This window comes from Aquabacterium sp. T101, assembly GCF_057219775.1.
The window spans coordinates 1,333,356-1,388,354 of sequence record NZ_JBXVVZ010000001.1; the positions used below are offsets into that span (position 1 = coordinate 1,333,356).

Sequence of the window (54,999 nt, forward strand, 5' to 3'; positions counted from 1 at the left end):
GGTACTGCTGGAGGTTCACCATGCCGGGCCGGTGGTGGCCGGCCTCGGGCAGCAGGTCGAAGCTGAACACCTCGCGGTCGCCGTGGAAGGTGCGGCCCACGTTCCAGGTGACGCCCTTGTCCACCACGCGCTGGCCCACGCCCAGGCGATCCAGGATCTCCAGCGTGCGCTTGGCGTAGCAGACGCCGCGCGAGCCCACCGACACGGTGTTGTCGTCGTCGATCAGCACCACCGGCAGGCCGCGCTGCGCCGCATCGATGGCCGCGCACAGGCCCACCGGGCCGGCGCCCACCACCACCAGCGGCACGCGCCGCACCGTGGCGGCGCCGCGCTCGGGCGCGGCGCGGTAGGCATAGCGCGGCCAGGTGTAGGTGGCAAGCACGGCGGCGGCCCCGATAGGGTCAGTGGTTCTGCGGGTGCATCCAGGCGGCGTGCTGCGGCGCCTTGCGCGTGCGGCTCCACTCCTCGAGCATGTCCCACTTCACGGCGTCGAGCTTGGCGTTCATCTCGGGCGTGGCGGTGTCGCAGGCCAGTTCCAGCCGGTGGCCGTTGGGATCGAAGAAGTAGATCGACTTGAAGATGGTGTGCTCGGTGGGGCCGACCACGTCGATGCCCGCGGCCTGCAGGCGCGCCTTGGTGGCGAGCAGCTCGTCCAGGCTGCCGACCTTGAACGCGATGTGCTGCACCCATTCCGGCGTGTTCGCGTCGCGGCCCATCGGCGGCGAGTTGGGCAACTCGAAGAACGCGAGCACGTTGCCCTGCCCGGCGTCGAGGAAGACGTGCATGTACGGGTCGGGCGCGCCGGTGGACGGCACGTTGTTCTCGGCGATCGCGAGCACGAAGTCCATGCCGAGATGCTCGCGGTACCACTGCACCGTCTGCTTGGCGTCGCGGCAGCGGTAGGCGACATGGTGGATGCGTTGCAGCAGGGCCATGGCTCAGGTCTCCAGGGCTTTCCACATCTCGACATCGCGCTCGGCGGTCCAGATGCGGGGGTCGCGGTGTTGCGTGGCCTCGTCGTAGGCGCGGGTCACGTCGAAGGGCATGCAGTGGTCGAAGATCACCCAGTGGCCGTACTTCGGCTGGAGGGCGTCGAAGGTGGCGCGGTACACCGCCCTGAGGTCCTTGCCGGCCGCCACGCCGGCCTGCACGTGGGCCCAGACGTCGCTGATGAAGGCCTTGGTGACGTCGAGCCCGCGCTGGACCTGGGCTTCGCCCTGGAGCGCCGGGCCGCGGCCGGGCACCAGGGCACGGGCCTTGAGCGCCGCGATGTTGTCGAGCGTCTTCGGCCAGTCGGAGAAGTAGGCGTCGCCGGCATAGGGCGTGGCGTCGAACTCCACCAGGTCGCCCGACAGCAGGGTCTTCTCGCCGGGCAGCCAGACCACGGTGTCGCCCTTGGTGTGGCCGCGGCCGAGCTGCAGCAGCTGCACCTCGAGCTTGCCCAGCCAGAGCGTGAGCTTGCCGCTGAACACGAGGGTGGGCCAGGTGAGGCCGGCGGGCACGGTCTCGACGTTGCGGAACAGGCGCGGGAAGCGGCCGATCTCGCTGGCCTTGTCCTGCTCGCCGCGCTCGACGATCAGGTCGTAGGTGTCCTGGCTGGCGAGGATCTGCTGCGGCTGGTAGGCCGACGCACCCAGCACGCGCACCGCGTGGTAGTGGGTCAGCACCACGTACTTGATCGGCTTGTCGGTCACCTCGCGGATGCGGCGGATCACGTCGGCGGCCATCGCGGGCGTGGCCTGCGTGTCGGCGACCAGCACCGCGTCGTCGCCGATGACGATGCCGGTGTTGGGGTCGCCCTCGGCGGTGTAGGCCCAGGCGTGCTCGGACAGCTGCTCGAAGGTGACCTTCTTCTCGGCCAGGTCGGCCTGCGAGGCGAAGGCTTTGGTGGGGGTGGCGCTCATGGGGCTGGAGTCTAGCGCCGGAGTTTGTTATTGTCTAACGCATTCAACTAATCGGAAGTACCACCCATGGCGTCGCCGCGCGGCATCCAGAGCATCGAGGTCGGCGGCCGGCTGCTGCAGGCGCTGGCCGGGCGCGGCCTGCCGATGGCGCTGAAGGACCTGGCCCAGGCCGCGGCCATGACGCCGGCCAAGGCGCATCCGTACCTGGTGAGCTTCGCCAAGCTCGGCCTGGTGGAGCAGGACGACGTGACCGGCCGCTACGGCCTGGGCCCGTTCGCGATGCAGCTCGGCCTGATCGGCCTGGCGCAGCAGGACCCGGTGCGCCTGGCCTTCCCGGTGGTGGAGCAGCTGGCGCAGCAGCTCGGCCACACGGTGGCGGTGGCGGTGTGGGGCGAGCACGGCCCGGTGATCGTGCGCGTGGCCGAGGCGCCGAGCCCGATCCATGTGGTGATGCGGCACGGCACCGTGCTGTCGCTCACCGGCACCGCCAGCGGCTGGCTGTTCGCCGCCCACCTCGACGAGCGCACGGTGGCGCCGCTGCGACCGCGCTCGATGCCGCGCGCCGAGTGGGACGCCGAGGTGGCGCAGGTGCGCCAGCGCGGCGTGGCGCGGGCGCTCAACCGCGTGGTCGAGGGCGTCAGCGCGATGGCCGCGCCGGTGTTCGACGTGCGCGGCCGCATCGCGCTGGGCCTGACCGCGATCGGGCCGAGTGCGTCGTTCGACACGCGGTGGGACGGGGGGGTGGCGCAGGCCCTGCGCGGGGCGGCGCGGGGGTTGTCGGCGCGGCTGGGGGCGGTGGTGGAGGAGGCGGCTTGAGCCGTCCGTGTCGCTTTTCGTGGGTATCTGCTACTGCCTCGATGCCGGGTCCCGGCCCGGCATCGAGGCAGTCAGACAGCACACCGCCAAGGCAATCCACGAACTGCCCACCCTAACGCCCCGCGTTCGGAAAGAACAACTGCTCGCCACCGATCTTGTAGGCCGCGATCGACGCCTGCCCCGCCGGCGACACCACCCAGTCGACGAAGGTCTGCGCCAGCGCCGCCTTCACGTGCGGATGCTTCGCCGGGTTCACCGCGATCACGCCGTACTGGTTGAACAGGCGCTGGTCGCCTTCCACCAGCAGCACCAGGTTGCCGCGGTTCCTGAAACTGAGCCAGGTGCCGCGGTCGGTCAGCACATAGGCGTTGCTCGACGCACCGATGTTCAGCGCCGGGCCCATGCCGCAGCCGCAGGCCCGGTAGCCGCGGGGCTTGGCGGCGTCCACGTCCACCGAGGCCATCTTCCAGTAGCGCAACTCGGCGGCATGGGTGCCGCTCTTGTCGCCGCGCGACACGAAGGGCTGGCCGCTGGAGGCGATCCTGCCCAGCGCGGCCACCACGTCCCTGCCGCGTGCGCCCGCCGGGTCGCCCTTGGGCCCGACGATCACGAAGTCGTTGTACATGACCGGCAGGCGCCTCACGCCGAAGCCTTCGGCAACGAACTTCTCCTCGGCCACCTGGTCGTGAACGAACACCACGTCGGCGTCGCCGCGGCGCGCGATGTCGAGCGCCTGGCCCGTGCCCTGCGCGACCACGCGCACGTCGATGCCGCTGGCCGCCTTGAACGCCGGCAGCAGGTGGGAGAACAGCCCCGACTGCTCGGTGCTGGTGGTGGAGGCCACGATGATGAAGCGGTCCTGCGCGTGCGCGGCCAGCGCGGCGCAGAGCGCAAGTGCGATGACGATCAGGCGGACCAGGGCAGCTCTCCCTTGAGGAACGAGGCCGCGGGTTCGGGCAGCGGGGAATCGAAGAACTCCGTGGTCGGGCGGTCCACCACCAGATGGCCGCCTTCCAGGTAGAGCACGCGGCTGGCCAGCCGCTTGGCCTGGCCGAGGTTGTGCGTGCTGAACACCAGCGCCATGCCCTCGGCGCTGAACTCGGCCATCAACTGCTCGACCTCGCGCTTGGCGCCGGGGTCGAGCGCGGCGGTGGGCTCGTCGAGGAACAGCACCTGCGGCCGCACGGCCCAGGCGCGCGCCAGCGCCAGGCGCTGCTGCTGCCCGCCGGACAGCACGCGCGCCGGCCGGTCGCGCTCGGCCGACAGGCCCACGCGCGCGAGCGCGTCGGCGGCGCGCTGCGCGCGCTCGGCCGCCGGCACGCCGGCCAGCCACAGCGCCAGGCGCAGGTTGTTCCACACCGACAGGCGCATCAGGAACGGACGCTGGAACACCATCGCCTGACGCAGGTCGCCGGCCACGAAGCGGCGACCCTCGTGCGGCAGACGCCCGTGCAGCACGCGCAGCAGCGTGGTCTTGCCGCTGCCGTTGGCGCCCACCAGCGCCACGCGCTCGCCGGCATGCAGGGAGAAGTCCACGCCCTGCAACGCCACGGTGGCGCCGAAGCGCACGGCCACGCCCTGCAGCGCGATCAGGGTGGCGCCGCCCGGCGCGACACCGCGCGTTGCCTTCGCCGGGGACACCGAAGCGGCCGCGTTCACGACGCGGCCCCCGCGGCCAGCGCGGCCGTGCCGCGGTCCTGCGCGCCCTGGCGGCGCTGCAGCAGGCCGATCGCGGCATTGAGCGTGCCCACCACACCCAGCAGCACGATGCCCAGGCCCAGGGCCAGCGGCAGGTCGCCCTTGCTGGTCTCCAGCGCGATGGCGGTGGTCATCACGCGCGTGACGCCCTCGATGTTGCCGCCGACGATCATCACCGCGCCCACCTCGCTGACGGCGCGGCCGAACGCGGTGAGCAGGATGGTGACCAGCGCGATGCGCTCGTGCACCAGCAGCAGCAGCGCGGCCACGAAAGGTGGCGCGCCCATGGAGCGCAGCTGCTCGCCGTTGCCGTGCCACGCGTCGGCGACAAGCTGGCGCGTCAGCGCCGCCACCAGCGGCAGCACCAGCACCGTCTGCGCCACCACCATCGCCGTGGGCGTGAACAGGATGCCCAGCGAGCCCAGCGGCCCGGCGCGCGACAGCAGCAGGTACACCACCAGGCCCACCACCACCGACGGCAGCGCCAGCAGCGTGTTCAGGGCCGCCACCAGGGCGGCATGGCCGGGAAAGCGCGCCACCGCGAGCCAGGCTCCGGCGGCCAAGCCGAAGCCGGCCGCCAGCAGGCAGGCCGTGCCGCTGACGCCGAGCGACAGCGCCACCACCTGCGCCAACCGCGCATCGAACTCCACCACCAGCGCCCACGCCGTGCGCAGCGCCGCCGCAAAACCGTCGTTCATCTGGGGCGCGATTCTGGTCAGGCCGGCGCCGGGGCGCGATATGTTCGCGCCGACATAGGGCCAACCCACCCCCTCGGCACGTGTGGCACAGTGCGCCGCCATGCCGCTCGTTGCCCCCCTGCCCGCCGACCACGACCCCGCCGTGGCCGAACTGGCGCGCTTCTTCGAAGGCACGCTGGGATTCGCGCCGAACAGCGTGCTCACGATGATGCGGCGCCCTGCGCTGGCGCGGGCGTTCACCGAGCTGAACCGTGCGGTGATGACCAACGACGGGCGCGTCACGAGCGAGCTCAAGCGGCTGATCGGCCATGTGGCCAGCCGCGTGGCCGGCTGCCGCTACTGCGAGGCGCACACGATGCGCGCCGCGGCGCGCTTCGGCCAGGCCGAAGGCGCCGACGCACGCCGGCTCGACGCGGTGTGGCAGTTCCGCGAGAGTGCGCTGTTCACGCCGGCCGAGCGGGCGGCGCTGGAGTTCGCCGCCGCGGCGGCCAGCGTGCCCGGTGCGGTGGACGCCGAGATCGCCGCCGCGCTGCGCGCCCACTGGGACGATGGCGAGATCGTCGAGATCACCGGCGTGGTGGCGCTGTTCGGCTTCCTCAACCGCTGGAACGACGCGATGGCCACCGAACTGGAAGCGCACGCCGCCGCCGACGGCCGGCGCTGGCTGGCGGCGCGGGGCTGGCAGCCCGGCAAGCACGGGTAAGGCGCGCAACGGCATGGCCCTCAAGTCCACCATCTACAAGGTCCAGCTGTCGGTGTCCGACATGGACCGTGGCGTCTATGGCGAGCACGCGCTGACGCTGGCGCTGCACCCGAGCGAGACCGAGGAGCGCCTGATGGTGCGCCTGCTCGCCTTCGCGCTGTACGCACCCAAGGACAACGAACACGGCGAACTGGTGTTCGCGCGCGGCCTGTCCGACACCGACGAGCCCGACCTGTGGCGGCACGACCTGTCGGGCCAGCTGGTGGACTGGATCGAGGTCGGCCATCCCGACGAGCGCCGCATGCAGCGCGCCGCGTCGCGCGCCGACCGCGCCGTCTTCATCGCCTACGCCGCCAGCACCCCGGTGTGGTGGGCCGGCGTGAAGAACAAGCTCAACCGCACCGAGAAACTCGCGGTGTGGCAGCTGCCCGCCGCGCAGAGCCAGGCCCTGGCGGCACTGGCACAGCGCTCGATGCAGCTGCAGGTGAGCGTGCAGGACGGCACCGTGTGGTGCAGCGCCGGCGACGCCACCCTCGAACTGACCCTGGAGCCCCTGCTCGAACCCCGTTGACCCGAAGATGGTGAAGCGACTGATCGCCCTGGCCCTGATGACCTCAGCCACCCTCGCCCCCGCCCAGACCCCGCCGCCGCCGGACGACGACCCCTACCTGTGGCTGGAGGAGGTGCAGGGCGAGCGGGCGCTGGCCTGGGTGCGCGAGCGCAATCGCGAGACCCGCGCGGTGCTCGAGAAGCATCCCCGGTTCGAGGCCATGCGCTCGCGCATCCTGGAGATCCTCGACTCGCGCGACCGCATCCCCGCCATCCACCGTGTGGGCGCGCACGTCTACAACCTGTGGCAGGACGCGGCCAACCCGCGCGGCCTGTGGCGCCGCACCACGCTGGACGACTACCGCCAGGCGCAGCCGACCTGGGAGACGGTGCTCGACCTCGACGCCCTGGGCCAGGCCGAGAAGGAAAGCTGGGTCTGGGGCGGCGCCACCTGCCTGGGCCCACGCTACGAACGCTGCATCGTGTCGCTGTCGCGCGGTGGCGCCGACGCCAAGGTGCTGCGCGAGTTCGACCTGCGCACGAAGCGCTTCGTGCCGGCCGCGGCCGGCGGCTTCGAGCTGCCCGAGGCCAAGTCGTCGATCGACTGGGTGGACGCCGACACGCTACTCGTGGCCACCGACTTCGGGCCGGGCGCGATGACCGACTCGGGCTACCCGCGCATCATCAAGCGCTGGAAGCGCGGCACGCCGCTGGCGGCCGCGTCCACCGTGTTCGAGGCCGAGAAGGCCGACGTCGGCGCCTTCGCGCTGGTGGACCGCACGCCCGGCCACCCGCGCACCGTGATCGGCCGCTACCTGGATTTCTACCGCTCCAAGCAGTGGCTGCTCGAGGACGGGCGACTGGTGCCGCTGGACGTGCCCGACGACGCGGACACGGCGTTCTGGCGATCGCGGCTGCTGATCCAGCTCAAGAGCGACTGGACCACGGGGGGCCGCACCCATGCGCGCGGCAGCCTGCTCGTCACCGACGCCAAGGCGTTCATGGCCGGCGAGCGGCGCTTCGACACGCTGTTCACGCCCACGCCGACGCGGTCGCTGGAGGGCTTCGTCACCACCCACCGCCACGTGCTGCTGTCGGTGCTGGACAACGTGGCCGGCCGCGTGGAAGAGTGGCGCGCCCCGGCGCGCGCCGGCGGCGCCTGGGTGCGGCGCGAGGTGGCGGCGCCCTTCCCCGGCACGCTGGGCATCGCCGCGCTGCACGACCCGCTGCTGGGCTCGCGCGACCCGCTGGCCGAGCGCTATCTGCTGACCTATACCGACTTCCTGACGCCCGACTCGCTGTCGCTGGCGCGCACCGGCAGCGACGCGCGCGAGCTTCTCAAGGCGCGGCCGCGCTTCTTCGACAGCGAAGGCATGCGCGTCGAGCAGCGCTTCGCCACGTCGAAGGACGGCACGCGCGTGCCCTACTTCGTGGTGTGGCCGCGCGGCGCCCGCGCCGACGGCAGCAACCCCACGCTGCTGTACGGCTACGGCGGCTTCGAGGTGTCGATGAAGCCGTGGTATTCCGGCGCCTTCGGCAGCGCCTGGTACGGCCAGGGCGGCGTGCTGGTGGTGGCCAACATCCGCGGCGGCGGCGAGTACGGCCCGGCCTGGCATCAGGCCGCCGTCAAGGCCACGCGACAGAACAGCCACGACGACTTTGCCGCCGTCGCCGAGGACCTGATCGCCGCGAAGATCACCAGCCCGCGCCACCTCGGCATCGAGGGCGGCAGCGGCGGCGGCCTGCTCGTGGGTGCAGTCATGCTGCAACGGCCCGAGCTGTTCAACGCCGTGGTCAGCCAGGTGCCGCTGCTGGACATGCGGCGCTATCACAAGCTGCTGGCGGGCGCGAGCTGGATGGCCGAGTACGGCGACCCCGACAAGCCCGAGGAATGGGCCTGGATCTCGAAGTACAGCCCCTACCAGAACGTGCGCCGCGACATGAAGCTGCCGCGCGTGCTGTTCACCACCAGCACGCGCGATGACCGGGTGCACCCCGGCCACGCCCGCAAGATGGCCGCCCGAATGGCCGAGCAGGGCCACGCGCCGCTGTACTACGAGAACATCGAGGGTGGCCACGGCGCGGCCGCCGACAACCCGCAGCGCGCCGACATGCTGGCGCTGGAGTTCGCGTTCCTGTGGCAGCAGCTCGGCCGATGACGGTGTTCGACGTTCGCCACGACCGCGAGGGCACGCGCTTCGTCGCCACCGTCGAAGGCCAGGACTGCGTGGCGCTGTACCGGGTGTACGGCAAGGTGATGATGCTCACCCACACCGGCGTGCCCAAGTCGCTGCGTGGCCGCGGCATCGCCGCGGTGCTGGTGCGCGCCGCGCTCGACCATGCCCGCGAGCGCGGGCTCAAGGTGCGCCCGGACTGCAGCTACGCCGAGGACTACATGCGCAGGCATCCCGAGACGCTCGACCTGCTGCAGGACTGAACCGCGACCCCATCCCACGAGAATCCATGACGGAGGAGACACCGATGCACACCCTGACCCGACGCCTGGCCACCGCCGCCCTGTGCGCGCTGCCTCTGGCCGCCGCCGCCCAGGCCCCACAGACCGGCAGGCCGCTGAAGATCATCATCGGCTTTCCCGCCGGCGGCCCGCTCGACGCCCACGCGCGGCTGCTGGCCGAGCGGCTCGGGCAGGCGCTGGGCCAGCCGGTGATCATCGACTACAAGGCCGGCGCCGGCGGCACCGTGGGCGCCGAGTTCGTCGCCAAGAGCGACCCCGACGGCACCACGCTGCTCATGGCCAACACCGGCACGATGGTGATCAACCCCGCCATCTACACCCGGCTGCCCTATCAGACGCTGAAGGACTTCGTGCCGATCGCGCGAACCGCGCAGCAACCGCTGGCCTTCGTGGTGCATCCGGACGTCAAGGCGCGCACCATCGGCGAGCTGGTGGCGCTGGCCAAGGCCCAGCCGGGGCGCCTGAACTACGGTTCGGCGGGCAACGGCGGCATCAGCCATCTGGTGCCGGAGATGTTCAAGCAGGCCACCGGCACCTTCATCGTCCACATCCCCTATCGCGGCAGCGCGCCGGCCTTCACCGACCTGATGGCCGGCCAGGTGCAGGTGATGGCCGAGTCGATCCCCCAGGCGGCGCAGTACGTCAAGGCGGGCAAGATCCGCGCATTGGCCGTCACCAGCCGCGAGCGCAACCCGGCCCTGCCCGACACGCCCACGCTGATCGAGTCGGGGCTGCGCGGCTTCGAGGTCGTGGGCTTCTATGGCGTGCTGGCCCCCGCAGGCACGCCGCGGCCGTTGGTGGACCGGCTGTCCAATGCCTTCCGCAGCGTGCTGGAGTCGGCCGACATCCGCAGCCGCATGGTGGCGCAGGGCGCCGACCCGGCCTTCCTCGGCAGCGACGAGTTCGCCCGCTTCCTGGCCGCCGAGATGCCGCGCTGGGCCAAGGCGGTCAAGGACTCGGGCGCCAAGCTCGACTGAGCCCCATGTCGCCCACCGCCCGCGACGTGCTGGACTTCTGGTTCGGCGACACCGACGAACCCCGCGAGGCCTGGTTCCGCAAGGACCCCGCCTTCGACGGCGCGATCCGCGACCGCTTCGGCGCGTTGATCGACGCCGCGCTGGCCGGCACGATCGACGGCTGGGCTGCGTCGCCCGACGGCGCGCTGGCGCGGCTGGTGGTGCTGGACCAGTTCACCCGCAATGTGTATCGCGGCACGGCACGCGCGTTCGCCGGCGACGCGCAGGCGCTGGCCGGCGCCCGCGCGATGGTGGCGCACGGCGACGACCTGCACCTGCCGCCGTTGCGCCGGGTGTTCGCCTATCTGCCCTTCGAGCACGCGGAGGACATGGCGATGCAGCACGAGTCGGTGCGCCTGTTCGAAGCCCTCGCCGCCCTGCGGCCTTCGCTGGCCGGCTATGCCGACTACGCGCGGCGCCATGCCGAGGTGATCGAGCGCTTCGGCCGCTTCCCGCACCGCAATGCCGCCCTCGGACGCCCATCGACCGACGAAGAGACCGCCTGGCTGGCGCTGCCCGGATCGGGCTTCTGACGATCGCGGCGCCGCGCGGCGCCGGTGCGGGCCTCAGCGCTGGTGCTGAAGCGCGGCTTCTTCCTGCTCGCGCATCTTCACGCACTCGGGATGGTTGCGCAGCGCGGGCGCCTCGCACTCGCGCTTCATGCACACCAGCAGCGACAGCAGCATGCGGTCGCCGCACCGGGCGCGTGGGCCCTGCGCGTCGACTGCGGCCGTGGCGGGCGCACCGGCCGTCGTGGGGGCGCGGCCGGTCGGGGCCGGCAGGTCGGCCGAGCGCATCGGTGGCACGGTGGCCACGGCCGGCAGCGTCGGGGACACCCCGGCGGCCGCGCTGCCGTCGGGCGCTGTCGCACCCGCGGGGCGGGGCGGCCGCGCCGGCAGCACCGACAGGATCGTTTCGGCGGGTTCCGCGGCACGGGCCGCGGCGGACGCCGCCGGGGCGGCGGCAGGCGCGGTCGCGGCCCCCGCGGAGGCCGGTGCGGCCGCGCCGGCCACTCCGCCGGTTCCGGTCGCCGCGACCGCCGGCGTGGCCGGGGCCGGGTCGCCTGGGCGGGTGAACCACCACCAGGCCAGGATGTTCAGCACCACCAGCACCGCCAGCACCGGCAGCAGCGAACGCTGCGCCGGCGCCGCGGCCGGCGCCGGGTTCAACGCGGCGGGCGTGGGCAGGGCGGCCGGCGCCGTGGGCATCAGCACCGTGCGGGCATCGCTGGGCGGCGGTTGCGTCCGGCCCTCGTGTGCCGACGGCCCGCCGAGATCGCCCGGCCCGGTGGGGATGTCCACGCCGTCGCGCGCCGCGATGCCGGGCACGGTGCGATCGGCCGCCAGGCGAACGGGAATGCTCATGCGCCCGTCGAGCACGTCGCGCAGCATGTGCACGCTCTGCGGCCGCTCGGCCGGCTTGAGCGCGAGCATCCAGTCCACCGCGGCCAGGAAGCCGTGGGTGCAGTCGGCGGGCCGCAGGTCCGTCAGGCGCGGCTGGTCGTCGTGCAGCGCGCGCGACGCCGCCGGCACCGGTTCGCGGCCGGTGATCAGGAAGTAGATCGTGCCGCCCAGCGCGTAGAGATCGGTCCAGGGACCCTGGCGCATCGCGCTCTGGTCGGCGTACTGCTCCAGCGGCGCGAAGTGCGGCTTCATGATCGACGTGAGCGCCTTGTTGCCCTCGCCGATCACCCGGCGCGCAGCGCCGAAGTCCAGCAGCACCGGCAGGCCGTCGTCGCCGAGCAGGATGTTGTCCGGCGCGATGTCGCGATGGAACACGCCTTCCTTGTGCAGCACTTCCAGCGCCGACAGCAGCGCGTCGAGCACGCGGCGGCAGGCCGCCTCGTTGGGCGGCACCACCATGCCGGCCCGCACCTGGCGCAGCGTGCGGCCGACGTAGCGCGGCATCACCATGTAGGCGGTGCCGTTGTCCTCCCAGAAGCGGTACACCTTGACCAGCGACGGGTGGTCGAAGCGCGCCAGCATGCGCGCCTCGTTGACGAAGGACTTCAGACCCAGCGCGAAGGTCTCGGCCATGCCCTGCGAGCGCACGGACACCGCGAGGCCCTCGCCGCGACCGGCCAGCGTGCCGGGCATGTACTCCTTGAGCGCGACCTCGCGCTCAAGGGCGTGGTCCCAGGCCAGGTAGACGATGCCGAAGCCGCCGCTGCCCAGCACGCCACGCACCTCGAACTCACCCACGCGCGTGCCCACCGGCAGCGTCGGCGCGTCTTCGCCCCCGGGCGTGACGCCCGGCGGCAGCGATGAGGAGGGCACGGCCTCGGTCATCCAGCCAGCTTATCAGGGGCTGCCCCCGTGGCAGCGTGCGCACGGCGCGCCGGGGCCGACCAGGGGGCGCGCACTAGTTCTCGAAATCGCCGGCTCAAGTTCCGCCAGGGCCTGACCGAAAACGGCCCTACGGCCCCAGCCACTTCGCAGACGGGGACGAGTCCCGACCGGCCCACCGGCCGGATCAGGAGTGCAACACCGTTCACAGGAGTGCCAACACCATGCCCATGACCATCAACACCAACGTCGTTTCGCTGAATGCGCAACGCAACCTGACCACGTCGCAGAACTCGCTGGCGACGTCGATGCAGCGCCTGTCCTCGGGCCTGCGCGTCAACAGCGCCAAGGACGATGCCGCCGGCCTGGCGATCGCCGAGCGCATGAACGCCCAGACCCGCGGCATGAACGTCGCGATCCGCAACGGCAACGACGCGATCTCGCTGTCGCAGACGGCCGAAGGCGCGCTCGGCAAGGTTGGCGACATGCTGCAGCGCATGCGCGAACTGGCTGTGCAGGCCGCCAACGCCACCAACGGCACCGGCGACCGCGCCAACCTGAACGCGGAGTACCAGCAGCTCGGCGCGGAAATCGGTCGCACGCTGTCCAACACCCGCTTCAACGGCATCGCAATCCTGGCCGGCGGCGCCGGCGCGCAGGCCTTCCAGGTCGGCGCCAACAGCGGCGAGACGGTCACCGTGACGACGACCAACATGTCCACCAACACGGACATCACGGCCGTCACCGGCGGCGGCCTCACCACGGCGGCCACCGCGGGCACGGCGATGACCAACATCGACACCGCGCTGAACACGCTCAACACCGAGCGTGCCCTGTACGGTGCGGTGCAGAACCGCTTCGAGGCGATCATCAGCGTGCTGCAGGTGTCGGCCGAGAACCAGGCCGCTGCCGCGGGCCGCATCGTCGACGCCGACTTCGCGGCGGAGACGGCCAACCTGTCGCGGGCCCAGATCCTGCAGCAGGCCGGCTCGGCGATGGTGGCCCAGGCCAACCAGCTGCCCCAGTCGGTGCTGGCCCTGCTGCGCTGACGCGCGCCACCGGGACCCGCGGGTCCCGGCGATCCTCCCAAGCGCCCGCCTTTCGCGGGCGCTTGTTCTTTTCTGGGGCGGCAAACGGGTTCATTTCCATCGATCACGCCGTCGCGGCGTTTTCCAGAATGGGCACAAGCGTTCAACCCTGATCGGTGAGCGCGGGACCGGCACTCAGGCCGGAAGTCATCGATCCGTAGGAGTTGCTCCATGCCCCAGACCATCAACACGAACATTTCGTCGCTGAACGCCCAGCGCAACCTCAACACGTCGCAGACCTCGCTGGCGACGTCGATGCAGCGCCTGTCCTCGGGCCTGCGCGTCAACAGCGCCAAGGACGACGCGGCCGGCCTGGCGATCGCCGAGCGCATGAACACGCAGGTGCGCGGCATGAACGTCGCCATCCGCAATGCCAACGACGCGATCTCGCTGGCGCAGACCGCCGAAGGCGCGCTCGGCAAGCTCGGCGACATGATGCAGCGCATGCGCGAACTGGCGGTGCAGGCCGCCAACGCCACCAACGGCACCGGCGACCGCGCCAACCTGAACGCCGAGTACCAGCAGCTGGCCTCGGAAGTGACGCGCACCATCAGCTCGACCCGCTTCAACGGCATCGCCATCCTGGCCGGCGGCGCCGGCGCGCAGGCCTTCCAGGTCGGCGCCAACAGCGGCGAGACGGTCACCGTGACCACCACCGACATGTCGGGCAACGCCTCGATCACCGCGGTGACCGGCGGCGGCCTGACCACGGCGGCGCTGGCCGGCACGGCCATGACCAACATCGACGCCGCGCTCGACACGCTCAACACCGAGCGCGCGCTGTACGGCGCGGCGCAGAACCGCTTCGAGGCCGTGATCACCAACCTGCAGGTGGCCGCCGAGAACCAGGCGGCCGCCCGCGGCCGCATCATGGACGCCGACTTCGCGGCCGAGACGGCCAACCTGTCGCGCGCCCAGATCCTGCAGCAGGCCGGCTCGGCGATGGTGGCCCAGGCCAACCAGCTGCCGCAGCAGGTGCTGCAGCTGCTGCAGCGCTGAAGCGCCCCACCCCGGCCCGCGGCGCGCAATCCATCACGCGCCGCGCGGTTTCGGCAGCGCCGGCCTCAAGAAAGCCCCGGCGCTGCCGAAACCGCCGACGTACGACGGGAAAACCTGACATGGCTTCCATCTCATCGGCCGGTATCGGCAGCGGCCTCGACGTCAACAGCATCATCACGCAGTTGATGGCCATCGAGCGCCAGCCCCTGAAGGCCCTCGAGAAGCAGGAGACCGAGCTCAACTCCGAGCTGTCGAGCTTCGGCCGGCTGCAGGGCATGCTGTCCAGCCTGCGCGACAAGTCGGGCGCGATGAACTCGCTGACGCTGTGGAACCGGCGTGCGGGCACCTCCGCCGACGACCGCGCAGTGCAGGTCACCACCGCCGCCGGTGCCGCCGCCGGCAGCTATGCGGTCGAGGTGAGCCAGCTCGCGTCGGCGCAGACCCTGTCCAGCCGCGCCTTCACCGCGGCCGACACCGCCGGCCAGTTCGCGGGCGGCACGCTGACCATCGAGCTCGGCGAATGGACCGGCACCCCGACCAGCGGCTTCGCGCCCAAGGTCGGCGCCACGCCGGTGACGATCACCTTCGACCCCGCCGACGACACGCTGGCCGAGGTGCGCGACCGCATCAACGGCGCCGGTGCCGGCGTCACCGCGACGATCATCAACGACGCCAGCGGCGCGCGGCTGGCGCTGCGATCCACCGCCACCGGCGCCGAGAACGGCTTCCGCATCACGGCCACCGAGACCACCGACGACGGCGTGGCCACCAACGGCCTGTCGGCGCTGGCCTACAACGCGCTGGCCGCCAGCCCCATGACGCTCAACCAGAGCGCGGCCGATGCGCTGGCCACCATCAACGGCATCGATGTCGAGTCGACGAGCAACACGCTGACCAACGTGTCCGACGGCGTGACGCTGCGCCTGATGGCCGAGACGGCGGGCCCGGTGGAAGTGGTCGTGGCCACCGACACCGCGGCGGTGAAGACGGCGGTGGAGGACTTCGTCAAGTCCTTCAACGAGCTGGCGACCTTCATCCGCGAGCAGACCAAGTACGACGAGGCGAGCAAAAAGGCCGGCGCGATGCAGGGCGACAGCCTGGTCGTGGGCCTGCAGCGTCAGATGCGCAACGTGATCAACGAGGCCACCACGGCGTCGACCGCCTTCACCCGGCTGGCCGACGTGGGCATCACGATGGGCGCCGACGGCACGCTGTCGATCAACGCCAGCTCGCTCGACAACGGCATCGCCAACATCGAGCAGTTCCGCAACCTGATGCAGGGCGACGGTGCCACCACCGCCGACAAGGGGTTCATGCGGCGCTTCAAGGAGATGGGCGATCTGCTGCTGGCCGCTGACGGTTCCTTCGAGGGCCGCACGGACAGCCTGCAAGCCCGGATCGACCGCATCGACGACCGGCAGGAGCAGATGGAAGCCCGGCTGGCCGCCACCGAGAAGCGGCTGCGTGCCCAGTACGAGGCCCTGGACCGCAACATGGGCCAGCTGTCGGGCCTGTCGAGCTACATGTCGCAGCAGCTGCAGGCACTGAACAACTTCTACACCGCGCGCAGCGCCGGCGGGGGCTGAGCGGCAGGCGTTGCGCCGAGGAGCCCTGGAGCCAGGGCCCAGTTTGACCCTCAAGGGTCACTCGCGGCGGACGATAACCCTGGCAAGCCCAGACAAGACCACCGCACCGCAGCCGCATGTACGCACACCCCCTCGCCTCCCCCGCCTTCGGCCGGTCCGGCGTGCCCCACGCCCGCATGTACCAGAACGTCGGTGTCGAGACCGGCGTCGTGGACGCCTCGCCGCACAAGCTGGTGGCCCTGCTGTTCGACGGCTTCTTCGAGGCCCTCGGCCGTGCCCGGGCCGCCCTGGCCGCCGGCGACACCGAAGCCAAGGGCCGCGAGATCGGCCGCGCCGCGCGCATCGTGGAGGAAGGCCTCAAGGCCGGCCTCGACCTGCAGGCCGGTGGCGCGCTGGCGTCCGACCTGGCGGCGCTGTACGCCTACATCGGCCTTCGTCTGACCCAGGCCAACCTGAAGAACGACACCGGCATGCTCGACGAGTGCCAGCGCCTGATGCAGCCGCTGCGCGACGCCTGGCAGTCGATCGCCCCTCAAGCCAACGGCCCCCGCGGCTGACCCCGGAGAGCCTGCGCATGAGCGCCCTCGACAGCAACCTGCTGAGCTACTACGAAGCGCTGGAACGCGCCAGCAACGACATGCTCGCGGCGGCCCGCGCGGCCGACTGGGACCAGGTCGTCAAGCTGGAAGGCGCCTGCGTGCTGCTGATCGCCCAGCTCAAGCACGCCGCCACCGAGAAGCCGCTGGCCAGCGAAGAGTCCAAGGCCAAGAGCCGCATCATGCAGCGCATCCTCGTCAACGACGCGGAGATCCGGCAGCTGGCCGAACCGTGGCTCGAAGAACTGGACCAGATGGTCTCGGGCCGGCCGCGCACCCTGCACTGACCGGAGGCACCCGTGGCTGCCGCACGCCCCGACTTCCAGCCGACCCAGCCGGCGCCGATCTCGGCGCTCACGGGCAATGCGCTCGACGAGTTCCGCGTCGCCCACCCGGCCGAGGTGCTGTCGCTGCTGCGCCGCCTGGTCGACGGCCACGTGGTGGTGCAGCTGAGCGGCCCCAGCGGGGCCGCCTACACCACCGTGCTGTGGGCCGTGGACGCGCACCAGCGCCGCGTCAGCCTCGACGCCGACCCTGCCCACCCGCAGGTGGGCCCGCTGATCGACGGCGGCGAGGTCACCGCGGTGGCCTACCTGGACGCGGTGAAGGTGCAGTTCGACCTGAGCCACCTGATGCTGGTGCGCGGCCCGAGCGGCAGCGCGCTGCAGGCCGCGCTGCCCGACGTGGTGTACCGCTTCCAGCGCCGCGAGTACTTCCGCGTGCGCACCCGCGACGGCGCGCTGGCGCGGATGCGTCACCCGGCCGTGCCCGACATGCAGCTCGAGCTGCGCCTGCTCGACGTGAGCATTGGCGGCTGTGCGCTCGCGATGCCGCCGGACCTGCCGCCGATCGCCGCGGGCATCCGCATCGCCGGCGTGCGCATCGAGCTCGACGCCGACACCCGCTTCGTCGCCACGCTGGGCGTGCAGCACGTGAGCGGCGGCTTCCACCCCCAGGCCCGCGGCACGCGGCTGGGCTGCTCGTTCGTGGACCTGCAGGGCCCGGCCGAGCGCGCGCTGCAGCGCTACATCGACGTGGTCCAGCGCCGCTCGCGGCTGCTCACGCTGGGCTGAGCGCCTCGGCCGGCGCATGCCGGCAGCCGAGGCGTTCGCCGGACCGGGGTTGTCGCCAGTGCCGCATGGAGGCGGCGGCCCCAGAATCGGCCCCTGGTTCCACCCCGCCGCCGCCATGCGCCTCGAATTCCGCACCCCGGGCCTCGTCGCCCCCCTCGTCCTGACGGCCCTGCTGCTGACGGCCTGTGCCGCGCCGCAGCCTCCGGCGCCGCCGGCTCCGACCCGCGTCGTGGTCACCACGGCCAACCAGCTGCCGCGGACCCAGCTGACCCTGCCGGTCCTGCCCAGCGAGCTGTTCGCGCTGCCCCCCGCACAACTGCAGCCGGTGCTCGACCAGCTCGCCGCCGACGTGGCGGACGAGGCGCGCCGCTACGACGTGCGCGACCGCGCCACGCTGGACGGCTACAGCGCCGCCCGCGTCGCGGTGGCCCTGCTCGGCGGGCGCTTCGGCGACGTGCCCGCGCTCACGGCCGAGTGGCGAGCCCGCCAGGAGAAGCCCGCCGCCGCCGCCACCACCGCCGTGCTGTCGGAAGCCGCCGCCGCGGCGCGCGCCGGCGGCGGCGACCTGGCGGCGCAGCGTCAGCGCTTCCGCGCCCGACTGGCCGCACTGCTGGACCCGCACCCCTGGGCCGTGGTCTCGAACAACGTCAAGTCGATGAAGGGCTTGCTCGAGCTCAACAACCCGGTGGTCACGCAGGCCGGCGTGAAGGCGCGGCTGGACCCGCCCGCACGCAACAACCAGCTGCGGCTGGACCGCGGCAGCGTCGCCGGCGTGCTGTCGCAGCGGGCCTTCATCGAGCACGTGCTGCCGTTCCGGGAGGACGCGATCGCCGTGCTGCAGGACTACGTGACGCGCAACGACCGTCCCGTGGCCGACACCTGGACGCCGCGCACCTTCGCCCTGCGGCCGGACGCGCCGGCGCGCCCGGTGGTGGTCGCCGTCTGGGACAGCGGTGTGGACCCGGCCCTGTTCCGCATGGCCGCGCCGGTGGCCGGCGTCGGCTTCGACCTCGAGGCGCGGCCGACTTCCGCGCCGCTGGAGGACATCGCGCAGTCGCCGCTGCCGTGGTCGCAGACCAAGGGCCTGATGCGCGGGGCGCGCGACGTGTTCGCCAACGTCGAGTCGCCCGAGGCCAGTGCGTACCGGCGCCAGGTGGCGGGCCTGCGGCCCGAGCAGGTACAGCCGTTCCAGGAGTCGATGCGCCTGGGCGGCAACTACTACCACGGCACGCATGTCGCGGGCATCGCGGTGGACGGCAACCCGTTCGCCCGCGTGTTCAACGCCCGCATCACCTTCGGGTGGCGCACCGAGCCGCTGCCGATCACCGACGAGCGGCGCGAGCGCGCCAAGGCCGCCTACCGCGCCACCGTGGCCGCGATGCGCGCGGCCGGCGTGCGCGTGGCCAACATGAGCTTCGGCGGCACCCAGCGCGGCTGGGAAGCGTCGCTGCAGTTCCACGGTGTGGGCCGCAATGCCGAGGAGCGGCGCGAACTGGCGCGGCGCTACTTCATGGAAGCGCGCGAGGCGATGCGCGACGCCCTGGCTTCGGCACCGGAGATCCTGTTCGTCACGTCCGCCGGCAACGCCGACTCCGACAGCGGCTTCGAGGAGACTTCGCCGGCCGACATCGCGCTGCCCAACCTGATCACGGTGGGCGCGGTCGACTCGGCAGGCCAGGAGACCAGCTTCTCCAGCTTCGGCCGCACCACCGTGATCCATGCCAACGGCTACCAGGTCGACAGCTTCATGCCCGGCGGCGACCGCCTGCGCGCGTCGGGCACGTCGATGTCGGCGCCGCAGATCGCCAACCTGGCCGCCAAGCTGCTGGCGCTGTACCCGGACCTGAGCGTGGCCGAGCTGCGGCAGCTCATCCTGGACGGCGCCGAGCGCAACGGCCGCGTCAACCTCGCCCACCCGCGACGCACGCTGGAACTGGCGGCGCAGCGCCGGCCGGCCGGGCCCCGGCCCGCCGACGTCGTGGCACGCTGACGCGCGGCACGCTCGGGCCGGCAACCGATCGACAGCCGCGTCGACCGCCCCATCGACAAAACCGCCCTGCGAGGAGACGACCATGACCCCGACGATCCGCACCCTGGCCTGCGCATTGGCGTCGGCAGCATGGCTGGTCCCGGCCACCGCGGTGGCCCAGACCGCTGCACCGGCACCGGCGTCCGCCACCGCGCCGGCCGTGCCGCCGGGCTACGACGCGGCCCTGGCCCAGCGCCTGGGCGCCGACGAGCGGGGCATGCGCAGCTACGTGCTGGTGGTGCTCAAGACCGGCCCGAACCGCGTGCCCGACGGTCCCGACCGCGACGCGATGTTCCGCGGCCACTTCGCCAACATGAAGCGCCTGGCCGACGAAGGCAAGCTCGCGCTGGCCGGGCCCTTCGACGGCGTCGACGGCTGGCGCGGGCTGTTCGTGTTTGCGGTCCGGGACATCGAGGAGGCACGCCAGCTCACCGCCAGCGACCCGGTGATCGCCAAGGGCGAGATGGTGGCCGAGTTCCATCGCTACTACGGGTCCGCCGCGCTGATGCTGGTGCCCGAGACGCACGACAAGCTGGCGAAGAAGCGCTTCTGAGGCGCGCGCCGCGCGGCGCACGCCCGCACGCACGCAATCTGCCGGCGGCCTGCAGCCCTACAGACCGCCTGCCAGCGTGCGCAGCACGGTGGCGGCCGGCTCGGCACGGCACAGCGCGCCACGCGTGCCGGACCACAGCGGCGAGAAGTCGCCCGAACCGCCCGCCTCGGCCCGGGCCCGCAGCGGCGCCAGCGCCGCGGTGGCCAGCGGAAACGCCGGCGCCGCGGGATGCATCGGGCCCTGCTCGCGCATCAGCCGGTTGACGATGCCGCGCGCCGGCCGCCCGCTGAACAGGCGGGTCAGCGCCGTGTGCTGCGCCGCCGGGCCGGCGAGCGCGGCACGGTGCACCGCGCTGGTGGTGGCCTCCGGGCAGCACAGGAACGCCGTGCCCGCCTGCACGCCGGCCGCGCCCGCGGCCATCGCGTCGGCCACGTCCTGCGCGGTGGCGATGCCGCCGGCGGCCAGCACCGGCACGCGCACGGCGCGCACCACCGCGGCCACCAGCGCGAGCGTGTCGGTCTGCGTGGACAGGTCCTCGGTGAGGAACATGCCGCGGTGGCCGCCGGCCTGCACCCCCTGGGCGATGACGGCGTCCACCCCGCGGGCCTCCAGCCAGCGCGCCTCGTCCACCGTGGTGGCGCTGGACAGCACCACCGCGCCCCAGGCCTTGACGCGGGCCAGCAGCGCCGGCGCCGGCAACCCGAAGTGGAAGCTCACCACTTCGGGCCGGAAGTCGGCCAGCACGTCGGCGGCCTCGGCCGTGAATGGCTGCCGGCCCGGGCCGGCGCCCACCGTGGCGGGGTCGATGCCGAACTCGGCGCAGTACGGCGCGAGCAGCGCGCGCCACGCCGCTTCGCGTGCGGCGTCCGGCGGCGGCGGCATGTGGCAGAAGAAGTTGACGTTGACCGGCGCCGAGGTCTGCGCGCGCAGCCGGGTGAGTTCGTCGCGCATCGCGTCCGCGCCGAGCATGGCGCAGGGCAGCGACCCCAGGCCGCCGGCCTGGCTCACCGCGGCCGCCAGCGCGAAGCCCTGCGAGCCCGCCATCGGCGCCTGCACCAGCGGCAACGGCGTGCGCAGCAGGTCGGCCAGGCGCGCGTCAGCCATCGCTGGCGGCCGCCTCGGCCATGGCCTTCAGGCGTGACAGGGTCACCGGCAGGCCGGCGTCGATGCGCCGCGCGAGCATCGGCCCGATCACCAGCGACAGCGGGCCCGACAGCGTCACCCGGTGCACCACCTGCGTGACCGGGCCCTCGGGCTCGAGCTCGTGGTCGAACACCATGCGAAACAGCGGAATGCGTGACTCGACCGTGAAGCAGCGGCCGGGCTCCGCCCGGGTGACGAGCATCGGCACGGTGCGGCCCTGCGTCGGCGTGAGCTGCCCGCGGCTGCCCGGCCGCAGCGGGCCGTCGAGCCAGGCGGCCCGGGTGTCCGGGTCCCAGGCGGGCCAGCGGGTCACGTCCTCGTAGAGGCGGAAGATGGTGGCTGCAGGGGCGGACACGCGGATGCGGTGCTCGATCTTCATGCGTTGGGGGGCTCGCCTCGCGGCTCGATGTCGAAGTGAAGCACGTCCTCGCGGGTACCCAGGCCGGTGTACAGCGCGATCGCCGCATCGTCGCCGTGGTCGGCCTGCACGTAGATCACGTGGGCGCCCCGTTCGCCGGCCAGCTCCCGCACGCGCTCGATCAGCGCCGTGGCGATGCCGCGCCGTCGGTGGTCCGCGTCGACGCCCAGGTCGTAGATGTAGAGCTCGGAGCGCGCCTGCTCGAACTTGTGCAGCATGTAGCCGGCCAGGCCGCCCACGACCCGCCCGCCGACCAGCGCCACCACGGCGACGAAGGTGTCGCTGGCCAGCAGCCGCCGCAGGTAGTCGTCGCCCGGCGGCTGGCGCATGTAGCTGTCCTCGTCGTCGAACACGCGGCCGAACAGCCGCGACATCGCGCGCGCCAGGGGCACGTCGTCGCTGGTCAGCACCCGCAGTTCCACGATGCCGGTGGCCTCAGCCAGAGTTGCCCGGCGGGGCCGCGGCCGCGCGGCGCGCCTCCTGCCGGCGGTAGTGGACCACCGCGAAGGCCAGGGCCACCGTGAGCACCGCGGTGCCCATCAGGCTGGCCTCGACGCCGAAGTTGCCGCCGGTGATGAGTTCGTTCGAGCCCGGCGCGGGACCGAAATTCCACAGCGACGTGCCTTCGGTGTTGCCGCTGACCGGCAAGCCGAAGATGTTGCCCTGGCAGTAGTTCCAGCCGCCGTGGATGCCGCAGATGCGCCACAGCGAGCCGTCGCCGAGCGCGACGAAACAGGCGAACACCGCGTACAGCACGATGTTGGCGAAGGGCACCGGGTCGAAGTCCCGGTGCAGCGCGCTGAAGATCGCCGACGTGCCGATGATGGCCAGCATCGGCGCCATCTGCCGACCCGCCGTCTGCAGCATGTAGCCGCGCAGCACGAGCTCCTCGGTGGAGCCCTGCAGGATGAACAGCAGCAGCAGCGGCACCAGCAGCGGCACGGCGTCCAGGCCGAGCCGCCCGTGCGCCGACGCGCCCGGCGCGTACTGGCCGAAGGCCCAGGGCACCAGCACGCCCGCGGTCATCATCAGCGCGCCGATGACCACGCCGCCGGCCAGCTGGCCCAGCGGGTTGCCGCCGCGCAGGCCGACCGACGAGAAGGTGCGCCCCTCCTTGAAGCGCAGCCACAGGTAGAGGAACACCAGCACCATGCCGAAGCCGAAGAAGTCGACGAACTGGTGCAGCGGCGCGTCCTTCGGCGGTTGGCCCAGCAAGGTCTCGCCCACCATGCCGCCCACCACGAGACCGCCGAAGATGATCGCCACGCCGACCCCCCAGGCCAGCCACCAGGGTGTGGGGCGCCGCGCGTCCCCGGCCATCTTCACCAGCGGTGATGTCTCGATGTTCATGCGTCGGCCTCCAGCGGAGTGCATTCTTGCCCATGCCGGTCCGCGCGTCGCGCGCAGCCCCCCTGTTCAAACCGACGCCGTGCCGGCGTTCCAGTCGCGTCGCAGCAGACCGTACATCGCCGAGTCCGACACCTCGTCGCCGACGATCCAGCGCTCGCGGAAGTAGCCCTCCCGGACGAAGCCCAGTCGCTCCAGCAGGCGCATCGAGCGCTCGTTCCTCGGGTCGGTGTCGGCCTCGACGCGAAGGAGGTCCAGCTCGGCGAAGGCATGGCCCAGGAAGCCGCGCAGCGCCTCGTGCATCAGTCCCCGGCCCCACACGGCGGATGAAAGCATGTACCCCAGCTCGGCGCGGCGGCACTGCGCGCTGATGCCGAACAGCGTGCAGGTACCCACCAGCGAGCCGGACTGAGCCAGCTCGATGCCCAGGCGCAGGTGGTCGGTCAGCGCCGGGTCGAGGTCGCGCGCCACCATGTCGTGGCCGCGCTGGGCGTCCTGCCACAGCGGCGCGCTCCAGTAGCGCATGGCAAGGGGATCGGCGTGGATCGCGAACAGGGCGGGCACGTCGGCCTCGGTCAACGGCCGCAGCACGAGGCGGTCCGTGCGGAGGGCGGGGCCGGCAAAGCGGAGCATGGGCGGATTTTCCCCTCCTTATCGCCCTTTAGCCCGCCGCGCGCCGCGCCAAGCTAGGCCACCCGCGACTCGCGTCGCCCGACCATTGCGCCATGCACACCGTCCCGCCGCCGATCTACGTCACGCAGCCGCACCTGCCGCCGCTGGACGACTTCGTGCCGCTGCTGCGCGAGATCTGGGACAGCAAGGTGCTGACCAACGGCGGCCCCTTCCACCAGCGCCTGGAAGCGGTGCTGGCCGAGCACCTGGGCGTGGGCCACATCGCGCTGTTCGCCAACGCCACGGTGGCGCTGGTAACGGCGCTGCAGGCGCTGCGCATCACCGGCGAGGTGATCACCACGCCGTACTCCTTCGTCGCCACCGCGCACTCGCTGCTGTGGAACGGCATCAAGCCGGTGTTCGTCGACATCGACCCCGACACGCTGAACCTGGACCCGGCGCAGGTGGAGGCGGCCATCACGCCGCAGACCACCGCGATCCTGCCGGTGCACTGCTACGGCCGCCCGTGCGACACCGCGGCGCTGCAGCGCATCGCCGACACCTACGGCCTGAAACTGATCTACGACGCGGCGCATGCCTTCGGCGTGCGCGACGCAGGCGGAAGCGTGCTGCGCCACGGCGACCTGTCGGTGCTGAGCTTCCACGCCACCAAGGTGTTCAACACCTTCGAGGGCGGCGCCATCGTCTGCCCCGACGCCAAGGCCAAGACGCGCATCGACCACCTAAAGAACTTCGGCTTCGTCGACGAGGTCACCGTGGTGGCGCCGGGCATCAACGGCAAGATGAACGAGTTCCAGGCCGCCCTCGGCCTGATGCAGCTGCGCGAGATCGACGCGCTGATCGAGCGCCGCGCGGCCATCGACGCGCGCTACCGCGCCGCCCTGGCCGGCGTGCCCGGCATCCGCTGCGTGGCGCGGGACCCGCGCGCGCGCAACAACCACTCGTACTTTCCGATCCTGGTGGGGCCCGAGTTCCCGCTCACGCGCGACGCGCTGTACGAGCGGCTCAAGGCGCACGGCATCCACGGGCGGCGCTACTTCCACCCGCTGATCACGCAGTTCCCGATGTACCGGGGTCTGCCCAGCGCGGCACCGGCGCGCCTGCCGGTGGCCACGCGCATCGCGCAGCAGGTGATCTGCCTGCCGATCTACCCGGCGCTGGGCATGGACGACGTGGACCGCATCGGCGGCCTCGTCCGCGACGCCGCCGTCCCGAGGAGCCACGCATGTCCTTCTATACCGACGCCGAGCTACGCGAGCTCGGGCTGGAGCACTGCGGAGTGGGCGTCAAGCTGTCCCGGCGCGCTGCCCTGCACGGTGCCGCCCGCATCCGCCTGGGCGACCACTGCCGCATCGACGACTTCTGCGTGATCAGCGCGGGCGCCGGCGGCATCGCCATCGGCCGCCACGTCCACATCGCCGCGTTCTGCCTGCTGGCCGGCGCCGCGCGCATCGAGCTGCACGACTACGCCGGCCTGTCGTCGCGCGTGTCGATCTACAGCTCCAGCGACGACTACTCCGGCGAGCACATGACCAACCCCACCGTGCCGGCGCAGTTCACCGGCGTGGAGAGCGCCCCGGTCACGCTGGGGCGGCACGTCATCGTGGGCTGCGGCTCGGTCATCCTGCCCGGCGTGACCATGCACGAGGGCAGCGGCATGGGCGCGCTGTCGCTGGTGCGGCGCGACTGCGAGCCCTTCGGCCTGTACTCGGGCATGCCGGCACGGCGCGTGGCCTGGCGCTCGGACCAGATGGTGCGGCTGGGCGACGCGCTCGAGGCCACGCAGCGGGGGCAGCCCGGCGCCGTGGCGCTGGCGCGCGCCTGCGAGGACACGGTGTCGACGTGAGCCGCCTGGCCACGCTGATCCCGGCCTACAAGCCCGACTTCCTCGGGCCGCTGCTGCGCAGCCTGCAGCGGCAGACCTGGCGCGACTTCCACGTCGTCGTCGCCGACGACAGCCCCGGCCGGCGCATCAGCGCGCTGCTGCGCGGCGGGCACTTCGACGCCGACAGCGCCGGCCTGCACCTGACGGTGCTGCGCGGCGCCGGCAGCGCACTGCGCAACCACGAACGCGTGCTGCAGGCCTGGGGCGGCACCACGCCGCTGGTGCACCTGCTGATGGACGACGACGTCGTCGAGCCCGCCTTCTACGAACGCCACGTGGCGCTGCACGACGCCCATCCCGGCCTGGCCGCCAGCGTCAGCCTGCGCCGACTGATCGACGCCGCCGGCCGCCCGCTCGGCGAGCTGCCGCTGCCCGGCTTCGTCACCGGCGCAGCCGACCCCTGCGTGATGGTGGACGCGGCCACGCTGGTGCGCTCCACCGTGGCACCGTGCGAGAACTGGCTCGGCGAGCTGTCGAACATCGTGCTGTCGGCAAACGCCGCGCGCTGCTTCCCGCTGCCGCCGGACGACGGCGTGTCGTACTTCGGCCTGCCCGACATCGGCACCCTGCTGGCGGCCCAGCACTGCGGCCCGCTGGCGGTGTGGCGCGAGGTGCTCGGCGGCTTTCGCCAGCACGGCGGTCAGACCACGGCCAACACGCAGTCGCGGTCGCTCAAGGTGGCGCACCTGGCGTGGGTGTCGTTCGCGCTCAAGGCGCGCCAGGACGGCGCGCTCGACGACGAGGCGGTGCGCCAGGCGGTGGCGGTGGCGATCCGCCGCTGCCTCGGCGTGTATGCGCACGACGCCGACCTGCGCCCCTTCTTCGAGCTGGCGCGCGACGGCCTCACCGGCGACCTGGACGCGTTCACGCGCCACTTCGCGTCGCTCTGGCATGCGCTGCTGGACAGCAACGCCGACACGCGTCGCGGCGACCGCAACCCGTTCCTCGCGACCGCGCCCGCACCGGCGGCCCGCGTGCCTGCCAGCCCGGCGACCCCGGCCCCCGCGACGTCCACGGCGACCTCGACCCCGACCACGGCACCTGCGAGCCCGCCGCGCAGCGGTGCCGCCGCACTGGCAGCCGTGCCACCCCGGCCGCCCGGCCTGCTGATCCTGGACGACTTCTTCCCCGAGCTGCTCACCGGTTTCCGCGTCGCCGAGTACAACGCGCTGATGGCGCTGTCGCCGCAGGTGCAGGTGGCCTCGTGCGCGGAGCAGTTCGACGAGCGCCATGCGCGCTACGCCGAGGTTTACCCCGGGCTGGCGCCGCGCGTGCGGCCCTTCGACACCGCCCAGGTGCCGGTGCCGGGCACGGTGGCCTACCTGAATTTCCTGAACAACGCACTGCGCTTCCTGCCCTGGATCGAGCGCCACGGCCTGCCCTTCGCACTGACGCTCTATCCCGGCGGCGGTTTCGGCATCGGCGCGCCGTTCTCGGACAACGGCCTGAAGCGCGTGCTGGCCTCGCCGCTGCTGCGCCACGTGATCGCCACGCAGCCGATCACGCAGCTGTACCTGCAGGACTTCGCCGCCGCGCACGGCCTGCCGCTGCCGCCGTGCACGCTGATCCCCGGCGGCGTGGCGAGCGAGCGCTACTTCGCGCCGGACGCGCCGCCGCACGCGCCCTGGTTCGGCGAAGGCAAGGCCGCGATGGACATCGCCTTCGTGGCCGAGAAGTACATGCCCGACGGCGCCAACAAGGGCTGGCCCGCCTTCGTCGATGCCCTGCGTGCGCTGGCCGACCGGCCGCAGGTGCGCTGGCACGTGGTGGGCGGCTTCGGCCCCGACGACCTGCCCGCCGGCGAACCGGCACTGCGCGAGCGCGTGCGCTTCCACGGCCGGCTCGAGACCGCCGCGCTGCAGCAGCTGCTGTGCGGCATCGACGTGGTGGTGTCGCTGTCGCGGCCGGGTGTGCTGCACGCCGGCAACTTCGACGGCTTCCCCACCGGCAGCGCGGTGGAGGCGTCCCTGTGCGGCGCGGCCATCGTCGCCAGCGACGTGCTGCTGCAGAACCCAGGTTATGTCGACGGCGGGTCGATGATGCTGGTGGAGCCCGAAGGCCCCGACGTGGCACGTGCGCTGTTGTCGCTGCTGGCCGAGCCGGCCCGCGTGGGCCCGCTGGCCCGCGCCGGGCAGGCCGTCACGCGCGAGCTGTACGCGCTGGAACGCCAGGTGGCGCCGCGCTGGCAGGTGCTGGAGGCACTGATGCGCGAAGGGGCGCCGCGCTCGGTGGCGGCCCAGGCCGTGGCCTGAGCCCGGAAGGCGCCGCTAGGCCGCGGCCGCCTGCCCCGGCGCGTCGATCGTGCCGCACAGCGTGACGATCGGGCCGAAGCCGGCGTGCTTGGCCGCCAGCACCGAGGCGCTGCGGTGGAAGGCCTCGCCCAGCGTGTAGTCGTTGCTGGAGTGGTGGAACAGCGGCACGCGCACGATGCGCGCGAACACCTTGTGCTGCCCGATCGCCTGCAGGCACAGGTCGGTGGCCCACAGGTGCCAGCCGAGCGCGGGGTCGATGCGGTGCAGCGTGTCGCGCGACACCACCACCGCCAGCTCGTCGATCGACATCGCGCTGTCGCTGGCCGGGTGGTCGAAGCGGCTGGTGCGGTCGATCACCAGGCCCGCGGGCACGGTGCGGCCGCCCTCGCGGTCGATGCCCACGCCGGCAAAGCCGATCAGCGTGCGCGGCCGGTCCTCGGGTTTCACCTCCGCCAGCAGGGCATTGAGGCGGTGGCCGAAGCCGCGCGGAAAGTACACGTCCTGGTGCGCGATCAGCACCCAGTCGGCGTGGCAGTGCGGCAGCGCCTGCGCCAGCGCGTCGGCCGGGCTGGCCGCGCCGCGGCAGGCCACGATGCCGGCCTGCACCTCGGCCAGGCCGGGCGAAGCGAGCACGTTGCGTCGCAGCTGGCCGTCGCGGGTGGTGGGCACCACCACGCTGAAGGCCGCGTCGGTGCGTGACGGCCGCGTCGGCACCGGGTCCGCGGCGGGCACGGCCTGGACCGTGAACCGCTCCACCGACAGCGTGCGCTGCAACGTGGCCCGCGGCACCTGGTGCGCGGCGGCCAGCGCCAGCGCCGGGCCGGCGAAGGCCTCGGCCGGGGCATGAGGCGTGTCCTCGTGCGCGGCCACCTGCGGCAGCCAGCCGGCGTCCAGCAGCGTGCGCGTCAGCGTGGCCACGGTGTGGCGGCGCGTCATCGGGCCTTCGGCCTGGTCGCCCTCGAGCAGGGCTTCGAGCGCGTTCCAGGTGGCCTGGTTGTCGGCGGCGAGGTGCAGCGACGCGGTCGGTGCGGCCAGCGGGCGCAGCGCGGCCAGCAGCGCCGCCGCATCGGGCACGGCGTCCAGCAGGCCGGGCAGCACGATCAGGTCGAACGCGCCTTCGGCGGGCGGTGCCGGGGGCAGCGCGTCGGGAGTGGCCCTCGTCCAGCCCGACGCCGCCACGGCGGCTCCGTGCACAGCGCGCCAGGCGGATTCGAGCGACATGCCATCCGTCGACACTTCCAGCACGCGAACGGCGCAGGGCAGCGAGGCGGCGGCGATGCCGGTCGTGATGCTGGCAACGGGCGCCAGCGCGGCCGGCTCGTCGAGCACGAGCAGCGTGCCCGGGACGACGGCCGTGGCCGGCACCGGCACCTCGCCAGGGACTGGGGGCTGCGTCGCGTCGGCCGGCAGGTCATCCGGCAGGCCGCCGAAGTCCGGCCGCATCGCGCGCGCCACGGTCCGCTCGTACGCGGTGGTGGCCACCTTCTTCAGCGTCACGTGCATGAACTCGGCGCCGTCCTGCGCGCAGTCGCGCAGCTGGCCGTCGAGCCAGGCCGCGGCCGCGATCTCGAAGCGGTGCTCGAACCAGCCCAGGTACCAGAACCACTCGGTGTAGTAGAGCCAGCTCTTTTCGTTGAGCGCGCGCACGTGGGTCGGGTCCTGCCACGCGGTGAGCGCGCGCTCGTAGGGCACCTCGATCTCGAACAGGCCGCCCTCGGCCAGCAGGTCGAGCACGTTGCCCATCAGCGTGGGCAGGTCGGGCACATGCTCCAGCACGTTGTTGGCGTAGACCGCCTGCACGCTGCCCGGCTCCAGCGCCACCTCGCCGCCGAAGCGCAGCGGCGCGCGCACCGGCCAGGCCACGGGCTGGCCGAGGTCGAGCACCAGGTCGGGCTCGGCACGGTCGAGCACGTCCACGTTGAGCCAGCCGGGCTTGTAGTCCTTGCCCGAGCCCAGGTTCACGAACGTCGGGCGCCAGGCTTCGCGGCCCTGTCGCTGCGCATGCACGTGGTACACGCCCGCGCCGAAGGCCATCAGGCCGGCATAGGCGTCCACCGGGTCGTGCGTCCGCCAGCGCGCCAGGCGCGCGTCGGCGTCGGCGAAGAAGGCGTCGGTGCCGAACCGCTCGCGGAAGAAGCGCTCGAAGCCGGGGCCGTCGTCGAGCCAGAACACCGCGTCGTCGAACGCGGTGTGCGGCGCGCCCGTGCCGCGGCGCTCGGCGATCACCGGCGTGCCCAGCGACAGGCAGTGCGACACGCGCGCCTGCTCGAAGCGGCTGCTCGCGTAATAGTGGCAGTTGAGCACCGCTTTGGCCTGGCGCACGAAGGCGTCGCGCTCCTCGCCGTACACCGGGTGGTCGAAGGTGGCCACCTGCAGGCCGCAGGCTTCCACGCGGTCGAGGAACTGGCGGCGGCGCTCGTTCATCGTGCCGTAGAACAGCAGGTCGATCGGCCGCTCGCGCAGCGGCAGCGTGTCGGTGCGCTCGAGATACGGTGCATGCAGCAGCGGCACCACCGGCACGTCGGCGGCATCGCCGCCGGCTGCCAGGTAGGCCGCCACGTTGGCCGGGTCGTAGTCGGCCACGGCCGAGCGGCGCAGCAGCGCCAGGTAGTCCGCGTCGAGCGTGGCGCCGCCGTCGCCGAGCTGCTCCAGGTTGAAGAAGACGCAGGCGTGACGCTGCGCCCAGTCGGGCGCGAAGCCCAGGTGCGCGCCGAGCACGATGTTCAGCGCGTCGGCGCGCAGCCGGTTCTTGGCCAGCGTCACGTCGGTGCCGAAGCGCCGCAGCTGGTGGCGCAGGTAGCGCGCGGGATCGACGAGACCCAGCGCCGGCAGGTGACCCAGCGGCTGCATCAGGGCGATGTGGACAGGCGGCAGCGAGACGGACGTGTGCATCGGCCCATGCTAGGCAGCGCCGTGCGCGGCGATGGTGCGAACAGGGCGGGCCTTGCCGGCCAGTTCAGGCGGCCACGGCGGCCGGTGCGTCGATTCAGGCCGCCTCGGCGGCCCGGGTGCGCAGCGTGCGCGCCTCGGCGCTGCGGCCGGTGCCGTCCAGCAGCAGCGCCAGGTTGTGCGCGGCCAGGTGGCTGCCGCGGCCGGCGACCGCGCCTTCGAGCTCGGGCCGCTCGCCCAGGGCCAGGCAGCGGCGCCATGCCTGCTCGATCATTGGCAGCAGCTCGGCGGCATGCTGCGGACGGTCGGCCGCCATGTCCAGCAGCAGATCGCCGACGGCGAAGAAGTAGTCGGGCGACACCTCGTTGGCCGACAGCTCGTCGCCGGCCAGGGCCAGACCCTCGTCATGGCGCTTCAGGCGCTTGAGCGTGAACAGGCGCCGCGCGACGAGGTCGTGCCGCCAGGGTTCGTCGCCGCGGCACAGCGCCAGCGCGCGCGCGAAGCCCTGCTCGGCGCGCTCGTGGTCGTCGTACACCGCCGCGTCCTTGCCGAGCTGGTACCAGGCATAGGCATCGTCGGGCCGGTCGCGCAGCTCGGCTTCGAGCAGCGCCCGGTTGCGACCGCGCTTGCGCGCCAGCGCGTCGGCGCGGTAGCCGTCGTGCCCCACCACCACCGGCAGCGCGCGCAAAGGCAGCGCATGCTGGGGCTGCTCGTGCACCCGGCCGGCATAGCGCACGCGGCCCGGCAGCACGCGCGACAGCCGCCCGCGCGAGGCCTGCACCGCGCCGTCACCCGAAGCCGGGTCGTCGAAGTCCGACCGCACCTCCAGCGTGCCGACGAAGTCCGGCGCCTGCCCGCGCAGGGCCGCGATCGCCTGCGCGCCGTCGGCCAGCCACTCGTCCGCGTCCAGCACCACGTGCCAGTCCGCCGCCGCCGCGTCCAGCGCCGCATTGCGCGCCGCCGCGAAGTCGTCGCACCAGGCAAAGTGCGCCACATCCGCCCCCGCCGCCCGCGCGATCGCCACCGTGCCGTCCACCGACCCGGTGTCGAGCACCAGCATGCGGTCCACGAACGGCCGCACGCTCGCCAGCAGCCGCGAGATCCGCGCCGCCTCGTCGCGCGCGATGACCACCAGGGCGACGGAGTAGGTCACGACAGGTTCGGGTCCGACGCGATGCGCGTGCAAACGCCCCCCCGGGCCAATGCGTCGACGACCACGGCGGAACCGAATCGCGCCAGCGCATCACCCCAGCGAGCGCGCCCCCGCAAACGCCACGGGCCGGCTTGGCCGGCCCGTAGGCGTGCCCCCCTGGTCCACGAAGGGGACCCTGACGGGTCCCGGGGGAGCCGCGAAGCGGCAACGGGGGGGGGCCTCATACATTCATGTTCATGATGTCGGTATAGGCGCGCACCAGCTGGTTGCGCACCGTCAGCGCGGCCTGGAAGCCGATCTGCGCCTTCTGCATGGTGACCATCGTCTGCTCCAGGCTGACGTTCGGGTTGTCCATCTGCAGCTCGCGCTGCATTCGCTGCGATTCCATCTGCTGCGCGCTGACCGACTTGAGTGCCTGTGTCATCGCGCTGGCGAAGCTGCCTTCCACGGCGGCGGCCGCGCCGGTGCCGGCCGCGGGCCGGCCGTCGGTGCCGAGGCCGGCACGCGCCACGGCCTGCGCGAAGTCGAAGGGCTTGAGGGACCGGATCGGTTCCATGGTGTCCGTCCTGTGGTTGCGCTGTCGGGCGTGAAGCCCGTCACGTTCGGTTGGCCTGGGCCGCCGAGCTTGCCGCCACTGTAGGGCGCGACGCGGCGCCACGGAGCGTCGAACAGGCCAGCGTTTGGCCGACTGTTCTGGCTATAGATCGGCCCGCTCGCGCCGAACAATGGCCCCCGAAGCAGACCCCCCCAACCCATGGACAACGCCGTCGCCACCACCGCCCTTCCCAACGCCGCGCCCGCCGACGGCGCCGTGTCGCGCCTGGCCGCGATGCCCGCCGCCGCGAAGTTCAAGCTCGGCCTGGGCGTGGCCGGCCTCGTGGCCGTGCTGGCCGCCCTGTCGATGTGGAGCTCGCGCGGCGATTACAAGGTGCTGTACGCCAACCTGTCCGAGAAGGACGGCGGCGCAATCATCGCCCAGCTGTCGCAGATGAACATTCCCTACCGGCATGCGGACGGCGGCAACGCGATCCTGGTGCCGTCGGGCCAGGTCCACGACGCGCGCCTGAAGCTCGCGTCGGCCGGACTGCCCAAGGGCAGCGTGGTGGGCTTCGAACTGATGGACAGCGCCCGCTTCGGCCAGACCCAGTTCCAGGAGCGGCTCACGTTCCAGCGCGGCCTCGAAGGCGAGCTGACGCGCTCGATCCTCGCGCTCGGCGCGGTGCAGGCCGCGCGCGTGCACCTGGCGCTGCCGCAGAACAACGGCTTCTTCCGCGAGCAGCAGAAGCCCTCGGCGTCGGTGCTGGTGACCCTGCACCCGGGCCGCGCGCTCGACCGCACCCAGATCGCCGGCATCGTGCACCTGGTGTCGTCGTCGGTGCCCGAGCTCACGCCCAAGGCGGTGAGCGTGATCGACCAGAGCGGCTCGCTGCTGTCGGGCCCGTCCGAGGGCGCGTCGGGCCAGGGCCTGGACGCGCAGCAGTTGCAGTACGTGCAGCAGGTTGAGCAGAGCTATCACAAGCGCGTGGTCGACATCCTGGAGCCGATCGTCGGCCGCGACAACCTGCGCGCCACCATCGCCGCCGAGGTCGACTTCTCGCAGAGCGAGTCCACGTCCGAGCAGTTCCGGCCCAACCAGGGCAGCGAACCGGCCGCGGTGCGCAGCCAGCAGGTCAGCGAGTCCGGCGCGGGTGCGCAGGGCGTGCCCTCGGGCGTGCCGGGCGCGGCGTCGAACCAACCGCCGGTGCCGGCCACCGCGCCGGTCAACGGCGCCTCGGCCCCGCTGCAGGCCGGTGCCGGCGGCACGGCTGGCGGCAGCTCGCGCCGCGACGCGGTGACCAACTATGAACTCGACAAGACCGTGCGCGTGACGCGCAATTCCACCGGCAACGTCAAGCGCCTGAACGCGGCGGTGGTGGTGAACCATCGCGTCAACACCGCGCCCAACGGCAAGACCACCAGCACGCCGCTGTCGGCCGACGAGGTGGAGAAGCTCACGGCCCTGGTGCAGGAGGCGATCGGCTTCAACAAGGAGCGCGGCGACTCGGTCAAGCTGATCAACGCGCCGTTCAAGGTGGACGCGATGCCCAAGCCGGCCGACGTGCCGATCTGGCAGCAGGACTGGGTGATGGACCTGCTGCGCACCGCCGCCACGCCCACCGCGCTGGTGCTGGTGGCCCTGATGATCCTGTTCGGCCTGGTCAAGCCGGCGCTCAAGGCCGCGACCGAGGTGGCCGCGCCCACCGGTGCGGCCGCCGGCAGCAGCGTCAACGTGGTCGCCGACGAGCCGGTGGCCCTGCCCGGCGCCACGCCTCCGATGCTGGAGGCGCCCCGCAACGACGAGCGCCTGGCCGGTGCGCGCGCCATCGCCAAGGAGAACCCGGCGGCGGTAGCCAACATCGTGCGCGGCTGGGTCAAGGGAGAGGCGGCGTGAGTCGCCCCCACGCTCACTTCGCAAACCTGGGAGCTGACCGATGAGCGGCATGGACGACCAGGGCATCGAGGACGCCGCCATCCTGCTGATGTCGCTCGGCGAGGAGGAAGCCGGCGAGGTGTTCAAGCACCTCGAGCCCAAGGAAGTGCAGCGCCTGGGCGAGACCATCGCGCGCATGAAGGCGATCCCGCGCGAGAAGGTCGAGACCGTGCTCGACCGGTTCACGGCCGTGGCCGCCGAGCAGAGCATCCTGGTGGCCGACACCGACGAGTACGTCAAGAGCGTCCTCAAGCGCGCGCTCGGCGAGGACAAGGCCAACCTGCTGATCGACCGCATCCTGCAGGGCAGCGACGTGTCGGGCATCGAGAGCCTGAAGTGGATGGACCCGGGCTCGGTGGCCGAGCTGCTGCGCAACGAGCATCCGCAGATCGTCTCGGCGATCCTGGTGCACCTGGACCACGACCAGGCCAGCACGATCCTCAAGTGCTTCGGCGAACGCCAACGCAACGAGGTGCTGATCCGCATCGCCACGCTCGACGGCATCCAGCCGTCGGCGCTGAAGGACCTCAACGAGGTGCTGTCGCGCGTGCTGGCCGGCGGCGACCGGCTGCGCAAGGCGTCGCTGGGTGGCGTGAAGACGGCCGCCGAGATCATCAACCTGCTGGGCAGCTCGGTCGAGACCGCCGTGCTCGACTTCATCCGCGAGGCGGACAACGAGCTGGCGCAGAAGATCCAGGACAACATGTTCACCTTCGACGACCTGGACAAGCTCGACGACAAGGGCATCCAGGCGCTGATGAAGGAAGTGCAGAGCGAATCGCTGGTGGTCGCGCTCAAGGGCGCCACGCCGGAACTGCGCGAGAAGATCTTCCGCAACATGTCCACCCGCGCCGCCGAGACGCTGCGCGAGGACCTCGAGTCGCGCGGGCCGGTGCGCCTGTCCGAGGTGGAGGCCGAGCAGAAGGAGATGCTCAAGATCGTGCGGCGCCTGGCCGACGAAGGGCAGATCGTCCTCGGGGGCGGAGGGGACGATGAGTTCGTTTGACCCCCCCGTTGCCGCTTCGCGGCTCCCCCCCAGGGGGGCGACGCCGGCGGACCGGCGGAGCCGGATCCGCGGCGTCTGCTGGGTTGCGCTCACGGGCCGGCGGAGCCGGTCCCGTCTCGCTGGCTGGGCTTCGCCTGCGGCGCTGGTGGCTAGGTGATGGACAGCACAACGACCCATCCCTATTCGCGGTTCATTCCGCGCGAGGAGCTGGAGGGGTTCTCGGCGTGGAAGCCGGACGCCTTCGGCGACACCAAGGTGCGCGGCACCGGGGTGCCGACGCAGGCCGAGCAGGCGCAGCAGGGGGCGGACCATCAGGCCGCGCTGCAGGCGGCGCGGCAGGCCGGCTACCAGGACGGCTACCGCGACGGGCTGGTGGCACTGGAAAGCTTCAAGCAGAGCTTCGCGCAGCAGGTGACGTCGCAGATCGGGGCGCTGGTCGCTTCGTTCGACGCCGAGTTCGCCGCGCTGGAATCGCAGATCGCCGACACCGTCGCGCGCACCGCCACCGCGCTGGCGCGCCAGGTGGTGCGCAGCGAATTGGTGGCCAACCCGGCGCAGGTGGCGGCCGTGGCGGCGCAGGCGGTCGAAGCCGTGCTGCTGTCGGCGCGGCACATCCGTCTGCACGTGAATCCGCAGGACCTGTCGCTGGTGGCCGACGGCGCCGGCGAGGTGCTGGCGGCCCGTGGCGCGCGGCTGATCGCCGACCCGACGGTGTCGCGCGGCGGCTGCCGCGTCGAGTCCGACCTCGGCCGCATCGACGCCGGCATCGAGTCGCGCTGGGCCCAGGCCGCGGCCTCGCTCGGCCAGACCCTGCCGCTGGACGACCCCGCGCCATGACCGACGCCGCGCCGCGCCGCGAACCGCGCGCCCAGATCTGGTCGCGCTACCTGCACGACCTGCAGACCTTCGCCGAGACCCCGCTGCCTCTGGAGACCGAGGGCTCGCTGGTGCGCGTCACCGGGCTCGTGCTCGAAGCCGCCGGCGTGCGCGCGCCCGTGGGCGCCGTGTGCGAGGTGGCCACCGCGGGCCAGGAGCCGGTGCTGGCCGAGGTGGTGGGCTTCCATGGCGACCGCGCCTACCTGATGCCCACCGGCGAGGTGCACGGCCTGGCCTCGGGATCGCGCGTGCTGCCGCGTCCCGCGCCGCTGGCCCCGCCGCGCCTGGGCGCGGTGAACCACCTGTGGCGCCGGCGCGAGGACCGCGGCCTGCACCTGCCCGTGGGCGACGGCCTGCTCGGCCGCGTGGTGGACCCGCACGGCCAGCCGATGGACCGCCGCGGCCCGATCGCCGACGTGCACCCGGAGCCGATGCTGCGCCGCCCGATCAACGCGATGGACCGCGACCCGGTGCGCCAGCCGCTGGACACCGGCGTGCGCGCCATCAACGCCATGCTCACCGTGGGCCGCGGCCAGCGCATCGGCCTGTTCGCCGGCACCGGCGTGGGCAAGTCGGTGCTGCTGGGCATGATGGCGCGCTACACCGCGGCCGACGTGATCGTGGTCGGTCTGATCGGCGAGCGCGGCCGTGAAGTCAAGGAATTCATCGAGGACATCCTCGAGGCCGAGGGCCTGGCGCGCAGCGTCGTGGTGGCCGCGCCGGCCGACGCGCCGCCGCTGGTGCGCATGCAGGGCGCGCACTACGCCACGGCGATCGCCGAGCACTACCGCGACCGCGGCCTGCACGTGCTGCTGCTGATGGACTCGCTAACGCGCTATGCGATGGCGCAGCGCGAGATCGCGCTGGCCATCGGCGAGCCGCCGGCCACCAAGGGCTATCCGCCGAGCTGCTTCGCCAAGCTGCCGCAGCTGGTGGAACGCAGCGGCAACGGCCGCGAGGGCTGCGGCTCGATCACCGCGTTCTACACCGTGCTCAGCGAAGGCGACGACCAGCAGGACCCGATCGCCGACGCGGCGCGAGGCATCCTCGACGGCCACATCGTGCTCAGCCGCGAGCTGGCCGAGGCCGGCCACTATCCGGCCATCGACGTGGAGAAGTCGGTGTCGCGCGTGATGGCCAACGTGACCGGGCGTGAGCACCTGCAGCAGGCCCGCCGCGCGCGCGCCATGCTCGCCCGGCTGACCAAGGCGCGCGACCTGATCCAGCTCGGCGCCTACGCGCCCGGCCACGACGCCGACCTCGACGCCGCGATCCGCGCCCAGCCGCGCCTGCTGGCGCTGCTGCAGCAGGACATGCACGACCGCGCCACGCTCGACGCCAGCCGCGACCAGCTCGCCATGAGCATCGCCTGACTCCCCGCACCCCATGCAGACCCTGATCACCCTGCTCGAACAGGCCGAGTCGCAGCGCAACGTGGCCCTGGCCGCCTTCAACCAGGCCCGTGCACGGCGCGACAGCGCACGCGACCAGGCGCGCGACCTCGACACCTACCGCAGCGACTACCAGCACCGCTGGAGCCAGCAGTTCCGCAGCCGCGCGGCCGCGCCCGACATCGTGCGCTGCTACCAGCAGTTCGCCGAGCGGCTGGAACTGGCGATCGCGCAGCAGGCGCATGCGGTGGACGTGACCGAGCAGGCGCTGGCGCGCGCCGGCGACACGCTGGCCGCGCACGAGCTGCGCGTGGCCTCCGTGCGCAAGCTGATCGAGCGCCGCCAGCAGGAAGCCCGTCGCGGCGCCGAGCGCCGCGAGCAGATCGCCACCGACGAACTGGCCCAGCGCCACGCCGCGCGCCGAGCCACCCTGGAAGGAACCCCACCGTGATGAACGCCCTGGCCACCCCGACCGCGCTGCCCGGCGCCACCCCGATGCCTGTGCCCCAGGGCAGCGCCGGCTGCGGCCGCGAAGGCGCCGACGAACCGTTCTCGCGCTGCCTCGACCGCGCGGTGGACCGCGACCCTGCGGCGCCGCCCGCCCCGGGCGCGCGCGCATCCGGCGAGCCCGTCCGAGCCCGAGGGCGCGACGAGAGCGTGGCACGCCGCGACGACGCCGCTGCGGCACCCGGCGGCGGCCGTGCCGATGACGACGCCACCGAGGCCGCAACCGCCCCCGACACGGCCGAGACGACCGAAGCGACCGACGCGCAGCGGGGCTCCCGCGCGCGCGGACCGCGGCGCGTGGGCCACGGCGACCCGCGCGCCGACGCCGGGCGGCCCCTCAAGGACGCCGCACCCGCCTTGTCGCCGCCGAACGCGAAAGCCGTGGCTGAAGCCGACGCAACCGCCGCCGCGAAGCCGGCCGACGAGGCCGAGCCCCGCGGCATCGACACCCTGCTGCCTGGCTGGCCGGCCCTGCCGCGCGACACGGCGGTCGCGGTGGCCCCCGCCACCGCGGCCACCGGCGCCGGGGTCCCGGACGCCGCGGCGCGTGCCGGCGACGCCGCCCTCGCCACCGACGCGCCGACGCCAACCGACACCGCGCCGGACGTGGTGGGCACCTTCGTACCGCCCGACGCCGACCTGCGCGCCGCCGCGCGCCGCGCGGTCGCGGCGGGCACGGCCGCCCTGGCGGCGCCGGACGCCGGCGCAACGCCCAGCAAGCCGGGTGCGGCGCCGTCGGCGGAATTCGCGCAGGCCCTGCAGGCCGCGGCCGACCCCGCCGCCGGCCGCACGGCGGGCGCCGCACGCCCGCCCACCGAGATGCCGGCCCTGCCGGCCTGGACCGCCGCCGCCGCGCAACCCGCGGTGCCGGTGGCGGCCGCCAGCGAGCCCACGCGCACCGCGCAGACCCACGTGGCCGCCCCGCTGGACAGCGCGGCGTTCGCGCCGGCCCTGGCCACGCAGGTGCGCTGGCTGGTCCGCGAAGGCGTGCAGGAGGCGCGCCTGAGCCTGAACCCGGCCGAGATGGGCCCGGTGAACGTGCAGATCGTGATCGACGGGCGCGACGCGCGCATCGACTTCCGCGCCGACATGGCCGCCACGCGGCAGGCCCTGGAAGCCAGCCTGCCGGTGCTGGCGGCCGCGCTCGACGACAGCGGGCTGCGCCTGGCCGGCGGCGGCGTGCACGACGGCGCCGGCCCGCGCCAGGGCCAGGCCGGCACGCACCCGGACGCGCCGCTGCGCGCCCGCGGCGCCGGCGACGAGCGCCAGCCCGCTGCCCTGCCCGCGGCCACCGCACGCCCGGGCGGCCGCGAACGCGGCCTGGTGGACCTGGTGGCCTGACGCGCCGCCGCGCCCGGCGGTGCGAGCAGCAAGGCAAACACCGGCCTTATCGGGGGTTCCAAACGGGGCCCGTTCCACAGAATCGATGCCAGGAAACCTTGCGGTGCGCGGCCTTCCGGCGCGCGCGCCGCACTGACTCAGGAGTCTTTGCATGGCCGCCGCAGCCGCCTCGAAAGCCGAAGCCGACAGCCCCGAAGCCGCCGCGGCTGCGCCGTCGCGCGGCAAGAAGAAGCTCATCGTCATCATCGCGGCGGTGGTGCTGCTGCTGGCCGCCGGCGGCGGTGGCGCCGCCTGGTACCTGATGAAGAAGAAGGCCGCCGAGGCGGCTGCCGCCGCGGCCGAGGCCGAGGAAGGCGGCGAGGGCGAAGGCGCGGCCGCCAAGCGCGGCGCGGACGAGCCCAAGGTGCCCAAGGCCGACCTGAAGCACGCACCGACCTTCGTGCCGCTGGACCCGTTCACCGTGAACCTGGCCGACCGCGACGCCGAGCGCTATGCGCAGGTGGGCATGACGCTGGAACTCATCGACGCCAAGGCCGGCGACCTGCTCAAGGCCTACATGCCGGCGATCCGCAACAACATCCTGCTCGTGCTGGCCAGCAAGACCGCCGGCGAGCTGATGGAGCACGAGGGCAAGGTGCGACTGGCCACCGAGGTGCGCGCGGCCGCGCTGAAGCCGCTGGGCTACGAGGCCACGCCGCCGTTGCCGCACCCGCCCGAGGGCGGCAAGAAGGACGCGAAGGACGGCTACGACGAGCCGCCGATCCGCGCCGTGCACTTCTCCAACTTCATCATCCAGTGACCCGGAACACGGCAAGGCGATGAATCAGCAGATTCTTTCGCAGGACGAAGTCGACGCACTCCTGCAGGGCATCACCGGCGAGAGCCAGAAGCTCGAGCAGGAGGAAGAGCCGCAGGGTGGCATCCGCAACTACGACCTGGCCAGCCAGGAGCGCATCGTCCGTGGGCGCATGCCCACGATGGAGATCATCAACGAGCGCTTCGCGCGCAACATCCGCATCGGGCTGTTCAACTTCATCCGCAAGAGCCCGGAAGTCTCCATCGGCGGCATCAAGGTGCAGAAGTACAGCGCCTTCCTGCGCGAGATCGTGGTGCCGACCAACTTCAACATCGTCAGCGTCAAGCCGCTGCGCGGCTCGGGCCTGATCGTGTGCGACCCGAACGTGGTGTTCGCGGTGATCGACGCGCTGTTCGGCGGCGCCGGCAAGTACCACACCCGCATCGAGGGCCGCGACTTCAGCCCCACCGAGCAGCGCGTGATCCTGCGCCTGGTGGAGACGATCTGCGCCGAATTCAAGAAGGCCTGGCACGGCATCTACCCGCTGGAGCTGACCTACCAGCGCTCGGAGATGCAGCCGCAGTTCGCCAACATCGCCTCGCCCAGCGAGATCGTCGTGGCCACCAGCTTCACGCTGGAGATCGGCGAGACCTCGGGCGCGGTGCACTTCTGCATCCCCTACTCCACGCTGGAGCCGATCCGCGACGTGCTCTACAGCACGATCCAGGGCGACTCCGCCGAGCCCGACCGGCGCTGGATCAACCTGCTGCAGACGCAGATCCAGTCCGCCGAGGTGGACCTGGTGGCCGAGCTGGCGTCGACGCAGGCCACGGTGGAGCAGCTGCTCGCCTTCAAGCCGGGCGACTTCGTCGAGCTCGACCTGCAGCCCGCGATCCAGGCCAAGGTGGACGGCGTGCCGGTGTTCGACTGCACCTACGGCATGGCCAACAACCGCTACGCGATCAAGATCGACCGACTGATTTCCAGCTCCAACCAGGGCTGGCTGGGAGAATCGAATGTCAGCTGAAAACACCGCCGCCCCCGCCGACGACGCCCAGGACGCGATGGCGGCCGAATGGGCGGCCGCGCTGGCCGAGAGCAAGCCCGCCGCGCCCGCGACCGAGGTGGAGCAGGTGGCCCCCGCGCAGTTCGCCAACTTCGCGCAGGCCACGCCCGGGCTCACCGGGTCCGGCAACGACATCAGCATGATCCTGGACATCCCGGTGCAGCTGACCGTGGAGCTGGGCCGCACGCGCATCCCCATCAAGCACATCCTGCAGCTCGCGCAGGGCTCGGTGGTGGAACTGGAAACCCTGGCCGGCGAGCCGATGGACGTGCTCGTCAACGGCTTCCTCATCGCCCAGGGCGAGGTGGTGGTCGTCAACGACAAGTTCGGCATCCGCCTGACCGACATCGTCACGCCGAGCGAGCGCATGCGCCGCCTGTCCAAGACATGAGCGCGCCGGGCCGCTCCCCAGCGCTCATCCCGCAGCGCCCGGCGCGGAGGGTGGTCCGATGACCGCTTCGTCGCTGTTCACGTCGCTGCTGTGGTTCGCCGCCGTCGTGGCCGCGATCCCGGCCGCGCTGTGGCTGCTCAAGCGCACGCCGGCCGGCGGCGGCGCCTCCAACGGGCTGATGCGCACGGTGGCGGTGCTGCCGCTGTCGCCCGCGCAGCGGCTGGTGACGGTGGAAGTCGGCCGCGGCGAAGCACGGCGCTGGCTGGTGCTGGGCGTGACCGGTCAGCAGATCACGACACTGCACGAGATGGCCCCGCAGGACAGCGAGCCGGCACCGGGCGCACCCGGCGCCGGTGCGCCGTTCGCCCAGCTGCTGGGGCGGCTGCAGTCGCGCCGCACGACGGACGGGCCCGATGCGCACTGACCGCCGCCTGCGCTGGGGGCGCGCCTTCGCCCTGTCGGTGATTTCGGCCGTTCCTGCACTGGCTTTAGCCCAGACGCAGGGCGCGGGGCCGACGCTGCCGCTGATGGTGGGCCAGGGGCCCGGCGGCACCAGCTACTCGGTGCCGATCCAGACCCTGCTGTTCTTCACCGCGCTGTCGTTCCTGCCCGCGCTGCTGCTGCTGATGACCGGCTTCACCCGCATCGTCATCGTGCTGTCACTGCTGCGCCAGGCGCTGGGCACCCAGGCCGCGCCACCCAACCAGGTGATCATCGGCCTGAGCCTGTTCCTCACGTTCTTCGTGATGAGCCCGACCTTCGACAAGGTCTACGAGCAGGCCTGGAAGCCGTTCTCCGAGAACCGCATCGCCGCCGAGGAGGCGTTTCGCCGCGGCGAGGCGCCGATGCGCGAGTTCATGCTCAAGCAGACGCGCCAGGCCGACGTGATGCTGTTCGCGCGCCTGGCCAAGCTGCCGCCCGACACCCAGGGCGACGCGGTACCGCTGAAGGTGCTGGTGCCGGCCTTCGTGACGAGCGAGCTCAAGAGCGCGTTCCAGATCGGCTTCATGATCTTCATCCCGTTCCTGATCATCGACATGGTGGTGGCCAGCGTGCTGATGTCGCTGGGCATGATGATGCTGAGCCCCGTGCTGGTGGCCCTGCCCTTCAAGCTGATGCTGTTCGTGCTGGCCGACGGCTGGAACCTGCTGCTCGGCTCGCTGGCCGCGTCCTTCGCCACCTGAACCCGATCCACCGACCGAGTCCCCCATGAATGCCTCTTCCGTCTTCGGCGCCGGCCAGCAGGGCCTGATGATGCTGCTCACCGTCAGCGCCCCGGTGCTGCTGGCCGTGCTGGTGGTGGGCCTGGTGGTCAGCGTGTTCCAGGCCGCCACGCAGATCAACGAGGCCACGCTGTCCTTCGTGCCCAAGATCGTCGCCGCGGTGGTGGTGCTGGCCGTGGCCGGCCCGTGGATGATGACCACGCTGGTCGAGTACCTGCAGCGCGTGCTGCAGGCCATTCCGCAAGCCGTCGGCTGATGCTGACCTTCACCGAGGCACAGCTGCTGGGTTGGCTGAGCCCGGTGCTGTGGCCGTTCGTGCGCGTGCTGGCGCTGTTCTCGGCGCTGCCGGTGCTGGGCCAGCGCACGGTGCCGGTGCGGGTGCGCGTCGCGCTGTCGATGCTGATCGTCGTGGCCGCGCAGGGCTCGCTGCCGCCGATGCCGGTGGTACCGCTGGACTCGCCGGCCGCCTTCGCGCTGATCGTTCAGAACCTGCTGATCGGCATCACGCTGGGCTTCGCGGTGCGCATCGTGTTCGCCGCGGTGGAGTTCGCCGGCGAGCTGATCGGGCTGCAGATGGGCCTGAACTACGCCGGCCTGTTCGACCCGGCCACCGGCTCGCAGGGCACGGCGACCAGCCGCTTCTTCGGCACCACGGTGGCCTTCCTGTTCATCGCCGCCAATGCCCACCTGCTGGTGGTGGCGGCGGTGGTGCAGAGCTTCCATGCCTTCCCGGTGGGCGAGGCGCCGTTCGCCTTCCTGCGCGCGATGCAGCCGCAGGCCTGGGGCGCGGAGATCTTCGGCATGGGCCTGTGGATCGCGCTGCCGATGGTGGGCATGCTGCTGTTCGTCAACCTGGTGCTGGGCATCGTGGCGCGCGTCGCGCCGCAGATGAACGTGTTCGCGATCGGCTTTCCGGTCACGCTGGGCGTGGGCCTGCTGGGCATCCTGCTGACGCTGCCGATGATGGAAGCGCCGTTCACGATGGCGCTGGAGCGCATGCTCACCAAGTTCCAGTAGCGGGGCCGCCGGCACGCGCTGGCTACCATCGCGCCGTGAGCAATGTGTACGGCCCGCCCGAACCGGCGGACATCTTCGCCCGCCTGCGCATGGCGCCCGGCGAGGCGCCGCTGGAGCGCTGGAAGCCGGGCCTCGGGCCCTGGGGCCGCGGCCCCTTCGTGCGCCCGCGCGTGCCCGGCGAGCCGGCCGCCGGATGGCAGCTGGTGGTGGGCCAGTTCGCGCTGATCGGCGACCAGGACACGAAGCCGGACAACCGGCCGCGCATGACCAACAACGCGCGCTCGGAGGAACTGGAGGCCAAGCGCACCTTCCGCGGCCCGTGGGCGCGCGGCCAGCGCTGCCTGGTGCCGGTGGCCTGGTACGACGAGCCCAACTACGAGGCCGGCCCCAAGTGCGTGTGGTGGCGCATCCGCCGCGCCGCCGCCGCGGCGCCGGACGCGCCGGGCCGGATCGTGATGCTCGCCGGCCTGTACAACGACTGGGTCGACCGTGCCACCGGCGAGGTGCACCCGAGCTACACGATGCTCACGGTCAACGCCGACCACCATGCGCTGCTCGCGCGCATGCACAAGCCCGGCGACGAGAAGCGGGCCGTGGTGCCCCTGCCCGACGCCTGCTGGGACGACTGGCTGCACGGCCCGGTGGGCTCGGCGCGGGCGCTGCTGGTGCTGCCCCCGCCCGACTGGTACGACGCCGCGCCGCGGCCGCGGTAGGCCCCGGCGCGCCGGCTCACTTGCCGATCGTCACCCACTCCCACACGAAGTAGTTGTCCGGCCGATGCACGGCCGTGACGTTGCTGCGCGCGGCCCAGGGGATCACCTGGCGATGCAGCGGGATCGTGTGCACCTGCTCCTTCCACTCGGTCAGCGCGGCCATGATCAGCTCGCGGCGCTTGGCCGGGTCGGTCTCGACGCTGGAGCGGGCGGCGAGGTCGTCGAACTTGGCGTTGGTGCTGCGGCCGTAGTTGTAGCTGCCGATGCCGCCGGCGCCGAGGTTGCGCATCACCGGCGTGAGCGTGGTCTCCGCGTCGGTGACCGAGCCGCCCCAGCCGAGCATGTACATGCTGGCGTCGAACTTCTCGAGCTTGGGGAAGTAGGTCACGCGCGGCTGGGCCACCACCTTGACCTTGACGCCGATCTTGTCCCACATCGCGGCCAGCGCGACGCAGATCTCCTCGTCCTGGATGTAGCGGTTGTTCGGGCAGTCGAGCTGCACCTCGAAGCCGTTGGGATAGCCGGCCTCGGCCATCAGCTTGCGCGCGGCGGCCAGGTCGAAGGGCAGGCGCGCCTCGATCTTCGGGTCGTTGAAGTAGGCCTTGGGCGAGGGCGTGTTGCCGCCGGTCGGGAAGCTCTGGCCGCTCATCAGCTTGGTCTTCATCGTCTCGATGTCCACCGCGTGATACAGCGCCTTGCGCACCCGCACGTCCTTGAACGGGTTCTTGCCCTTGACGTTGCTGTAGAGCAGTTCGTCGCGGAACTGGTCCATGCCGATGAAGACGACGCGGTTCTCCGGGCCGTCGATCACCTTCACCCCGGGGGTGTTGCGCAGCTTGGCCACGTCGCGCGGCGGCGGGTCGAGGATGAAGTCGAGTTCGCCGGAGATCAGCGCGGCGCTGCGCGTGGCGTCGTTGCCGATCGGCGTGAACACCACCTCCTGCACGTTGCCCTCGATCGGCTTCCAGTAGTTGGGGTTGCGCTTCCAGGTCGTGCGGATGCCGGGCTGGCGGCTCACCAGCATGAAGGGGCCGGTGCCGTTGGCATTGAGCGCGGTGTGCGTCTCTTCCTTGTTCTTGAAGTCCTGCGGCTTGGCGGCCTTGTTCTTCTCGCTCCACTCCTTGTCCATGATGAACAGGGGCTGGATGTGCTCCATGAAGATCGGGTTCGCCTTGGGCAGGTCGAACTCGACCGTGAAGTCGTCGATCTTCTTCGGCGTGCCCACGGCGTTGGCGTACACGGCGATCTGCGACGTGGGCTGCTGCGCGCGGATGATCGAGAACACCACGTCGTCGGCGTTGAAGGCGCTGCCGTCGTGGAACTTGACGCCCTGGCGCAGCTTGAAGCGCCACTTCAGCGGCGACACCTGCTCCCACGACGTGGCCAGGCCGGGCACGAAGTTGAGCTGCTTGTCGCGGTGCACGAGGTACTCGTAGACCTGCTGGTTCACCGAATTGGTGAACGACTCGTTCTGCGAGTGCGGGTCCATCGTCTGCGGGTCGCCCTGGCTGGCGAAGCGCAGGGTCTGGGCCGAGGCGGCGGTGGCCAGCGCGCCGACAAGGGCGGCGGCCAGGGCGTGGCGGGCGAAACGTTGCATGGGGAAGACTCCTGTCGGAACCGAGGCCGGCAGTGTAGGCAGGGCCCCTGCCGCGCCCGCGTGGGGTTAACGCGATGCGGCGGCGGGGTATCCCTGCTCGGCCAGGGCCTTTACCAGCAAGTCCCGCGCCACCCCGGTGTCGATCACCGCGGTGTGGGTGGCCAGGTCGGTGCGCACGCTGGCCTTCGGGTCCAGCCGCTGCACGGTCTGGGTGACGGTGCGCACGCAATGGCCGCAGGTCATGTCGGGCAGGGTCAGCTCGATGCTCATGAAGGCTCCTTGGGAAATCGCAATGCCTGCACTCTAGACCTTGACATGATGGCAAGGTCTAGAGTGGGTGCATGACGAATCTGACCCGGATCAACCTCCCCATCGAGGGCATGACCTGCGCGTCCTGCGTCGGCCGCGTCGAGCGCGCGCTGGCGGCCGTGCCCGGCGTGGCCTCGGCCAGCGTCAACCTCGCCACCGAGCGCGCCCAGCTGGAGCTGGCCGGCGGTGCGCCGGCGCTGGCCGCGGCCGAGGCGGCCGTGCTGGCCGCCGGCTACGCGGTGCGCCGCGACACCACCGACCTGGTCGTCGACGGCATGACCTGCGCCTCCTGCGTCGGCCGCGTCGAGCGCGCGCTGCGCGCGGTGCCCGGCGTGCTCGAGGCCGAGGTCAACCTGGCCACGTCGCGCGCCCGGGTGGTGCACCTGGGCACCGCCACCGGGCCCCTGCTCGCCGCCGTGCACGACGCCGGCTACGAAGCCCGTGCGGCCGCCGACACGCCGCCCGCCGGCCCGCGGACGGACCCGGACCCGGGCTGGCGCGTCGTGCTGGCGCTGCTGCTGTCCGCGCCGCTGGCGCTGCCGATGGTCGGCGACCTGCTCGGGCGCCACTGGATGCTGCCCGCGGCGTGGCAGTTCGCGCTGGCCGCGCCGGTGCAGTTCTGGCTCGGCGCGCGCTTCTACCGCGCCGGCTGGAAGGCGCTCAAGGCGCGCAGTGCCAACATGGACCTGCTGGTCGCGCTCGGCACCAGCGCCGCGTTCGGCCTGAGCCTGGCCCTGTGGTGGCGCGACCCGCAGGGCATGCCGCACCTGTACTTCGAGAGCGCGGCCGTCGTCGTGTCGCTGGTGCTGCTGGGCAAGTGGCTCGAGGCCCGCGCCCGGCGCCGCACCCTGGCCGCGCTGGAGGCCCTGCGCGCGCTGGCGCCACCCACGGCCACGGTGCGCCGCCACGGCGTCCTGGTCAGCGTGCCGGTCGAGTCGCTGGTCATCGGCGACGAGGTGGTGGTGCGACCGGGCGAGCGCGTGCCCACCGACGGCACGCTGATCGAGGGCCGCAGCCACTTCGACGAGTCGCTGCTCACGGGCGAGAGCCTGCCGGTGGCGCGAGAGACCGGCGACCGGGTCACCGGTGGCGCCATCAACGCCGAGGGCCTGGTGGTGCTGCGCGTGACCGCCGTGGGCACCGAGACGATGCTCGCGCGCATCGTGCGCATGGTCGAGGACGCCCAGGCGCGCAAGCCGGCGATCCAGAAGACGGTGGACCGCGTGGCCGAGGTGTTCGTGCCGGCGGTGATGGCGGTGGCTGCGCTCACCCTGGTCGGCTGGGGCCTGGCCGCCGGCGACTGGGAGGCGGCGCTGGTGCACGCGGTGTCGGTGCTGGTGATCGCGTGCCCGTGCGCACTCGGGCTGGCCACGCCGACCGCCCTGATGGTGGGCACCGGCCTCGCCGCCCAGCGCGGCATCCTGGTGCGCGACGCCCAGGCGCTGGAGACCCTGCGCCAGGTGCGGGTGGTGGCCTTCGACAAGACCGGCACGCTCACCCTCGGCCGTCCGCGACTGGTGGGGCTGGCCACGGCGCCCGGCGACGACGAGGCCGGCGCGCTGGCCGACGCGGCCGCGTTGCAGGGCGGCAGCGAGCACCCGCTGGCGCGGGCGGTCGTCGAGGCGGCGGCGGCCCGCGCCCTGGCAGCGCCGGTGGCCGAAGGGCTGATGGCGGTGGCCGGGCGCGGCATCGAGGGCCGGGTTGGCGGCCGCGCGCTGCGCCTGGGCAGCACGCGCTGGCTCGGCGAGCAGGGTCTGGTGCCTGACGCCACCCTGGAGGCCGCCGCGCAGCACGCGCGCGCCGAGGGCCACAGCGTGTCCTGGCTGTTCGACGAAGGCGGCGTGCGCGCGATGCTCGCCTTCGGCGACACGCTGCGGCCCGAAGCGGCGCAGGCGGTGGCGGCGCTGCACGCCCAGGGCGTGCGCTGCGTGCTGGTCAGCGGCGACCACCGTGCGGCGGCGGACGCGGTGGCGCGGCAGCTCGGCATCGACGAGGTTCACGCCGAAGTGCTGCCCGGCGACAAGGCCCGGGTGGTGGCCGCGCTGCGCGAGGGCCTGCCCGCCGGGGCCCGCGTGGCCATGGTCGGCGACGGCATCAACGACGCGCCCGCGCTGGCTGCGGCCGACGTCGGCGTGGCCCTGGCCACCGGCACCGACGTGGCCATGGCCTCGGCTGGCCTGACGCTGATGCGCGGCGACCTGCGTCTGGTGCCCGAGGCGCTGGCGCTGTCGCGCGCCGTGGCGCGCAAGATCGGCCAGAACCTGTTCTGGGCCTTCGCCTACAACGTGGTCGGCATCCCGGCCGCGGCGCTGGGCGGCCTGACACCGGTGATCGCCGGCGCGGCGATGGCCCTGTCGTCGGTCAGCGTGGTCGGCAACGCGCTGCTGCTGCGGCGCTGGAGGATGCCAACGTGATGAACATCAGCGCGGCCTCGCGCGCCAGCGGCGTGTCGGCCAAGATGATCCGCCACTACGAGTCGCTGGGCCTGCTGCCGGGCGCACCGCGCACGGCCTCGGGCTACCGCCAGTACGACGCGACCGCGGTGCACCTGCTGCGCTTCGTGCGCCGCGCACGCGACCTGGGATTCGACACGCGGGAGATCGCCGGCCTGCTGGCGCTGTGGCGCAACAAGCGCCGCTCGAGCGCGCAGGTCAAGCAGATCGCCGCGGCGCACGTGCAGGCGCTGCAGCAGCGCATCGAGCAACTGCAGGCCATGCAGCGCACGCTGCAGCACCTGGCGCACCGTTGTCACGGCGACGAGCGGCCGGACTGCCCGATCCTGGACGACCTGGCCGGCGACGCGGCCCCGCAGCACACGCCCGCCGCGGCGGGCGGCCGCGATCAGCGGAAGTAGCTCTGCTTGACGATGCGCAGGTCGCCCGGCAGCGTGGACAGGTACTCCGACATCGCACGCAGTTCGGCGTTGGTGAACTGCTTCACCTGGCCGGCCATGATGGCGTTGCTGCGGCCGACATTGGCATTGCCTTCGGTCTTGTAGGCCTTCAGCGCCACGTACAGGTAGTCGGCATGCTGGCCGGCGATCTTGGGGTAGCTGCCGTCGATCGGCTTGTTGAAGTTGGCGCCGTGGCAGGACGCGCAGGCGCCCTTCTCGAACAGCTTGGCCACGTCGGTCCGGGCCGCGGGCGCCTGCTCGGGCACCGGGGCGCGCGTGCCGCCATGCTGCTCGTAGTAGGCCGACAGGTCGGCGATGTCCTGGTCGGACAGCGACACGGCGATGCCGCGCATCGTGGGATGCTTGCGCTCGCCCTTCTTGTAGGCATTGAGCGAGGCGGCGATGTACTTGGCGCCCTGGCCCGAGATCATCGGCACCTTGTGCACCTCGGGGAAGGTGGCCTGGTAGCCGACGATGCCGTGGCAGCCGATGCACATCTGGGCCTTCTGCTCGCCGGCGGCGACCGAACCGGCCCCGGCGGGCTTGGCGTCCTGCGCCTGGGCGAGGAAGGACAGGCTGGCGAGAAGGACGGTGGAGACGAGCGCGCGCATCATGAGGTGTGGGGTGGGGCCGGTCGAAACAGCGGCGGATTATAGGGGCCTGCCCTCCTATACTGGCCCGATGAAGTTCCAAGGCTCCGACGGCTACGTCGCCACCCCCGACCTCATGCTGGCCGTCAATGCGGCCATCACCCTGAAACGCCCGCTGCTGGTCAAGGGCGAGCCCGGCACCGGCAAGACCATGCTCGCCGAGCAGGTGGCCGAGTCGCTCGGCATGCCGCTGCTGCAGTGGCACGTGAAGAGCACCACCAAGGCGCAGCAGGGCCTGTACGAGTACGACGCCGTCAGCCGCCTGCGCGACAGCCAGCTCGCCGACGCCGCCAGCTCCGAGAAGGTGCGCGACATCCGCAACTACATCGTACGCGGCGTGCTGTGGCAGGCCTTCACCGCCGAGCAGCCGGTGGCGCTGCTGATCGACGAGGTGGACAAGGCCGACATCGAGTTCCCGAACGACCTGCTGCGCGAGCTCGACCGCATGGAGTTCTACGTCTACGAGACGCGCGAGCTGGTCCGGGCGAAGCACCGGCCGCTGGTGTTCATCACCAGCAACAACGAGAAGGAACTGCCCGACGCGTTCCTTCGCCGCTGCTTCTTCCACTACATCAAGTTCCCGGACGCCGACACGATGCGCGCCATCGTCGACGTGCACTTCCCCGGCCTGAAGAAGGAGCTGCTCGGCGCCGCGCTGAAGAGCTTCTACGAGATCCGCAACCTGCCGGGGCTGAAGAAGAAGCCGTCCACGTCCGAGCTGCTGGACTGGCTCAAGCTGCTGGTGGCCGAGGACATCCCGCTCGAGGCGCTGCAGAGCAAGGACGACAAGGTCGCGATCCCGCCGCTGGTGGGGGCGCTGCTCAAGAACGAGCAGGACGTGACGCTGTTCGAGAAGCTGGTGTTCATGCAGCGGAACAATCGATGAGCCCCCACGCTCCCTCGCGGTCGCTGCCCCCCGGGGGGGCTTCGGCGGCGGACCGGCTGAGCCGGATCCGCGCCGACGGCTTGGTTTGGCGGCGGAGGTCGTCGTGAGCTGGCCGGCGGCGGTGGTGCTGACGGGGGCGCAGGCGCGGCTGGAGCCGTTGGCGGCGTCCCACGAGGCGGGGCTGTGCGACGCGGTGCGCGATGGGGAGCTGTGGAAGCTCTGGTACACCGCGGTGCCGCCGCCCGAGCGCATGGGCGCGGAGATCGAGCGGCGGCTCGGGCTGCAGGCGCGCGGGTCGATGCTGCCGTTCACGGTGTTCGACGCGGCCGGGCGCATCGTCGGCATGACCACCTACATGAACATCGACGCGGTGAACCGGCGCGTGGAGATCGGCAGCACCTGGACCGCCGCGAGCGCGCAGCGCACCGCGCTGAACACCCAGTGCAAGCGGCTGCTGCTCGGGCATGCGTTCGACACGCTGGACTGCATCGCGGTGGAGTTCCGCACGCACCGCCTGAACACGCAGAGCCGGCGCGCCATCGAGCGCCTGGGTGCGCAGCTCGACGGCATCCTGCGCAGCCACCAGCGCACCGCCGACGGCGCGCTGCGCGACACCGCCGTCTACAGCATCACGGCCGCCGAGTGGCCCACGGTGCGCTCGCACCTGGACTGGCAGCTCGCCCGACCCCGATGAGCGCGCCCCTGCCGGACCGCACCCGCCTGGCCCGGGCCGTTCCGGGGGCCCGCACCGCCCTGGCTGCGCTGCTGTGCGCCCTGGCACCGGCCGCGCTGGCCGCGTCGGCAGCGGTCAGCCAGGCGGCAGCGCTGGGCGACTCCGACCCCATCACCGCGCTGGTGATCCTGGAGAAGGCCCACAACGAGGGCGACGTCGAGGCCAGCGCCGCGCTGGCGCGCACGCTGTTCTTCGCCGCGCCGCCGCGCCAGAACCGCGAGCGCGCCTGCGACATCGCGCGCAAGCTGGCCGAGGCCAACGACCGCCAGGGCTGGTCGCTCACCGCGTCGTGCCTGCTGGCCGGCACCGTCAAGTCACCCGCGCCGCTGGAGGCCGCCCGCGCGGCCGCGCGGCGCGCCGTGGCCCAGGGCCTGGCCAGCGGCGGCACCGCGCTGTTCACCGCCTTTGCCGCCGACCCGCAGTTCTCCACGCTGGGCGCCGACGGCCAGCCCGACCCGGCACGCCGCGCCGCGCTGGCCACCGTGCCGGCCGATCAGCGCAGCGTGCAGGCCGAGGCCTGGACCGGCCTGAGCTTCGCCCTCGAAGGCGGCGAGCCGATGGCCACCGCGTTCGGCATCGCCGCGCTGGCCGAGACCTCGGCGCCCGGCAACCTGGCGCTGCTGGTCGGCCTGGCCGACCGCGTGCCGGCCACGGCGTCGCGCTTCGGGCCGCTGGTGGACGCCGCGCGCTACTTCCAGCGCCTGGGCGGCACCCATGCGTCGGTGCGCGTGGCCGACGCCGCCCGGCCCGCGGCCCTGGCGGCCGCCCGCGCCGGTGCTGCGCGCGACCTGCTGCCGCCGTGCCAGGAGATGGAACTCGTGCGCACCGAACCCGGCGCGGTGTCGGCCGACGCGAGCTACCTGCCGGTGGCCCTGGGCCCGCTGAAGTCGGCCTACCTGGTGTCGGGCCGGTGGGACGAGCGCTGGGTGTACGACCACTGCGGCACCCCGGTGGCAGTGCAGATGGCCTTCGTGGCCGACGGCTGGGGCGGCGCCCGGTTCGAGGCCACGCCGATGCCGCGGTCCTTGGTGCGCAAGGCCCCCTAGGCAGCGTCCCGGCGCCCGTTTGGCCGACAATCGGCTGCAGCCCCTGCCCGCCCGATGCTGATCGACTTCTTCTACACCCTGCGCGCCGCCAAGCTGAAGGTGTCGGTGAAGGAGTACCTCACGCTGCTCGAGGCGCTGCAGGCCGGCGTCATCGACGACGACGGCGGCCCCACGGTGGACAAGTTCTACTACCTGGCGCGCACCTCGCTGGTCAAGGACGAGGCCCAGTTCGACAAGTTCGACCGCGCGTTCGCGGCCTACTTCAAGGGCGTCGAGCTGCTCACCGACTTCGCCCAGGACGTGCCGCTCGAGTGGCTGCGCAAGACGCTGGAACTGGAGCTCTCGCCCGAGGACAAGGCCGCCATCGAGAAGATGGGCTGGGACGAGCTGATGGAGACGCTGAAGAAGCGCTTCGAGGAGCAGAAGGAGCGCCACGAGGGCGGCAACCGCATGATCGGCACCGGCGGCACGAGCCCGTTCGGCGCCTACGGCTACAACCCGCAGGGCATCCGCATCGGCCAGGCGGCCGGCCGCAACAAGAGCGCGGTCAAGGTGTGGGACCAGCGCGCCTACAAGGACTACGACGACACCAAGGAACTCGGCACGCGCAACATCAAGGTCGCGCTGCGCCGGCTGCGCCGCTTCGCGCGCGAGGGCTCGGACCTCGAGCTCGACCTCGACGACACCATCCACAGCACCGCGGCCAACGCCGGCCTGCTGGACATCAAGCTGGTGCCGGAACGGCACAACAAGGTGAAAGTGCTGTTGCTGATGGATGTCGGCGGCACGATGGACGAGCACATCCACCGCGTCGAGGAGCTGTTCTCCGCCGCCAAGAGCGAGTTCAAGCACCTGGAGTTCTACTACTTCCACAACTGCGTCTACGACTTCGTGTGGAAGAACAACCGCCGCCGCTTCAGCGAGAAGTTCTCCACCTGGGACCTGATCCGGCGCTACAACCGCGACTACAAGCTGGTCTTCGTTGGCGACGCCACGATGAGCCCTTACGAGATCCTGCAGCCCGGCGGCAGCGTGGAGTACAACAACGAGGAAGCGGGCGCCGAGTGGCTGCAGCGCCTGACCAATGCCTTCCCCAAGTACGCGTGGATCAACCCCGAGCCCCAGGGCGTGTGGCAGTACCGCCAGAGCATCGCGATCATCGGCCAGCTGATGGGCCAGCGCATGTTCCCGCTCTCGCTGGCCGGCCTCGAAGGAGCGATGCGGCTGCTGTCCAAATGACGCGCCGCGCGATCGCCTGGCGCCGGCTGGGGGCTGCCCTGGCGCCGCTGCTGCTGGCCGGCTGCGCATCGCTGCGCGAGGCGCCGGCCGCCGACGCGCCGCCGCCCCCCCCGCCCCCGGTGGACGTGGTGGTCGAGGCGCCGGACGACCTGCGCCGCCTGCTGCTGACCCACCTCGACCTGGCCCGCCTGGCGCGCGACGCCGCCGGCGAGCCGCTCGGCGACAACGAGCTGCGCCGGCTGGAGAACGCCACGCCGGCTGAGGCGCGCGCGCTGCTGGCCACCGAGGGCTACATGGACGCCGAGGTGCGCACCGAGCGCGGCTTCGACAGCGTGAGCCTGCCGCCGCGCCCGCGGGTGCGCGTGATCGTCGCGCCCGGCCCGCGCACGCGCGTGGCCGGCGCCACGCTGCAGGTGCGCGGCGCGCTGGCCGACGCCGCCGCGGCCGGCGACACCGAGGCCCGCGCCCTGTTGGCGCAGTGGCGCGCCGACTGGCCGCTGGCCGCGGGCAGCACGTTCTCCAACGCCGCCTGGCGCGACGCCAAGAACGCCGCCATGGCCCGCCTGCGCAGCGCGGGCTATGCCGCGGCGGCGTGGCAGTCCACCGCCGCCGACGTCGACGCCGACACCGCGCGCGCCACGCTGGCGCTCGAGGCCGACTCCGGCCCGCTGTTCCGCACCGGCGATCTGGTGATCGAGGGGCTGGCGCGCCACGACCCCGCCAGCGTGCGCAACCTCGCCGGCTTCTCGCCCGGCACGCCGGCGTCCGAGTCGCTGCTGCTGGACTACCAGGAGCGGCTGCAGCGCTCGGGCCTGTTCGAGCGGGTGTCGGTCACGCTCGACGCCGACCCGTCGCGCGCAGCAGCGGCGGCGGTGCAGGTGCGCGTCGGCGAAGCGCCGCTGCAGCAGGCCACCGTGGGCGTGGGCTACAGCGCCAACACCGGCGCGCGGGTGTCGGCGGAGCACCTGCACCGGCGACCCTTCGGCCAGCGCGCCACCCTGCGCAACAAGATCGAATGGGGCTCGAAGCGCTCGGCCTGGGAGGGCGAGCTGGCCTCGCA

At 72.4% G+C, this 54,999-nt stretch carries 56 protein-coding genes and 1 pseudogene (2 of these 57 running past the window's edge); 39 read left to right on the plus strand and 18 right to left on the minus strand.

Going from position 1 to position 54,999, the window contains the following annotated elements:
- The 3 genes in view from AC2EAQ_RS06330 to AC2EAQ_RS06340 are tightly spaced (at most 19 nt apart) and all read right to left on the minus strand, a layout consistent with a single transcriptional unit that may run on beyond the window.
- Positions 1–382, minus strand: the 5' portion of a protein-coding gene (locus AC2EAQ_RS06330) for an FAD-dependent oxidoreductase (protein WP_484640979.1). Its footprint begins 1,298 nt before the window's first position; only the first 382 of its 1,680 coding nucleotides appear in the window; the start codon lies at positions 380–382; its stop codon lies beyond the left edge, outside the window.
- A 19-nt stretch (positions 383–401) separates the two neighbouring features.
- Positions 402–935, minus strand: a complete 534-nt coding sequence (locus AC2EAQ_RS06335) for a VOC family protein (protein WP_484640980.1) — start codon at positions 933–935, stop codon at positions 402–404.
- 3 nt (positions 936–938) lie between these two features.
- The gene (locus AC2EAQ_RS06340) at positions 939–1,904 is read right to left on the minus strand and encodes an MBL fold metallo-hydrolase (RefSeq protein ID WP_484640981.1); all 966 of its coding nucleotides are present in this window, start codon (positions 1,902–1,904) and stop codon (positions 939–941) included.
- Between the two features lie 66 nt (positions 1,905–1,970).
- Here AC2EAQ_RS06340 and AC2EAQ_RS06345 point away from each other — a divergent pair, with 66 nt between their 5' ends.
- Positions 1,971–2,720: an IclR family transcriptional regulator gene (locus AC2EAQ_RS06345; RefSeq protein ID WP_484640982.1), complete on the plus strand. Its 750-nt coding sequence runs from the start codon at positions 1,971–1,973 to the stop codon at positions 2,718–2,720.
- Positions 2,721–2,832: 112 nt separating this feature from the next.
- Here the strand turns inward: AC2EAQ_RS06345 and AC2EAQ_RS06350 are convergent, their stop codons facing one another.
- The 3 genes from AC2EAQ_RS06350 to AC2EAQ_RS06360 are packed head-to-tail and all read right to left on the minus strand — an operon-like array spanning position 2,833 to position 5,116.
- On the minus strand, positions 2,833–3,639 hold the full coding sequence (locus tag AC2EAQ_RS06350; RefSeq protein WP_484641186.1) for an ABC transporter substrate-binding protein: 807 nt from the start codon (positions 3,637–3,639) through the stop codon (positions 2,833–2,835).
- On the minus strand, positions 3,627–4,379 hold the full coding sequence (locus AC2EAQ_RS06355) for an ABC transporter ATP-binding protein (protein WP_484640983.1): 753 nt from the start codon (positions 4,377–4,379) through the stop codon (positions 3,627–3,629). The genes AC2EAQ_RS06350 and AC2EAQ_RS06355 overlap by 13 nt, the downstream gene beginning before the upstream one ends.
- On the minus strand, positions 4,376–5,116 hold the full coding sequence (locus tag AC2EAQ_RS06360) for an ABC transporter permease (protein WP_484640984.1): 741 nt from the start codon (positions 5,114–5,116) through the stop codon (positions 4,376–4,378). The genes AC2EAQ_RS06355 and AC2EAQ_RS06360 overlap by 4 nt, the downstream gene beginning before the upstream one ends.
- Positions 5,117–5,216: 100 nt before the next feature.
- On the opposite strand from AC2EAQ_RS06360, the gene AC2EAQ_RS06365 reads away from it, so the two are divergent.
- Genes AC2EAQ_RS06365 through AC2EAQ_RS06390 form a run of 6 tightly spaced genes read left to right on the plus strand, consistent with a single transcriptional unit; the run spans position 5,217 to position 10,393 of the window.
- Positions 5,217–5,819: a carboxymuconolactone decarboxylase family protein gene (locus AC2EAQ_RS06365; RefSeq protein ID WP_484640985.1), complete on the plus strand. Its 603-nt coding sequence runs from the start codon at positions 5,217–5,219 to the stop codon at positions 5,817–5,819.
- A 13-nt stretch (positions 5,820–5,832) separates the two neighbouring features.
- Entirely contained in the window at positions 5,833–6,390 is a 558-nt protein-coding gene (locus AC2EAQ_RS06370) for a YaeQ family protein (RefSeq protein ID WP_484640986.1), read from the plus strand.
- A gap of 7 nt (positions 6,391–6,397) precedes the next feature.
- Positions 6,398–8,527 (plus strand): prolyl oligopeptidase family serine peptidase, encoded by a 2,130-nt coding sequence (locus tag AC2EAQ_RS06375; protein WP_484640987.1) that lies wholly within the window; start codon positions 6,398–6,400, stop codon positions 8,525–8,527.
- Entirely contained in the window at positions 8,524–8,805 is a 282-nt protein-coding gene (locus AC2EAQ_RS06380) for a GNAT family N-acetyltransferase (protein WP_484640988.1), read from the plus strand. The genes AC2EAQ_RS06375 and AC2EAQ_RS06380 overlap by 4 nt, the downstream gene beginning before the upstream one ends.
- A 44-nt stretch (positions 8,806–8,849) precedes the next feature.
- A complete protein-coding gene (locus AC2EAQ_RS06385; RefSeq protein WP_484640989.1) occupies positions 8,850–9,821 on the plus strand; it encodes a Bug family tripartite tricarboxylate transporter substrate binding protein in 972 nt (323 codons plus the stop codon).
- Between the two features lie 5 nt (positions 9,822–9,826).
- Entirely contained in the window at positions 9,827–10,393 is a 567-nt protein-coding gene (locus AC2EAQ_RS06390; RefSeq protein WP_484640990.1) for a DUF924 family protein, read from the plus strand.
- Positions 10,394–10,426: 33 nt separating this feature from the next.
- Here the strand turns inward: AC2EAQ_RS06390 and AC2EAQ_RS06395 are convergent, their stop codons facing one another.
- Positions 10,427–12,136 (minus strand): serine/threonine protein kinase, encoded by a 1,710-nt coding sequence (locus AC2EAQ_RS06395; RefSeq protein WP_484640991.1) that lies wholly within the window; start codon positions 12,134–12,136, stop codon positions 10,427–10,429.
- 233 nt (positions 12,137–12,369) lie between these two features.
- On the opposite strand from AC2EAQ_RS06395, the gene AC2EAQ_RS06400 reads away from it, so the two are divergent.
- The 8 genes from AC2EAQ_RS06400 (at position 12,370) to AC2EAQ_RS06435 (ending at position 20,069) form a co-directional block, all read left to right on the plus strand.
- Entirely contained in the window at positions 12,370–13,194 is an 825-nt protein-coding gene (locus tag AC2EAQ_RS06400) for a flagellin N-terminal helical domain-containing protein (RefSeq protein WP_484640992.1), read from the plus strand.
- Positions 13,195–13,404: 210 nt separating this feature from the next.
- Positions 13,405–14,232 (plus strand): flagellin N-terminal helical domain-containing protein, encoded by an 828-nt coding sequence (locus tag AC2EAQ_RS06405; protein ID WP_484640993.1) that lies wholly within the window; start codon positions 13,405–13,407, stop codon positions 14,230–14,232.
- A 119-nt stretch (positions 14,233–14,351) separates the two neighbouring features.
- On the plus strand, positions 14,352–15,818 hold the full coding sequence (fliD, locus tag AC2EAQ_RS06410) for a flagellar filament capping protein FliD (RefSeq protein ID WP_484640994.1): 1,467 nt from the start codon (positions 14,352–14,354) through the stop codon (positions 15,816–15,818).
- Between the two features lie 116 nt (positions 15,819–15,934).
- On the plus strand, positions 15,935–16,375 hold the full coding sequence (fliS, locus tag AC2EAQ_RS06415; protein ID WP_484640995.1) for a flagellar export chaperone FliS: 441 nt from the start codon (positions 15,935–15,937) through the stop codon (positions 16,373–16,375).
- 17 nt (positions 16,376–16,392) lie between these two features.
- Positions 16,393–16,701, plus strand: coding sequence for a flagellar protein FliT (locus AC2EAQ_RS06420; protein WP_484640996.1), 309 nt, complete (start codon positions 16,393–16,395; stop codon positions 16,699–16,701).
- A 12-nt stretch (positions 16,702–16,713) separates the two neighbouring features.
- On the plus strand, positions 16,714–17,487 hold the full coding sequence (locus tag AC2EAQ_RS06425) for a flagellar brake protein (protein ID WP_484640997.1): 774 nt from the start codon (positions 16,714–16,716) through the stop codon (positions 17,485–17,487).
- A 115-nt stretch (positions 17,488–17,602) separates the two neighbouring features.
- Positions 17,603–19,477 (plus strand): S8 family serine peptidase, encoded by a 1,875-nt coding sequence (locus tag AC2EAQ_RS06430; RefSeq protein ID WP_484640998.1) that lies wholly within the window; start codon positions 17,603–17,605, stop codon positions 19,475–19,477.
- A gap of 82 nt (positions 19,478–19,559) precedes the next feature.
- Positions 19,560–20,069, plus strand: coding sequence for a YciI family protein (locus AC2EAQ_RS06435; RefSeq protein WP_484640999.1), 510 nt, complete (start codon positions 19,560–19,562; stop codon positions 20,067–20,069).
- A 57-nt stretch (positions 20,070–20,126) separates the two neighbouring features.
- On the opposite strand, the gene AC2EAQ_RS06440 is transcribed toward AC2EAQ_RS06435, so the two are convergent.
- The 5 genes from AC2EAQ_RS06440 to AC2EAQ_RS06460 all read right to left on the minus strand — a co-directional run bounded on the left by AC2EAQ_RS06440 (position 20,127) and on the right by AC2EAQ_RS06460 (position 23,610).
- Positions 20,127–21,173 (minus strand): NAD(P)H-dependent flavin oxidoreductase, encoded by a 1,047-nt coding sequence (locus AC2EAQ_RS06440; RefSeq protein WP_484641000.1) that lies wholly within the window; start codon positions 21,171–21,173, stop codon positions 20,127–20,129.
- Positions 21,166–21,591 carry an SRPBCC family protein gene (locus AC2EAQ_RS06445; RefSeq protein ID WP_484641001.1) on the minus strand — a complete coding sequence of 142 codons (426 nt, stop codon included), beginning with the start codon at positions 21,589–21,591 and terminating at the stop codon, positions 21,166–21,168. The genes AC2EAQ_RS06440 and AC2EAQ_RS06445 overlap by 8 nt, the downstream gene beginning before the upstream one ends.
- Positions 21,588–22,073 carry an AAC(3)-I family aminoglycoside N-acetyltransferase gene (locus tag AC2EAQ_RS06450; RefSeq protein WP_484641189.1) on the minus strand — a complete coding sequence of 162 codons (486 nt, stop codon included), beginning with the start codon at positions 22,071–22,073 and terminating at the stop codon, positions 21,588–21,590. The genes AC2EAQ_RS06445 and AC2EAQ_RS06450 overlap by 4 nt, the downstream gene beginning before the upstream one ends.
- The gene (locus tag AC2EAQ_RS06455; protein WP_484641002.1) at positions 22,066–22,980 is read right to left on the minus strand and encodes a CPBP family intramembrane glutamic endopeptidase; all 915 of its coding nucleotides are present in this window, start codon (positions 22,978–22,980) and stop codon (positions 22,066–22,068) included. The genes AC2EAQ_RS06450 and AC2EAQ_RS06455 overlap by 8 nt, the downstream gene beginning before the upstream one ends.
- 66 nt (positions 22,981–23,046) lie before the next feature.
- Positions 23,047–23,610 carry a GNAT family N-acetyltransferase gene (locus AC2EAQ_RS06460; RefSeq protein ID WP_484641003.1) on the minus strand — a complete coding sequence of 188 codons (564 nt, stop codon included), beginning with the start codon at positions 23,608–23,610 and terminating at the stop codon, positions 23,047–23,049.
- Between the two features lie 92 nt (positions 23,611–23,702).
- On the opposite strand from AC2EAQ_RS06460, the pseudogene AC2EAQ_RS06465 reads away from it, so the two are divergent.
- From AC2EAQ_RS06465 to AC2EAQ_RS06475, 3 genes and pseudogenes are all read left to right on the plus strand, one after another.
- Positions 23,703–24,815, plus strand: a pseudogene (locus AC2EAQ_RS06465) (DegT/DnrJ/EryC1/StrS family aminotransferase); the annotation flags it as partial.
- Between the two features lie 74 nt (positions 24,816–24,889).
- Entirely contained in the window at positions 24,890–25,456 is a 567-nt protein-coding gene (locus AC2EAQ_RS06470; RefSeq protein WP_484641004.1) for an acyltransferase, read from the plus strand.
- Entirely contained in the window at positions 25,453–27,747 is a 2,295-nt protein-coding gene (locus tag AC2EAQ_RS06475) for a glycosyltransferase (protein ID WP_484641005.1), read from the plus strand. The genes AC2EAQ_RS06470 and AC2EAQ_RS06475 overlap by 4 nt, the downstream gene beginning before the upstream one ends.
- A gap of 15 nt (positions 27,748–27,762) precedes the next feature.
- Here the strand turns inward: AC2EAQ_RS06475 and AC2EAQ_RS06480 are convergent, their stop codons facing one another.
- The 3 genes from AC2EAQ_RS06480 to fliE all read right to left on the minus strand — a co-directional run bounded on the left by AC2EAQ_RS06480 (position 27,763) and on the right by fliE (position 32,345).
- Positions 27,763–30,639 (minus strand): methyltransferase domain-containing protein, encoded by a 2,877-nt coding sequence (locus AC2EAQ_RS06480; RefSeq protein ID WP_484641006.1) that lies wholly within the window; start codon positions 30,637–30,639, stop codon positions 27,763–27,765.
- Positions 30,640–30,733: 94 nt separating this feature from the next.
- Entirely contained in the window at positions 30,734–31,789 is a 1,056-nt protein-coding gene (locus AC2EAQ_RS06485) for a glycosyltransferase (protein WP_484641007.1), read from the minus strand.
- A gap of 220 nt (positions 31,790–32,009) precedes the next feature.
- Positions 32,010–32,345 (minus strand): flagellar hook-basal body complex protein FliE, encoded by a 336-nt coding sequence (gene fliE / locus AC2EAQ_RS06490; RefSeq protein ID WP_484641008.1) that lies wholly within the window; start codon positions 32,343–32,345, stop codon positions 32,010–32,012.
- A 198-nt stretch (positions 32,346–32,543) separates the two neighbouring features.
- Here fliE and fliF point away from each other — a divergent pair, with 198 nt between their 5' ends.
- From fliF to AC2EAQ_RS06560, 14 genes are all read left to right on the plus strand, one after another.
- Positions 32,544–34,220, plus strand: a complete 1,677-nt coding sequence (gene fliF, locus AC2EAQ_RS06495) for a flagellar basal-body MS-ring/collar protein FliF (RefSeq protein ID WP_484641009.1) — start codon at positions 32,544–32,546, stop codon at positions 34,218–34,220.
- 49 nt (positions 34,221–34,269) lie between these two features.
- Entirely contained in the window at positions 34,270–35,265 is a 996-nt protein-coding gene (gene fliG / locus AC2EAQ_RS06500) for a flagellar motor switch protein FliG (protein WP_484641191.1), read from the plus strand.
- A 156-nt stretch (positions 35,266–35,421) separates the two neighbouring features.
- Complete coding sequence (locus AC2EAQ_RS06505) at positions 35,422–36,102, plus strand: FliH/SctL family protein (RefSeq protein WP_484641010.1); 681 nt, start codon at positions 35,422–35,424, stop codon at positions 36,100–36,102.
- On the plus strand, positions 36,099–37,514 hold the full coding sequence (gene fliI, locus AC2EAQ_RS06510; RefSeq protein ID WP_484641011.1) for a flagellar protein export ATPase FliI: 1,416 nt from the start codon (positions 36,099–36,101) through the stop codon (positions 37,512–37,514). The genes AC2EAQ_RS06505 and fliI overlap by 4 nt, the downstream gene beginning before the upstream one ends.
- A gap of 13 nt (positions 37,515–37,527) precedes the next feature.
- Positions 37,528–37,983 carry a flagellar export protein FliJ gene (gene fliJ, locus AC2EAQ_RS06515; protein ID WP_484641012.1) on the plus strand — a complete coding sequence of 152 codons (456 nt, stop codon included), beginning with the start codon at positions 37,528–37,530 and terminating at the stop codon, positions 37,981–37,983.
- Entirely contained in the window at positions 37,983–39,380 is a 1,398-nt protein-coding gene (locus AC2EAQ_RS06520; RefSeq protein WP_484641013.1) for a flagellar hook-length control protein FliK, read from the plus strand. Before fliJ ends, AC2EAQ_RS06520 begins: the two co-directional genes overlap by 1 nt.
- 151 nt (positions 39,381–39,531) lie before the next feature.
- Positions 39,532–40,179 (plus strand): flagellar basal body-associated FliL family protein, encoded by a 648-nt coding sequence (locus AC2EAQ_RS06525; RefSeq protein WP_484641014.1) that lies wholly within the window; start codon positions 39,532–39,534, stop codon positions 40,177–40,179.
- Between the two features lie 19 nt (positions 40,180–40,198).
- Positions 40,199–41,203, plus strand: coding sequence for a flagellar motor switch protein FliM (fliM, locus tag AC2EAQ_RS06530; protein WP_484641015.1), 1,005 nt, complete (start codon positions 40,199–40,201; stop codon positions 41,201–41,203).
- Complete coding sequence (gene fliN / locus AC2EAQ_RS06535) at positions 41,193–41,633, plus strand: flagellar motor switch protein FliN (RefSeq protein ID WP_484641016.1); 441 nt, start codon at positions 41,193–41,195, stop codon at positions 41,631–41,633. The genes fliM and fliN overlap by 11 nt, the downstream gene beginning before the upstream one ends.
- A gap of 58 nt (positions 41,634–41,691) precedes the next feature.
- Complete coding sequence (locus tag AC2EAQ_RS06540; protein WP_484641017.1) at positions 41,692–42,057, plus strand: FliO/MopB family protein; 366 nt, start codon at positions 41,692–41,694, stop codon at positions 42,055–42,057.
- Entirely contained in the window at positions 42,047–42,817 is a 771-nt protein-coding gene (gene fliP, locus AC2EAQ_RS06545) for a flagellar type III secretion system pore protein FliP (protein WP_484641018.1), read from the plus strand. The genes AC2EAQ_RS06540 and fliP overlap by 11 nt, the downstream gene beginning before the upstream one ends.
- Before the next feature lie 25 nt (positions 42,818–42,842).
- Complete coding sequence (gene fliQ / locus AC2EAQ_RS06550) at positions 42,843–43,112, plus strand: flagellar biosynthesis protein FliQ (RefSeq protein ID WP_484641019.1); 270 nt, start codon at positions 42,843–42,845, stop codon at positions 43,110–43,112.
- Positions 43,112–43,873 (plus strand): flagellar biosynthetic protein FliR, encoded by a 762-nt coding sequence (gene fliR / locus AC2EAQ_RS06555; protein WP_484641020.1) that lies wholly within the window; start codon positions 43,112–43,114, stop codon positions 43,871–43,873. The genes fliQ and fliR overlap by 1 nt, the downstream gene beginning before the upstream one ends.
- Positions 43,874–43,908: 35 nt before the next feature.
- On the plus strand, positions 43,909–44,586 hold the full coding sequence (locus AC2EAQ_RS06560; RefSeq protein WP_484641021.1) for an SOS response-associated peptidase family protein: 678 nt from the start codon (positions 43,909–43,911) through the stop codon (positions 44,584–44,586).
- 16 nt (positions 44,587–44,602) lie between these two features.
- Here AC2EAQ_RS06560 and AC2EAQ_RS06565 read toward each other — a convergent pair whose 3' ends face one another.
- Together AC2EAQ_RS06565 and AC2EAQ_RS06570 are read right to left on the minus strand one after the other, a co-directional pair.
- The gene (locus AC2EAQ_RS06565) at positions 44,603–46,183 is read right to left on the minus strand and encodes an ABC transporter substrate-binding protein (protein WP_484641022.1); all 1,581 of its coding nucleotides are present in this window, start codon (positions 46,181–46,183) and stop codon (positions 44,603–44,605) included.
- A 66-nt stretch (positions 46,184–46,249) separates the two neighbouring features.
- Positions 46,250–46,453: a heavy-metal-associated domain-containing protein gene (locus tag AC2EAQ_RS06570; protein ID WP_484641023.1), complete on the minus strand. Its 204-nt coding sequence runs from the start codon at positions 46,451–46,453 to the stop codon at positions 46,250–46,252.
- 71 nt (positions 46,454–46,524) lie between these two features.
- Between AC2EAQ_RS06570 and AC2EAQ_RS06575 the strand changes: the two genes are divergently transcribed.
- Together AC2EAQ_RS06575 and cueR are read left to right on the plus strand one after the other, a co-directional pair.
- Positions 46,525–48,906 carry a heavy metal translocating P-type ATPase gene (locus AC2EAQ_RS06575; protein ID WP_484641024.1) on the plus strand — a complete coding sequence of 794 codons (2,382 nt, stop codon included), beginning with the start codon at positions 46,525–46,527 and terminating at the stop codon, positions 48,904–48,906.
- A complete protein-coding gene (gene cueR, locus AC2EAQ_RS06580) occupies positions 48,906–49,346 on the plus strand; it encodes a Cu(I)-responsive transcriptional regulator (protein WP_484641025.1) in 441 nt (146 codons plus the stop codon). Before AC2EAQ_RS06575 ends, cueR begins: the two co-directional genes overlap by 1 nt.
- Here the strand turns inward: cueR and AC2EAQ_RS06585 are convergent.
- The gene (locus tag AC2EAQ_RS06585; protein WP_484641196.1) at positions 49,334–49,996 is read right to left on the minus strand and encodes a c-type cytochrome; all 663 of its coding nucleotides are present in this window, start codon (positions 49,994–49,996) and stop codon (positions 49,334–49,336) included. The two genes, cueR and AC2EAQ_RS06585, sit on opposite strands and share 13 nt — an antisense overlap.
- A 70-nt stretch (positions 49,997–50,066) precedes the next feature.
- Here AC2EAQ_RS06585 and AC2EAQ_RS06590 point away from each other — a divergent pair, with 70 nt between their 5' ends.
- From AC2EAQ_RS06590 to AC2EAQ_RS06610, 5 genes are all read left to right on the plus strand, one after another.
- Positions 50,067–50,921: an AAA family ATPase gene (locus AC2EAQ_RS06590; RefSeq protein ID WP_484641026.1), complete on the plus strand. Its 855-nt coding sequence runs from the start codon at positions 50,067–50,069 to the stop codon at positions 50,919–50,921.
- A gap of 103 nt (positions 50,922–51,024) precedes the next feature.
- Complete coding sequence (locus tag AC2EAQ_RS06595) at positions 51,025–51,615, plus strand: GNAT family N-acetyltransferase (protein ID WP_484641027.1); 591 nt, start codon at positions 51,025–51,027, stop codon at positions 51,613–51,615.
- On the plus strand, positions 51,612–52,700 hold the full coding sequence (locus AC2EAQ_RS06600; RefSeq protein ID WP_484641028.1) for a hypothetical protein: 1,089 nt from the start codon (positions 51,612–51,614) through the stop codon (positions 52,698–52,700). Before AC2EAQ_RS06595 ends, AC2EAQ_RS06600 begins: the two co-directional genes overlap by 4 nt.
- 54 nt (positions 52,701–52,754) lie before the next feature.
- Positions 52,755–53,939 (plus strand): vWA domain-containing protein, encoded by a 1,185-nt coding sequence (locus AC2EAQ_RS06605; protein WP_484641029.1) that lies wholly within the window; start codon positions 52,755–52,757, stop codon positions 53,937–53,939.
- Positions 53,936–54,999 carry the 5' portion of an autotransporter assembly complex protein TamA gene (locus tag AC2EAQ_RS06610; RefSeq protein ID WP_484641030.1) on the plus strand. Its footprint extends 814 nt past the window's final position, so only the first 1,064 of its 1,878 coding nucleotides appear in the window; it begins with the start codon at positions 53,936–53,938; its stop codon lies off the right edge, out of view. Before AC2EAQ_RS06605 ends, AC2EAQ_RS06610 begins: the two co-directional genes overlap by 4 nt.

Coding starts and splice junctions, on each gene's coding strand:
- AC2EAQ_RS06365 (WP_484640985.1), top strand. CDS start 5,217: ATGCCGCTCGTTGCCCCCCTGCCCGCCGACCACGACCCCGCCGTGGCC.
- fliP (WP_484641018.1), top strand. CDS start 42,047: ATGCGCACTGACCGCCGCCTGCGCTGGGGGCGCGCCTTCGCCCTGTCG.
- AC2EAQ_RS06375 (WP_484640987.1), top strand. CDS start 6,398: ATGGTGAAGCGACTGATCGCCCTGGCCCTGATGACCTCAGCCACCCTC.
- AC2EAQ_RS06525 (WP_484641014.1), top strand. CDS start 39,532: ATGGCCGCCGCAGCCGCCTCGAAAGCCGAAGCCGACAGCCCCGAAGCC.
- cueR (WP_484641025.1), top strand. CDS start 48,906: ATGAACATCAGCGCGGCCTCGCGCGCCAGCGGCGTGTCGGCCAAGATG.
- AC2EAQ_RS06360 (WP_484640984.1), bottom strand. CDS start 5,116: ATGAACGACGGTTTTGCGGCGGCGCTGCGCACGGCGTGGGCGCTGGTG.
- AC2EAQ_RS06385 (WP_484640989.1), top strand. CDS start 8,850: ATGCACACCCTGACCCGACGCCTGGCCACCGCCGCCCTGTGCGCGCTG.
- AC2EAQ_RS06420 (WP_484640996.1), top strand. CDS start 16,393: ATGAGCGCCCTCGACAGCAACCTGCTGAGCTACTACGAAGCGCTGGAA.
- AC2EAQ_RS06390 (WP_484640990.1), top strand. CDS start 9,827: ATGTCGCCCACCGCCCGCGACGTGCTGGACTTCTGGTTCGGCGACACC.
- AC2EAQ_RS06460 (WP_484641003.1), bottom strand. CDS start 23,610: ATGCTCCGCTTTGCCGGCCCCGCCCTCCGCACGGACCGCCTCGTGCTG.
- AC2EAQ_RS06585 (WP_484641196.1), bottom strand. CDS start 49,996: ATGCGCGCGCTCGTCTCCACCGTCCTTCTCGCCAGCCTGTCCTTCCTC.
- AC2EAQ_RS06430 (WP_484640998.1), top strand. CDS start 17,603: ATGCGCCTCGAATTCCGCACCCCGGGCCTCGTCGCCCCCCTCGTCCTG.
- AC2EAQ_RS06370 (WP_484640986.1), top strand. CDS start 5,833: ATGGCCCTCAAGTCCACCATCTACAAGGTCCAGCTGTCGGTGTCCGAC.
- fliM (WP_484641015.1), top strand. CDS start 40,199: ATGAATCAGCAGATTCTTTCGCAGGACGAAGTCGACGCACTCCTGCAG.
- AC2EAQ_RS06505 (WP_484641010.1), top strand. CDS start 35,422: ATGGACAGCACAACGACCCATCCCTATTCGCGGTTCATTCCGCGCGAG.
- AC2EAQ_RS06520 (WP_484641013.1), top strand. CDS start 37,983: ATGAACGCCCTGGCCACCCCGACCGCGCTGCCCGGCGCCACCCCGATG.
- fliG (WP_484641191.1), top strand. CDS start 34,270: ATGGACGACCAGGGCATCGAGGACGCCGCCATCCTGCTGATGTCGCTC.
- AC2EAQ_RS06445 (WP_484641001.1), bottom strand. CDS start 21,591: ATGAAGATCGAGCACCGCATCCGCGTGTCCGCCCCTGCAGCCACCATC.
- AC2EAQ_RS06455 (WP_484641002.1), bottom strand. CDS start 22,980: ATGAACATCGAGACATCACCGCTGGTGAAGATGGCCGGGGACGCGCGG.
- fliN (WP_484641016.1), top strand. CDS start 41,193: ATGTCAGCTGAAAACACCGCCGCCCCCGCCGACGACGCCCAGGACGCG.
- AC2EAQ_RS06540 (WP_484641017.1), top strand. CDS start 41,692: ATGACCGCTTCGTCGCTGTTCACGTCGCTGCTGTGGTTCGCCGCCGTC.
- AC2EAQ_RS06340 (WP_484640981.1), bottom strand. CDS start 1,904: ATGAGCGCCACCCCCACCAAAGCCTTCGCCTCGCAGGCCGACCTGGCC.
- AC2EAQ_RS06570 (WP_484641023.1), bottom strand. CDS start 46,453: ATGAGCATCGAGCTGACCCTGCCCGACATGACCTGCGGCCATTGCGTG.
- AC2EAQ_RS06590 (WP_484641026.1), top strand. CDS start 50,067: ATGAAGTTCCAAGGCTCCGACGGCTACGTCGCCACCCCCGACCTCATG.
- fliF (WP_484641009.1), top strand. CDS start 32,544: ATGGACAACGCCGTCGCCACCACCGCCCTTCCCAACGCCGCGCCCGCC.
- AC2EAQ_RS06435 (WP_484640999.1), top strand. CDS start 19,560: ATGACCCCGACGATCCGCACCCTGGCCTGCGCATTGGCGTCGGCAGCA.
- AC2EAQ_RS06335 (WP_484640980.1), bottom strand. CDS start 935: ATGGCCCTGCTGCAACGCATCCACCATGTCGCCTACCGCTGCCGCGAC.
- AC2EAQ_RS06575 (WP_484641024.1), top strand. CDS start 46,525: ATGACGAATCTGACCCGGATCAACCTCCCCATCGAGGGCATGACCTGC.
- fliJ (WP_484641012.1), top strand. CDS start 37,528: ATGCAGACCCTGATCACCCTGCTCGAACAGGCCGAGTCGCAGCGCAAC.
- AC2EAQ_RS06480 (WP_484641006.1), bottom strand. CDS start 30,639: ATGCACACGTCCGTCTCGCTGCCGCCTGTCCACATCGCCCTGATGCAG.
- AC2EAQ_RS06440 (WP_484641000.1), bottom strand. CDS start 21,173: ATGGCTGACGCGCGCCTGGCCGACCTGCTGCGCACGCCGTTGCCGCTG.
- AC2EAQ_RS06405 (WP_484640993.1), top strand. CDS start 13,405: ATGCCCCAGACCATCAACACGAACATTTCGTCGCTGAACGCCCAGCGC.
- fliS (WP_484640995.1), top strand. CDS start 15,935: ATGTACGCACACCCCCTCGCCTCCCCCGCCTTCGGCCGGTCCGGCGTG.
- AC2EAQ_RS06400 (WP_484640992.1), top strand. CDS start 12,370: ATGCCCATGACCATCAACACCAACGTCGTTTCGCTGAATGCGCAACGC.
- fliD (WP_484640994.1), top strand. CDS start 14,352: ATGGCTTCCATCTCATCGGCCGGTATCGGCAGCGGCCTCGACGTCAAC.
- AC2EAQ_RS06605 (WP_484641029.1), top strand. CDS start 52,755: ATGCTGATCGACTTCTTCTACACCCTGCGCGCCGCCAAGCTGAAGGTG.
- AC2EAQ_RS06345 (WP_484640982.1), top strand. CDS start 1,971: ATGGCGTCGCCGCGCGGCATCCAGAGCATCGAGGTCGGCGGCCGGCTG.
- fliQ (WP_484641019.1), top strand. CDS start 42,843: ATGAATGCCTCTTCCGTCTTCGGCGCCGGCCAGCAGGGCCTGATGATG.
- fliE (WP_484641008.1), bottom strand. CDS start 32,345: ATGGAACCGATCCGGTCCCTCAAGCCCTTCGACTTCGCGCAGGCCGTG.
- fliI (WP_484641011.1), top strand. CDS start 36,099: ATGACCGACGCCGCGCCGCGCCGCGAACCGCGCGCCCAGATCTGGTCG.
- AC2EAQ_RS06565 (WP_484641022.1), bottom strand. CDS start 46,183: ATGCAACGTTTCGCCCGCCACGCCCTGGCCGCCGCCCTTGTCGGCGCG.
- fliR (WP_484641020.1), top strand. CDS start 43,112: ATGCTGACCTTCACCGAGGCACAGCTGCTGGGTTGGCTGAGCCCGGTG.
- AC2EAQ_RS06380 (WP_484640988.1), top strand. CDS start 8,524: ATGACGGTGTTCGACGTTCGCCACGACCGCGAGGGCACGCGCTTCGTC.
- AC2EAQ_RS06600 (WP_484641028.1), top strand. CDS start 51,612: ATGAGCGCGCCCCTGCCGGACCGCACCCGCCTGGCCCGGGCCGTTCCG.